Source organism: Streptomyces sp. NPDC005402, assembly GCF_040606575.1.
Classification (GTDB): Bacteria; Actinomycetota; Actinomycetes; order Streptomycetales; family Streptomycetaceae; genus Streptomyces.
Window position 1 is genome coordinate 227,312 of sequence record NZ_JBEXFB010000010.1, and the last position, 55,845, is coordinate 283,156.

The window sequence follows — 55,845 nt, forward strand, 5'->3', positions numbered from 1 at the left end:
GCCAGGGTGACCGGCTCCAGCCCCAGCGCGAGGCCGCCGCGGGAGCCGTTCACCGCCATCCAGTCGGCGAGCGAGGCGCCGAGGGGGCGGGTGATGACGTAGGCGGCCCAGAAGGCGGTCACCGCGCTGAGGCCGCTGAAACGGTGAGCCAGTGCGGGCACGCAGATCGCGGCCGCGAAGAGCAGGACCGAACCCAGGTAGCCGAGGCCGGCGGTGGCGGTGAGGTCGCCTGCCGCGGTGCCGAGGGCGAACGTGGCGAGGACGGCCGCCCAGTAGAACGTCTCGCGTCGGCGGGTCCGGATGCTGTGGATGGACAGCGTGCGCTCGCTCGCGTACCAGAGGACGAAGACGGCGGCCAGGACGGCGAAGAACGCGGGCGTCGAGACCGCGTAGGGGACGCCGAGACCGACGTGGAGGACGTCGGCCGCCATCGTGCCGAAGACGCTGACCATGACGACGGCGGTCCAGTAGACCCAGGCGATGTGGCGACGGACGGTCAACTGGACGGCCAGGGAAGCCACCAGGGCGACACCGCCGACGGCGACCGCCGGTATGGGGCCGAGCACCCGGGCCAGGAGGTCGGACGCCGTCTCTCCCATGCCGGTGGTCAGCACCTTGATGATCCAGAAGAGGACCGTCACTTCGGGCACCTTGTTCGCCATCGGGCGCAGAGGATGGCGGGGCGGGCCGTCGAGGAGGTGCTGTGTCGTCATGGCCCGCACGATGACACGGTCGACGGCCCCTGTCCCAGACCGCTTTGCCATAGTTTTTGGGCTTCTGGTGGGTAAGTTTCCTTTTGGGGGCCAGTGTTGGGAAAGATGCGGGCCGGGGTCAGCGTGACGCCTCGCCCTGCGCCACCTCCACCTCGTGGTGGAAGGTGACCACGCCGACCGCGGCCGCACAGGCCGAGAACGCCGTGCAGACGGCGAGGAGCAGGGCGATCCAGGAGGTCGTACGGGGGCGCCGCGCGGGAGGTGCGAGGAGGGCCGCGACGCGTTGCGGCACGGGTCCGGTGGTCGCGGCGGCGGCGAAGTCCGGGCGGGTGGAGCGCGAGGCATGGGTGGCGAGGGCGGCGCGGGCGATCGCCCGCGCGGTCAGGCGGCGGTCACCGACGGCGGCCGCGGCGGCCTCGTCGGCGGCGCGTTCCGCGGCGAGTCGGACGGTGTCTCGCAGGCCGCGCAGTCCGGGATGGCAGTGGGCCGCGAGTTCAGCGGCGAGCAGAAAGCGGTGGTGGCCGCCCGCGTTGTGGGCGCGCTCGTGGGCGAAGAGGGCCTCGCGCTCGGCGGCGCCGAGGCTGCGCAGCATGGCGGTGGTGACGACGATGCGGTGCGGCCGGCCGGGCAGGGCATACGCGTCCGGGTGGGGCGAGTCGACGACGCACAAGTCACCCGCGGTGGGACTGCGATCCGCCTGTCTGCGCGCGGACCGGAAGGCCTGGAACTGGCGCACGGCCGAGCGCAGCACGGTCCACGCGCTCACGGTGAGCACTCCCGTGGCCACCGCGGCCACAGGCAGGACGAGAGTGTCCGGCGGTGTGGGCAGGGGGCGGACGAGTGCACCGAGCGCGGCGAAGAGGGGCAGTTTGAGCAGGCCCGTCATAACCAGCGCCCCGAGCGCCGACATGGAGGCACCGGCCAGTACGAGCGCGCTGAGGGTCAGCGTCCACAGCGCGGTGACCGGGTGGAGGCGGTCGAGTGCCCGCCCGGCCGGCGTCCGTACGGCGAAGGGCAGCGACAGCGGGACGAGCAGCAGGGCCAGTTGCGCAACGGTCACTGCTCACCCGATTCCAGGAGTTCGCGCAGTATCCGCTCGTCGTCGGTGCTGAGCCGGGCGACGAAGCGGGCCAGGACCGTCTCACGGTCGGTGTCCCGGTCGAGTTCGCTGTGCATGCGGCGGGCGGTGAGGCCGGGGGCGTCCTCAACGGGGAAGTACGCATAGCCGCGTCCCTGCCGCTCGCGGCCGACGACCCCCTTGTCGTGCAGGCGGGTCAGGATCGTCGTCACGGTGGTGCGGGCCAGGTCGACGGCGAGGTCGGTCTGCACCTGCACCGGTGTGCGGGGCACGCCCGCGGCCCACAGGGCGGCCAGGACACCGGCTTCGAGCTCACCGGCCGGCCGTCGTTCGTCCTTCGCGTCGGTCATGGGAACGATCCTCACCCCGCCATCGTCTACAGTGCAGTAGACCGTCTACAGGATTGTAGTCGTCGGGTGCCGTGCCCACGTGCTCCCGTCCGTCCAGTGAAACAGAAGGGGATCGAGGGATGCTGCTCGCCTTCGACGGAGCCCCGGTCGACGGTTCCGCCTACACCGACGTGGTGGACCTCGCCCACCGCTCCCCCGCCTGGCTGGACGGCCTCGTGTCCGCCTGGTCGACGTACGGGCTCGCGCTGTTCGCCGTCCTCATGGTCGTGGGCTGGTGGCGGGCGCGGCACGTCGGCTCCCGTGAAGCGGTGCTCGCGCTGACCGCACCGGTGACGGTCGTCGTGGCGTACGCGGTCAACGACGCGCTGAAGCTGGTGGTGCGGGAGGACCGCCCCTGCCAGAGTCTGCGGGTGGCGACGCTGGAGGCGTGTCCGGCGCCGGGCGACTGGTCCTTCCCGAGCAACCACGCGGCGGCGGCCGCCGCGGCCGCCGTCGCGCTGCTCTTCGTCTCCCGCCGGCTCGGCGCGCCGGCGGCGGTGGCCGCGGTCGCGATGGCCGCCTCCCGGGTCTGGGTCGGCGCCCACTACCCCCACGACGTGGTGGCCGGTCTCGCGGTCGGGGCGCTCGTCGCGCTGCTGCTCACCGCGGCCGTACGCGGCCGGACCGACGCGCTGGTACGACGGCTGAGCGCTTCGCGGCTAAGGCCGTTGCTGGTGGATCCGTGATCCGCGGGGCTGCCGTCGACCCGGCCGGGGCCGCTGGCCGCGGGTGCGGGGGCCGGCGTACGGCCGGCGACAGGTCAGGCGCGGGGCCTGCGCGGGGGCGTTCTCCCCGTGTCGTTCACGCACCGTCGTTCCCCCACCCGTGTCGTTCCCCGCAGGGGACCTTCACCGGCGTGTCCTGGCGGCGGGCGTGGGCTCGGGGCCGTCGGCGCGCAGGGGGTCGGGGGCGGGCTTCGGGTCGGCGACCACGGCACCCTTCCTGTGGTGGCGGGGCACCACGTCCTGGGGGAACGTCAGCTGCTGGTTCATCCACTTCAGGGCGGGTGGCATCTCCTGCACCCAGGTCGGGAAGTTGTGGCTGCCGTGCTCGGGCTCGATCGACACGACCCGCATGGGTGCCTTGACGGCCTTGATGAACGCCTGCGTCTGCGGATAGCCGCGCTCACCGTGTTTGCTCTCGGCCACCAGGACCGAGACCTCGGGGGCCGGCAGGTGCTTGAGCCGCCACATCAGGTCGTGGCCGTTGATCCGCTCGGTGCGGTCCGGGCCGTTGCCGAAGAGGTTGCCGGTCGTCGGGTCGTCCTTGACCTTGTAGTCGGGCGACAGGGCGGCGGCCGTCGTATACACGTGCGGATCGCGCATCGTCAGCTGCAGGGCGCAGCTACCCCCGGAGGAGTAGCCCAGGACCCCCCAGGCACTGGCGTCGTGGCCGACCCGGTAGGCGGACTTCAGGGCGTCGGGGAGGTCCTTGGCCAGGAAGGTCTCGGTCTGCGGACCGCCCGGTACGTCCACGCACTCGGTGTCGCGCGGCGGGGCGATCGTCGGCCGGATCATCACCATGACGGTCGGCTGCATCTGACCGTTCTTCTGCAGCGCTCCGGCCGTCTGCGACACCCGCAGATACTGCGCGAGGTTGAAGATGCTGCCCGGGTAACCGCTGAGCGCGACGATCACCGGGAAGCGCTGCCGCTGGTACGCCTTCTGGAAGTACTGCGGCGGCAGGTAGACGAAGGCCGGGTCGACCACACCCGTGCGGCGGCCGACGACCTTCACGGACTCCACTCGCCCGTTCACCGCGGCGGGGCCGGTGGGCAGTCCGCTGACCCGGCTGAGCTGTTCGTCACCGGCGGGCTGTACCAGCGCGCCCTTCACGGCGACGCCGTTCACGGTGCCGGTGCCGCCCTGGTCCCCCGCCTGTGTCACCCCGACGGGGGCCGTCTCCACATGGCCGAAGAGTTCGCCCCACGAGCCGAAGAACTGGTACGACGAGTTCAGCCAGCACGCGAACGCCGCGATGATCACCACCTGGGTCGTCCCGAGGGCCACCAGGCGCCCGAGCACCTGCAGCAGCCCCTGCCGGGCGAACCGTGGCCACCACCAGACCAGCAGTGCCACACACACGGCGGCGAGGGCCGCCATCACATACACGGTCGTCTCGCTGGTCAGACCCATACCGGTTGATCCCCGATTTCCCTACCTGTGCGGTTTCCTTCATGCAGAAGGAGGGCTGCGGGATCCTCGGCGTTCCCCAATTAGTGCAAAAGGGGGACGTGTCGTCGGGCACGGCACCACGGGCAGCGGCCCGAAGTTCATCCTCCGTCGGCCGCGTCCATCGCCTGCCGCCCCATGGTGCTCGCCCGCTTGAGGAGCCGGTGCGGGGCCCGGATCTCCATGCCGGGGACCGGCGTCGAGCTGCCGATCCGCTTGAGCAGTCGCGTCACCGCCGTCTCGGCGATCATCTTCTTGTCCGGCGATATGGTCGTGACCGGCGGGTTCGAGTAACGGGCGTCCTCGATGTCGTCGTAGCCGACGACGGCGACGTCCTCGGGGACGCGCAGCCCGCGGGCGGCCAGCGTGTGCAGGGCACCCAGGGCCACCAGGTCGCTGTAGCAGAAGACCGCGTCGGGCGGCTCCTCCAGGTCGAGCAGGTGGGCCATGGCGCTGGCGCCGTCGGAGCGGTTGAAGCGCGGGGTGGAGATGACGAGTTCCTCGTGCACCGGCACGCCGGCCCGCTCGTGGGCCAAGCGGTAGCCCTGGGTGCGCAGTTGGGCCGCCTCGCCGGTGCGGTAGGGCTGGTCGCCGATCGCGGCGACGCGGCGCCGGCCGAGGCCGAGCAGATGCTCCGTGGCCTCCCGGGAGGCGGTGACGTCGTCGATGCCGATGTGGTCGAAGCCGCCGTCGCTCACCCGCTCCCCGAGCACGACCAGCGGGAGGTTCGCGTCGCGCTCGCCCAGGTCGGACTGGGCCAGCCCCAGGGGGCTGAAGATGACGCCGTCGAAGAGCAGTTGCTGGGAGCCGCGGCTGAGGAACGTCTTCTCGTGCTCCGCGTCGCCGTCGGTCTGGTCGATCAGGACGTTGTAGCCCTGGACCCGGGCCGCCCGGATGATGCCCTGGGACAGCTCGGCGAAGTAGGGCGTGTCCAGGTAGGGCACCACCACCGCGATCTGGCCCGACCGGCCGGAGGCGAGGTTGCGGGCCAGGACGTTCGGCTGGTAGCCGAGCTCGTCGACCGCCTTCTGCACCCGGGCCCGCATGGCTTCGGAGACCGGCACATAGCCGTTGACCACGTTCGACACGGTCCGGCTGGAGACGCCGGCGAGCGCCGCGACGTCGCGGAGTGTGACACCTCTTGCCATGTGACACCTTCGTCCCGGTTGCCCGTTTCAGCGCTGAAAGTTTCTTCCCGGTTACCCCTTGCAGCGCGGCAAGTTCTCGGTTAACACTTTTGCAGCGCTGCAAAGCGTAGCAGAAGGGGGCCTGATCCAGCCGGGTCGGGAACCCAGGGACCGTGACGTCACCGCGTCGCGGACCGGATCGTAGGAGCCGCAGTGGGAAGAGCCACCACGCAGGGGCCGGGAGCCGCACCGGCCCTGACAGGGCTTCACTCTTTACTCAAGGTGGTCTGACAGCGCTCCCGCGCTGATCACCGAGCTGTCGCTCACTTCACCGACGTCACCCGCGCCCACCCTCCCGCGCTGGTCGACGTCCGCCCTCGTCAAGCCGCGGTGTCGCACACCCCGGCCCGTATACGACGGACCCGTGTGTGTCCGGCGTGCCTCCGCCTTGCCTTCCCCAGCCCTGCCCTCGGGCACCACACCCAGGAGATCGCTCATGTCCTCCATCAGCAAGCCCACCTCCCGATCGCTGCGTCGGACCGCGGTCGCGGCGACCTCGGCCGCCCTGGCCGGTGTGCTCCTCGCGGCCTGCGGGTCGGGCGGCGGCAGCGGCAGCGGCGCCACGGGCGGCGGCCCGGTGCACATCAAGGTGTGGGCCTGGTACCCCGAGTTCAAGCAGGTCGTGGCCGAGTTCAACAAGACCCACAAGGACGTCCAGGTCGACTGGGTGCAGGCGGGCGTCGGCCAGGACGAGTACACCAAGCTGAAGACCGCGCTCAAGGCGGGCCAGGGCGCCCCCGACGTCGTCATGCTGGAGTTCCAGGAGCTGCCCACCATCCAGCTCACCAAGGGCCTGCTCGACATGGGCAAGTACGGCGCCAACGACGACAAGGGCAACTACGTCGACTGGGCCTGGAAGCAGGCCTCCGACGGCGAGCACGTCTACGCGATCCCGGTCGACGGCGGCCCGATGGCGATGATGTACCGCGCCGACCTCTTCAAGAAGTACCACCTGAAGGTCCCGACGACCTGGGCGGAGTACAAGGAGGAGGCCGCCAAGCTGCACAAGGCCGACCCGAGCGCCTACATGACCGACTTCGGCAGCGACGAGACGGCCGCGGGCTGGCGCCAGGGTCTGACCTGGCAGGCCGGCTCCCGCCCCTACACCTACTCGGCGAGCAAGCTCCCGGACATCGGGGTCAAGCTCAACGACGACAACGCCAAGAAGGTGTACGAGTACTGGGGCGACCTGGTCAAGAACAAGCTGGTCGACACCCAGTCGTACGCCACCACGGACTTCTACAACGGCCTCAGCACCGGCAAGTACGCCACGTACATCGCGGCCGGCTGGGGTCCGGGCTACCTCTCCAGCGTGGCCAAGAAGACCGCGGGCAAGTGGCGGGTCGCCCCGCTCCCGCAGTGGACGGCCGGTGGCAACGCCCAGGGCGACTGGGGCGGTTCGAGCTTCTCGGTGACCTCGCAGACCCAGCACCCGAAGGAGGCCACCGAGGTCGCCCGGGAGTTGTTCGGCACCTCCCAGGCCGCCTGGAAGATCGGCATCGACCAGGCCTACCTCTTCCCGCTGGCCACCCCGACCCTCAACAGCGAGTACTTCAAGGACAAGAAGTACGACTTCTTCGGCGGCCAGCAGATCAACAAGGTCTTCGTGCCCGCCGCGAACGGCATCGGGGCCTTCGACTGGAGCCCGTTCCAGGACTTCGCCTACAACACCGACACCGGTGAGGTGGGCAAGGCCCTCCAGGGTCAGACCGACTGGTCCGCCGTGAACGACAACGTCCAGGACCAGGTGAGCTCCTACGCGGCCAAGCAGGGATTCAAGGTCAGCAAGTAACCGGCCCGAGTCCCCGCCCCCCACTGCCCCCGCCGGCGTCCGCGCGTCGCACCGCACGCCGGCGGGGGCTCCGTAAGACCCGCAAGGAGATGTGATGAGCCTGCTCCGACAGCAGGGACCCGCGACGGCCGCGCCCCCGAGTACCGTCCGCAGCAAGGGACTTCGCGCCCCCGGGACCGGCGCGGGCGCGGGCCGCAACGGCCGGCGGTCCGCCCACACCCGCCACCAGGCCATGGGCCTGCTGCTGATCACCCCGTTCGGGCTGCTCTTCGCGGCCTTCCTGGTGGCCCCGCTGGCGTACGCCTTCTGGCTGAGCCTGCGGACCTCCACCCTGGTCGGCGGTGACCACTTCAGCTGGTTCGCCAACTACAAGCAGACCTTCACCGACCCGCACTTCACGTCCGGTGTACGCCGCGTGGTGGTCTTCGGCCTGGTGCAGATCCCGGTCATGCTGGGGCTCGCGCTGCTCGGCGCCCTCATCATCGACGAGGTCTCCAGCAAGCTCGCCAAGGTCTTCCGGATGACGCTGTTCATGCCGTACGCCGTCCCCGCGGTGATCGGCGCCCTGATGTGGGGCTTCCTGTACAGCCCCACCTTCGGCCCGGTGAACTCCCTCAGCCACGCCCTGGGCACGGGGAAGGTCGACCTGCTCGGCCACAGCCTGATGCTGACCTCACTCGGCAACATCGTGACCTGGCAGTGGACCGGCTACAACATGATCGTCCTGTACGCGGCGTTGCAGGGCCTGCCCCGCGAGGTCTATGAGGCGGCGAAGCTCGACGGCGCGGGCCAGATCCAGACGGCCCTGCGCATCAAGATCCCGATGATCTCCTCGGCCATGGTGCTCACGCTGATGTTCACCATCATCGGCACCCTGCAGTTCTTCACCGAACCGCGGGTGCTGGAGCCCACGGCGTCCTCCGTGATCACCCCGGACTACACGCCGAACCTCTACGCCTACAACCTGGCCTTCCAGTACTCGGAGTTCAACTACTCCGCCGCCATCTCCTTCTCACTGGGAGCGGTGGTCTTCATCGGCTCCTACCTCTTCCTGTTCGCCGCACGCAAAAGGAGCGGACTGAAGTGACCACCGCCGCAGCCCCCGCCCCCGCCCCCGCCGTCGCCGTCCCGGCGCCCCGCCGTACGTCCTCCGCCAAAGGCCGCGTCACCGTCAACGCGGTGATGGTGGCGATGATCCTGTACTTTCTGATGCCGTTCTGGTGGCTGGTCGTCGCCGCGAGCAAGGACAACGACGCCCTGTTCTCCACGGCGGCCCTGTGGTTCCACTCGCCGGGCGCCTTCTTCACCAACATCCAGCAGCTGTTCACCTACAACGACGGCGAATACCTGCGCTGGATGGGCAACACCGCGATCTACGCGGGCGTCAGCGGCGTCGGCGCCACCGCCGTGGCCACCTTCGCCGGGTACGCCTTCGCCAAGTACCGCTTCCCCGGCCGCAACCTGCTCTTCTCCAGCCTGCTCGGCGCCATCATGGTCCCGGCGACCGCGCTGGCCATCCCCACCTACCTGCTGCTGAGCAAGGTGGCGCTGACCAACACCATGTGGGCGGTCATCCTGCCCTCCCTGCTCAACCCGTTCGGTGTGTACCTGGTCCGGGTGTACGTGCAGGAGTCCCTGCCCGACGAGCTGCTCGAGGCGGCCCGGGTGGACGGGGCGGGTGAGCTGCGGGTGCTGTTCAACGTGGCGCTGCCGACGCTGAAGCCCGCGCTGGTGACCGTGCTGCTGTTCTCCATGGTCGGCACCTGGAACAACTTCTTCCTGCCGCTGGTCATGCTCAACAACGACAAGCTGTTCCCGCTGACCGTGGGCCTGCAGTCCTGGTACCAGGGAGCGCTGGTCCAGTCCGGCGCCAACACGCTGTTCACGCTCGTCATCGCGGGCTCTCTCGTGGCGATCATCCCGCTGATCGTCGCCTTCCTCCTCCTCCAGCGGTACTGGCGCGGCGGGTTGACCGTCGGAAGCCTCAAGTAAGCCCCGCCCCTCGCCCCAGCCCCTCGCCACCGCCCCTCCCCCCTCGCCCTTCGCGCACCTCCCGGAGCCACCTCCATGCTGCACGCCTCCCTGACCGTCGACCCGGCCTTCCGCGTCGCCGACGTCAACCCCCGTACCTTCGGCTCGTTCGTCGAGCACATGGGCCGCTGCGTCTACACCGGCATCTACGAGCCCGGCCACGCGTTCGCCGACGAGGACGGCCTGCGCCGTGACGTCCTGGACCTGGTACGCGAGCTGGGGGTGACCGCCGTTCGCTATCCCGGCGGCAACTTCGTCTCCGGCTTCCGCTGGGAGGACAGCGTCGGCCCGGTCGCCGACCGCCCCACCCGCCTGGACCTCGCCTGGCACAGCACCGAGACCAACGCGTTTGGCCTGCACGAGTTCCAGCGCTGGGCCGAGAAGGCCGGCGTCGAGTCGATGATGGCCGTCAACCTCGGCACCCGGGGCGTGGCGGAGGCCCTCGACCTGCTGGAGTACTGCAACCACCCGGGCGGGACCGCTTGGTCCGACCAGCGCATCAAGAACGGCGCCCAGGACCCCTTCGGCATCCGCATGTGGTGTCTGGGCAACGAGATGGACGGCCCCTGGCAGACCGGCCACAAGACCGCCCAGGAGTACGGCCGTATCGCCGCCGAGACCGCCCGGGCCATGCGGATGATCGACCCCAAGCTGGAACTGGTGGCCTGCGGCAGCTCCAGCTCCTCGATGCCGACCTTCGGCGCCTGGGAGGCCACCGTCCTGGAGGAGGCGTACGACCAGGTCGACTACATCTCCTGCCACGCCTACTACGAGGAGCTCGACGGCGACCTCGGCAGCTTCCTGGCCTCCGGGGTCGACATGGACCACTTCGTCGAGTCGGTGGTCGCCACCGCCGACCACATCCGGGCCAAGCAGCGCAAGAAGAAGCGGATCAACCTCTCCTTCGACGAGTGGAACGTCTGGTACAACACCCGTTTCGAGGCGCAGGAGAAGCCCACCGACTGGGCCGTGGCGCCCCGGGTGATCGAGGACGAGTACAACGTCGCCGACGCCGTGGTGGTCGGCGGGCTGCTGATCAGCCTGCTGCGCAACAGCGACCGGGTCACCGCCGCCTGTCTCGCCCAGCTCGTCAACGTCATCGCCCCCATCCGCAGCGAGCCCGGCGGCCCGAGCTGGCGCCAGACCACCTTCCACCCCTTCGCCCAGGCCGCCCGGCACGCCCGCGGCACGGTCCTGCGGGTGGAGCCGGTCGCGCCGACGTATGAGACGAATCGTTTCGGCGAGGTCTCCGTCGTGGACGCCGTGGCCACCACCGACGGCGACGAGCTCACCGTCTTCGCGATCAACAGGCACCAGGGCGACAACGTCGAACTCGCCCTGGACCTGCGGGCGTTCCCCGGTTTCGTCCCGGTGGAGCACGCGGTGCTGAGCGACCCCGACGTCCGCGCCGTCAACACCCAGGACGACCCCGACCGGGTCCGCCCGTACGCCGCCGACACCGGTTCGGTCACCGACGGCCGCCTCACCGTGAGCCTGCCGCCCGTCTCCTGGAACGTCGTCCGGCTGCGCCGCGCCGGCTGACCACTCCCCCTCCGACACCCGCCGCTCCCGTCTCCCCCCGATTTCCCCGGGAGCGGCGGGCCCCGCACCATCCCCTCTTCCCGGACATCCCTTGGGAGCCGCCCATGTCCACCACCAGGGAAGGCGCCGGACACCGCGCCCTGCCCCGCACCCAGGCGATCACGCTGCTGCTGGCCCTGCTCGCAGCCGCCGTCGCCCTCGTCCTGCCCTCCTCAGGCCAGGCGCACGCCGTCTCCCGCGCCTCGCAGACGATGTACACCCCGCCGTCGAACGCCCCGTCGCCCGGCTCGCTCTACCCGCGCGCCATCCGTCTGCAGAACAGCGGATCGTCCAACGGCACCCTGCTCGCCACGTTCGAGCAGTACAGCTCGGGCACCCCCGTCTTCCCGATCTACCGCAGCACGGACAACGGCAACAGCTGGAGCCAGATCTCCAGCATCAGCGACACCCACAACGGCTTCGGCAACCGCTACCAGCCGTTCCTGTACGAACTGCCCACGCAGATCGGCAACTTCCCGGCCGGCACGATCCTCGCCGCCGGCAACTCCATCCCCAACGACCTCTCCTCGACCGAGCTGGACCTGTACGCGAGCACCGACCACGGTGCCAGCTGGTCGTACGTCAGCTCCATCGCCACCGGCGGCGAGGCCGACCCCACCAACGGCAAGACCCCGGTGTGGGAGCCGTTCCTGATGGTGTCGGGCTCGAAGCTGATCGTGTACTACTCCGACCAGCGTGACCCGAGCTACGGCCAGAAGATCGTCCACCAGACCTCCACGGACGGCGTGACCTGGGGTTCCGTGGTGAACGACGTCGCCACCTCGACCTACGGCGACCGCCCGGGCATGCCGGTGATCGCCAAGCTGCCCAACGGCAACTACGTGATGACGTACGAGTTCTGGGGCGCTCCCGAGGGCGGCTTCGCCGTCTACTACAAGATCTCCTCCAACCCGGAGGCGTTCGGCTCGGCGACCGGCATCGCCCTCAAGGCGACCGACGGCACCCAGCCCAAGAGCTCCCCGTACATCACCTGGCTGCCGACCGGCGGCGCCAACGGCACCCTGGTGGTCAGCGCCAACAGCAGCGACGACCTGTTCCTGAACACGCAGAACGGCGCGGCGAACACCTGGACGCGGATCGCCTCCACCGTCCCCGGCGGTTACAGCCGCGGCCTGCTCCCGCTGGCCGACGGTCACAGCCTGCTGGTCCTCAGTGGCGGTCACCTCACCAGCACCGGCCTGAACCCGATCACGTACGGCACGATCGACCTGGGCGGCGGCATCTCGGACGGCGCCACCTACACCATGTCCAACGCCAACAGCCACCTGATGCTGACCATCGCCGGCGGCTCCACCACCAGCGGTGTGGGCGCCACCCAGCAGAACGCCGACAACGCCACCGACCAGAAGTGGAAGTTCGTCCAGCAGACCTCCGGCTACTTCAAGATCTTCAACGTGGCCAGCGGCAAGGTCCTCGGCGTGACGAACCAGTCCACCGCCAACGGCGCCAAGGTCGTCCAGTGGGACGACAACGGCACCCTCGACCACGAGTGGGCGATCGCCCCGAACCCGGCGGGCGGCTTCACCGCCACCAACCGGATCAGCGGCAAGTACCTGGAGATCCCCAGCGCCTCCACCACCGTCGGCACCGCCGCCGGGCAGTGGTCCGACACCGGCTGCGCCTGCCAGCGCTGGAACCTCACCCAGACCGCACTGCCCACCCTGTCCACCGGCCAGTACCGGCTGGTCAACAAGAACAGCGGCAAGTTCCTGGAGATACCCGGCGCCTCCACCGCGACGGGCAAGCAGGCGGGCCAGTGGGTGAACACCGCCAACAACTGCCAGCTGTGGACCTTCCAGTCACAGAGCGGCGGGGCGTGGACCGTGAAGAACGTCAACAGCGGTCTGTTCCTCGACAGCAACGGCTCGACCTCGGCCGGCGCGGCCGTCGTCCAGAACGCCTCCTCCACCGCGAGCTCCCAGAAGTGGACGCTCACGGACGCGGGCGGCGGCTACTACAAGCTCGTCAACTCCGGCAGCGGCCTGGTGGCGGACGTCGCCTCGGCCTCCACCGCCAACGGCGCGCTGATCGTGCAGTCGGCGGACAACGGCGCCGATGACGAACTGTGGCAGGTCGTCCGGGTCAACTGACCTACCAGGGGGCCCGGTTCAGGCCGGGCCCCCGCTCTTCTGCCCAAGATCTCGAACAGTGATCGTGATACCGAACAAGAGAGGTGGGGCGCCATGCCCGAGGAACCCTGCGTCATAGGCGTCGACTACGGAACGCTCTCCGGCCGTGCCGTCGTCGTCCGCGTCCGCGACGGCGCGGAGCTCGCGTCGGCGGAGCACGTCTACCCGCACGCGGTCCTGGACCGCGAGCTGCCGGACGGCACCCGGCTGCCGCCGGACTGGGCCCTGCAGGTGCCGTCCGACTACATCGACGTCCTGCGCACCGCCGTACCCGAGGCCCTGGCGCGTTCCGGCGTGCGACCGGAGCAAGTGATCGGTATCGGCACGGACTTCACCGCCTGCACGATGGTGCCGACGCTGGCCGACGGCACGCCCCTGTGCGAGCTGCCCGAGTACACCGCCCGCCCGCACGCCTACGTCAAGCTGTGGCGCCACCACGCGGCGCAGGGCCAGGCCGACCGGATCAACGCGTCGGCGGAGGAGCGCAAGGAGCCGTGGCTGCCGCGCTACGGCGGGAAGATCTCCTCCGAGTGGGAGTTCGCCAAGGCGCTCCAACTGCTGGAGGAGGACCCCGAGATCTACGGCCGCATGGAGCGGTGGGTGGAGGCGGCGGACTGGATCGTCTGGCGGCTGAGCGGGACGTACGTCCGCAACGCCTGCACCGCCGGTTACAAGGGCCAGTACCAGGACGGCGTCTACCCGTCGCCCGCCTATCTGGGCGCTCTGCACCCGGACTTCGCCGGTTTCGTCACCGACAAGCTGGACCAGCCCATCGGCCAACTCGGCGCCCCGGCAGGGACGTTGACCGCCGAGGCCGCCGCCTGGACGGGACTGCCCGAGGGCATCACGGTCTGCGTCGGCAACGTCGACGCACATGTCACCGCCCCGGCTGCAGCCGCCGTGGAGCCCGGCCAGATGGTGGCCATCATGGGCACCTCCACCTGTCATGTGATGAGCTCCGACCAGCTCGGCACCGTGCCCGGCATGTGCGGTGTCGTCGACGGCGGCATCCTGCCGGGTCTGTGGGGCTACGAGGCCGGACAGAGCGGCGTCGGCGACATCTTCGCCTGGTTCGTCCGCACCGGCTTTCCCGCGTCGTACGCCGAGAAGGCCGCGGCGGCAGGGCAGACCGCGCACGAGTACCTGACGGAGCTGGCCGCCCGGCAGCAGGTCGGCGAGCACGGACTCGTGGCCCTGGACTGGCACAGCGGCAACCGCTCGGTGCTGGTCGACCACGACCTCAGCGGCCTGCTGATCGGCCAGACGCTGTCCACCCGCCCCGAGGACATCTACCGGGCCCTGCTGGAGGCCACCGCCTTCGGCACCCGCACCATCATCGACGCCTTCGAGTCCGCCGCCGTACCGGTGCGGGAACTGATCGTCGCGGGCGGGCTGACCAAGAACGCCCTGCTCATGCAGATCTACGCCGATGTCACCGGCCGCCCGCTGGGCGTCATCGGCTCCACCCAGGGCCCGGCGCTCGGCGCGGCGATGCACGCCGCGGTCGCCGCCGGGGCGTACCCCGACATCCGCGCCGCCGCCCACGCCATGGGCAAGGTCCACCGCGGCCTCTACCTGCCGGACCCGCAGCGGGCGGCGGCCTACGGGCGCCTGTACGCGGAGTACCGGGTGCTGCACGACTACTTCGGCCGCGGCACCAACGACGTCATGCGCCGCCTGCGCCGCCTGCGCACTGAAGCATCCGCCTGACCCTCTTGATCGAAAGGACCCTCATGGAGAACAGCGCCCGCCACCCCCACCCCGACCAGGAGATCTGGTTTCTCACCGGAAGCCAGGGCCTGTACGGGGACGACGTCCTGCGTCAGGTCGCCAAGCAGTCCCAGAACATCGCCGAGATCCTCGGCGGCCCCGGGAAGATCCCGGTCAGGATCGTGTGGAAGCCGGTCCTGACCGACGCCGAGTCGATCCGCCGGATGTGCCTGGAGGCGTCCGCCTCCGACACCTGTGTGGGGGTGATCGCATGGATGCACACCTTCTCCCCGGCGAAGATGTGGATCGCCGGGCTCAGCGCCCTCGATGTGCCCCTGCTGCACCTGCACACCCAGTACAACCTGTCGCTGCCCTGGCCGAGCATCGACATGGACTTCATGAACCTCAACCAGGCCGCCCACGGCGACCGCGAGTTCGGGCACATCGAGTCCCGGGTCGGCGTCGACCGCAAGATCGTCGCCGGTCATGCCACCGACCCGAGAGTGATCCGGCGCGTCGCCGCCTGGGCCCGCGCCGCCCTCGGCCGGCACGCCTCCCGCAGCCTGCGCCTGGCCCGCTTCGGCGACAACATGCGCGACGTCGCCGTCACCGAGGGCGACAAGGTCGAAGCCCAACTCCGATTCGGCTACTCCGTCAACACCTACGGGGTCAACGACCTGGTCGCCGTGGTCGACGCGGTCGAGGACAAGGCGGCCGCCGAACTCGCCGAGCAGTACGTCGAGTCGTACGACGTCGTACCCGCCCTGCGCCCCGGCGGCATCCGCCACGACTCCCTGCTCTACGCCGCCCGCCAGGAACTCGGCCTGCGCACCTTCCTCACAGAGGGCGGCTTCACCGCCTTCACCACCAACTTCGAGGACCTCGGCGGCCTGCGCCAGCTGCCCGGCCTCGCCGTCCAGCGCCTGATGGCCGACGGCTACGGCTTCGGCGGCGAGGGCGACTGGAAGACCTCCGCCCTGCTGCGCACGATGAAGGTCATGGGCACCGGACAACCCGGTGGCACCAGTTTCATGGAGGACTACACCTACCACCTCGGCCCGGGGACTCCGCGTGTGCTGGGCGCCCACATGCTGGAGGTCTGCCCGTCGATCGCCGCCGACCGCCCCAGCTGCGAGATCCACCCGCTGTCCATCGGCGGCCGCGAGGACCCCGTCCGTCTGGTCTTCAACGCGGCCGAGGGCCCGGCCGTCGTCGTCGGCCTCTCCGACCTCGGCGACCGCTTCCGGCTCACCGCCAACGCCGTCGACGTCGTCTCCCCCAGCGAACCGCTGCGCCGCCTGCCGGTGGCCCGGGCGGTGTGGAAGCCGCAGCCCTCACTGGCCGAGTCCGCCGAGAGCTGGCTGCTGGCCGGCGCCCCGCACCACACCGTGCTCAGCTCCGCCGTCGACCTGGAGACCCTGACCGACTACGCGGCCATGACCGGCGTCGAACTGCTCACCATCGACGAGAACACCACCACCGAGCAGTTCGCCAAGGAAATCCGCTGGAACGCCGCCTACCACCGACTGGCCCAGGCCCTGTGACCGCCGCCCCGAACAGCACCGAAGGAGACGACCGATGAGCGTGCGCGTCCGCGACGGTCTGCGCCGCGAGGTCCTGGAGGCCAACCTCGCCATCCCCCAGGTCGGACTCGCGACCCTGACCTGGGGAAACGTCAGCGGAGTCGACCGTGAGGCCGGCGTGTTCGTCATCAAGCCCTCCGGGGTGCCCTACGAGGCCCTGACGATCGACGACCTGGTGACGGTCCGCCTGTCCGACGGCGCCGTGGTGGAGGGCGAACTGCGCCCCTCCACCGACACCGAGACCCACCGCTGCCTCTACCTGGCGTTCCCCTCCGTCGGCGGGGTCACCCACACCCACTCCACCCACGCCGTCGCCTTCGCCCAGGCCCACCGGGACATCCCGGTCCTGGGCACCACCCACGCCGACACCTTCAACGGGCCCATACCGGTCACCCGCGACCTCACCGCCCAGGAGTGCGCGAAGGACTACGAGTACAACACTGGCGTCGTCATCGTCGACCTGCTGGAGGCCCAGGACCAGCGGGCCGTCGAGGTCCCCGCCGCCCTCGTCGCCGGCCACGGCCCCTTCACCTGGGGCAGCACCGCCCGCAAGTCCCTGGAACACGCGATCATCTGCGAAGCCGTCGCCGACATCGCCCTCCACACCCTGTCCCTCAACCCGACCGCACCCCCACCCGCCCACCTCCTGCAACGCCACTACACCCGCAAACACGGCCCCGACGCCTACTACGGCAACCCGGAGGTGACGCTCCCACAACAGTGACCAGGAGCCTGTGGCCACGCCCCGGCGGCGGTCTGTCCGTTCCCGCCGGAGCGTGGTCTGCTGTACGCGGTGCCCGGCGCTGCCCGGCGCCCGGTGCCCGGCAACGGAAGGCAGAGACATGGACGCGCCACTGCACGGACGCACCGCCGTCGTCACCGGTGCCAGCAAGGGCATCGGGCTGGCCGTCGTCACGGCCCTCGCACAGGCGGGCGCGACGGTGATCGCCGGTTCCCGCAGTTCCACGCCCGAGCTGGACGCGCTGGTGAAGGAAGGCCAGGTCACCTGGGTGCCCGTCGACCTCGCCGAGCCCGCCGCCGCCGGGCGCCTCGTCGAAGCGGCCCGGGGACGCATCGACGTACTGGTCAACAACGTGGGCACCGCACCGGCCCGGACCGGAGGGTTCCTGTCGGTGACGGACACCGACTGGCAACGCGTCCTCGATCTGAACCTGCTCACCGCGGTACGGGTCACCCGCGCGGCCCTGCCCGTCATGCTGGCGGCCGGTCAGGGGTCGATCGTCACGGTCGCCTCGGTCAACGCCACGCTTCCCGACCCCCTGGTCATCGACTACAGCGCGGGCAAGGCCGCCCTCGTCGCCTTCTCCAAGGCCCTGTCGAAGGAGGTCGGCCCGAAAGGCATCCGCGTCAACACCGTCAGTCCCGGCCCGGTGCAGACCGACCTCTGGCTGGCCCAGGACGGGGTCGCGGCCACCGTCTCCGCCGCCGCCGGCATGACACCCGACGACGTCGTGGCGCAGGCCGCCGGTTCCACCGCCACCGGCCGCTTCTCCCGGCCCGGGGAAGTCGCCGAACTGGTCCTGTTCCTGGCCGGCGACGGCGCGCGGAACATCACCGGCAGCGACATGACCATCGACGGCGGCCTCATCCCCACCTGGTGACAGGAGACGAGGTGTACGGGCTCGTCCCGTTCACCCGTGACCCTCGCCCCCGAGCCGGCCTTCCTGACCCACGACCAGCCCGCGGCGGCCCCTGGCCGCGTTCACGTCCCCGTGCAGGGCGACGCCGGGGACATGAGCTCCTTCAGCGTGCTGATCACCACGGCTGTCGGTGGCCCCGAGCGCGGCCACTGCGGGCGCCGTGGGTCCGCGGTCCGTACGGTCGCCGGGCGCCGACACGGTCGTAGACCGCGCCGGTGTGGGCGGGCAACCGACGGTGACCGGGGCACCCGGAGCCGGGTCCGCGCCGGCTCCGGGTGAGCGCCCGGTTCAGCGAGCCACGCTCAGGACACCGGCGGGACCGGGCCCCGGTCAGGACCCTGCCCGACCACCTCGAGGGCCAGGCGTCTCACCGGTCGAAGTAGCTGAGGTCACCCACGGTCCACGCGCTGACGTCCTTGATCGCGACTCGGTACATGCCCCCCGTCTCCGGGATACCGAGGCTCCCCTGAAGGATCCGGGCGAGATGGAAGTGCAGATGTGTGGGCGCCTCGTCGCGGCCGGGCCGGTCCCCTCGCGGGTCGCGGGCGAAGACGTCGGAGAACGGGCCCAGGCGGTCCGAGTCCTTCAGGACCTCCGCCACACGCTCCCTCCACACGGCCTCAGGAGCCAGCCGGCCGGTGATGACGGCACCGCCGACGACCACGGTCAACGACATCTGATTGCTTCGCTCGGACTCCACCGCGGCGGAGAGGGCGACGAGCAGCTCGTCAGGGTTCGACATGAGAGCAGATCCTATTTCAGTCCTGGAACCGCCCCGCGGTCCGGGCAGAAGTTTCCCGCGAGGGGGGCGGCTCCCGGCCAATCGAGTGGGCCGCAGGGTTTCTCCTCCGCCGCAGGAGTGAAATCTACTCTTGCCAGAGTAGACATCCTCTCCCGACATGGTTACGCTTCATATCGTAGACACGGTCGAACGAGACCCGACAGACACGAACTGGCGGGTGTTGTACACGAAGTTCGCAGGTCAGTGCGGCTCTCGAGCCTCGAAGCCAAAGCGTTCCCAGAATGGCGACGGGACTGAGAGCCGCACTGGGCGGCTCGCACGCCAAGGAGCCGCCACCGCAGTACCGCAGTACCGATTCACCCAGTGGTTGGTTCAGAGAGAAGAGAGAAACGGAGGAGACGCCATCAGGATCGCCCGGCCCGACGTGTTCGGCCCGGGTACCGCAAGACCCCGGAATGGATGGTGGTCCCCGGTCAAGCAGTTGCGATCCCCCCGTACCCCGCTCTGCCGGGCCGGGTAGCGGAAACAGAAGGTCGGCACAGCAGTAGGGCCGACAGATGGTGTTCGATTTCCTTCGGGGCCCTGGTGCGTACGGCACCAGGGCCCCTCGACGCGTTGGACGACGAGGTGACATGACACCGGACAAGCCTCTGAGCGATCGCCTGGAGGACGACGACTACCCGGCATACACCATGGGCCGGGCAGCGGAGATGCTCGGCACCACCCCCGGCTTCCTGCGAGCCATCGGCGAAGCCCGACTGATCACACCCCTGCGCTCGGAAGGCGGACACCGCCGCTACTCCCGCTACCAACTGCGCATCGCCGCCCGCGCCCGCGAACTCGTCGACCGGGGAACCCCCATCGACGCCGCCTGCCGCATCGTCATCCTCGAAGACCAACTCGAGGAAGCACAACGCATCAACGCCGAATACCGCCACGCCGCGAACACAGCAACCGGCACCACCGGCACCACCTGACCACACCGCCGCAGACCGCGGACACATGGGCGGATCCGACCTGCCCCGCCGTGCCCACCGACGTCGGCGCCGGGCGCCTCGGCCGTCCCCGCCCGCACCCACCGACCAGCACGCGTGACGCCCTCCGCCACCCTGCGGCGCCACCACCTGTACCCGCTCACCGCCAACCGCCACGCTGCTCGCGGTCGACGCGGTGGTGCGCGTCGTACCGGCGGCAAGGCACACACCCGCCCCGCGGGCCGACCGCCTCCCGGCGCTCAGGGGGCCGGCGTCGGACCCGGCCGTCCCGCGCGGTGCCCGCCGACTCGGGGAACCGGGCGTGTTGAGCGGGTGAAGCTTGGGCCCGCGTTCGTGTCCCGGGGCATGCATGAAGCTCCCCGCCGTATCCGGACGAGTCGGCGGACACGACACGCTGGAGGCGAGTGATGAACCAGAGAGCGCCCCAAACCGACCCCATGCCCCACCGGGTTCCGGTCCTCATCGTCGGCGGTTCCCTCGTCGGCCTGTCGACCTCGGTGTTCCTAGGCCGATTGGGCGTACGGCACACCCTGGTGGAGCGGCACGCCGGCACCTCCATCCACCCCCGCGGGCGCGGCAACAACGTCCGCACGATGGAACTGTTCCGCACGGCCGGCGTCGAGCCGATGATCCGTCAGGCCGCCGCCACACTGGCCGGCAACCACGGCATCCTGCAGACGCCCACCCTGGTCGGCGACGCCGGCGAGTGGCTGTTCAAGGAGATCGACGCGGGCGGCGGGCTGGCCCGCTTCAGCCCCAGCTCATGGTGCCTGTGCAGCCAGAACGACCTGGAGCCGGTGCTGCTCGACCACGCCACCCGGCTCGGCGGCGATCTGCGGTACGCCACCGAACTGCTGTCGTTCGACAGCGGGCCCTCCGGTGTCACCGCGATCCTCAAGAGCCGGGAGACCGGCGAGCACACCACCGTCCTCGCCGACTACCTCGTCGCCGCCGACGGCCCCCGCAGCCCCGTCCGCGAGCAGCTCGGCATCGGCCAGAGCGGTCCCGGCGACCTGTTCAGCAACGTCAGCGTCACCTTCCGCTCCCGCCGCCTCGCCGACGTCGTGGGCGAGCGCCGTTTCATCGTCTGCTACCTGACCGACCCGGCGGCCGACGGTGCCCTGCTGCCCGTGGACAACCGGGAGAACTGGGTCTTCCACGCGCCCTGGCACCCGGAACGCGGCGAAACGCTGGAGGAGTTCACCGACGAGCGGTGTGTCGAGCACATCCGCCGCGCGGTCGGCGTCGCCGATCTCGACGTGGAGATCACCGGCCGGGCCCCGTGGCACGCCGCCCAGCGGGTCGCCCGCAGCTACCGGTCGGGACGCGTCTTCCTGGCCGGCGACTCGGCCCACGAGATGTCCCCCACCGGGGCGTTCGGCTCCAACACCGGCATCCAGGACGCGCACAACCTCGCCTGGAAGCTCGCCGCGGTCCTCGGCGGCTGGGCCGGGGACGGGCTGCTGGACTCGTACGACGCCGAGCGCCGCCCGGTGGCGGAGGCGACCAGCGCCCGCGCCGCAGCCCGCTCGGCCGAGCACAGCCACCCCGGCTACGCCCCGCCCCCCGGCACCGGCGGCGGCCCGCAGCGCGGCATCCTCAACGTGGCCCTCGGCTACCGCTATCCGCAGGGCGCCGTCGTGGGCGCCGACCCCGCGACCCCGGTCGTCCCGGACCGCCTCGACCTGTCCGGTGAACCCGGCAGCAGGGCGCCGCACATGGCGGTACGGCACCGGGGCGAACGGATCTCCACCCTGGACCTCTACGAACGCTCCCTCGTCCTGCTCAGCGGCGCCGGGGCGCCGAGCGGCTGGCACGAGGCCGCCGTCCGCCTCGCCGAGGAGACGTCCGTCCCGCTGACCTCCTACCGGCTGGGCGAGGGACCGGACGCCGAACTGACGCCGGAGGGCGACGCGGACTGGGCGGCCGTACACGGAACGACGCCCGAAGGCGCCGTACTCGTACGGCCCGACGGGTTCGTGGCCTGGCGGTCGGAGGGCCCGGTCCCGGATGCCGGGTCGGCGCTGCGTCAGGTCCTGAGCACCCTGCTGGGCACCGCCTGACGGCCGTTCGGTGCGGGCGTGTTCACCCGGGTGACCGTCTTGAGTGGTGGCGGAGGCCGGGGTGATTGACGGTGGATCACGTCGGGGGTGGGCCACCCAAGCTGACGAAGCACCAGCTGCCCGGCCGCCGACGGAAGGAATGTCACATGCGTTCTGCTCGCATCATCCTGACCACGGCGGCGGCCTCGGCCGTCCTCGTTCTCGGCGCTTCCGGCGCGTACGCGGCCGGGGACGACTGGGATTCGTCGGACTCCTCCTACAGCAAGGAGCACACCAACCCCAAGTACGACCCGGAGACCTACAAGGACAAGGACAGCGAGCACGGCCGGGAGTCCGGCGGCAAGCACGACGGCGGCTGGAGCGGCAGCCACGAGAAGCCCAGCGGCGGCATGCACACCGGCGGCGGCGGCCTGGCCTCCTCCCCGGCGGTGACCACGGGCGGGCTCGCCATGCTGGTGGTCGCCGGAACCGGCCTGTACGCGGCACGCCGTAAGAAGATCGCCGGAAGCCTGGCCTGACCCGTGCCGGACGCGATAGCCGCCGTGGCCGCCGCGCGCGTGGCGCGTGGCGGCCCGGCCGGCCCTCCCCGTGCCCCGTCCGCCCGATGTGCTGCCGTGCCCTGGTGAGGTGGTCCCCGATGGCAGTCAGTCCTTCTCCTCCCACAGAAAGTCCCGGCCCCGACGAACCCGCCCCGGCCGGGGAGGGATCCCACGGCAAGCTGATGCTGGGCGCCGCGGCGATCCTGGTGCTGGCCGTGAGCCTGTTCGGCGGGAACGACAAGTCGTCGCCCGAGGTCCCCCGGGCGCCCCTCGCCGTTCCCGCCTCCGTGCCGGCTCCCCCACGCGGGCAGGCGGCCGGGCAGCCGGCGGGCAGGCAACTCCCGCGATCGAGACCGGTACGTCTGCTCATTCCGAAGATCTCGGTCGACGCCCCGTTCACGGACCTCGCCATCGGTCCCACGGGCCGTCTCGAACCTCCTCCCGCCTACAACACCAACCTCGTCGGCTGGCATGCCAAGGGCGTGTCCCCCGGGGAAGCGGGCACCGCGATCATCGCCGGCCATGTCGACACCGTGACGTCGGCGGCCGTGTTCGTGGACCTCGGCGCCCTGGAGAAAGGGGACGTCTTCCACGTCGACCGGGCCGACGGGCGCAGGGCGTCCTTCGTGGTCGACAGCGTGGAGACGTTCGAGAAGGACAACTTTCCCAGTCGGCGGGTGTACGCCGACACGGCCAGGGCCGAGGTCCGGCTCATCACCTGTGCGGGTGACTACGACCGTACGGCCAGGGACTACGAGGACAACCTCGTGGTCTTCGCCCACCTGCTGTGAGCCCGCCCCGCCCGGCCGCCGGGACGGCCGGTCACCCCCACGGTGCATACGAGTCGCGCGCTTCCCGGGGCGGGCTGACGATCGAGGAACGCCGACGTCACGCCCCACGGCCGACGTTCGCCCGCCTCTGACCCCGAAGGAGATGTGCGCAGGATGACCACCACGTCCGACCGTGTTTCGAAAGCGCCTGAGCAACAGGCGTCGCAGCGAGTCTCCCAGTCCGTGTTCGACGGCTCCAGGCTCCGTGTCGTCCTGCTGGTGGACGTCTACGACGGGGCCCAACAGCAGTTCCTGGAGGCCTACGAGAGCCTGTGCAGCCAGGTCGCCTCCGTCCCCGGACACGTCAGCGACCAGCTGTGCCAGTCCATCGAGAACCCCTCGCAGTGGCTCATCACCAGCGAGTGGGAGAGCGCCCCGCCCTTCCTCACCTGGGTGAACAGCGAGGAACACGTGCGGATGGTGCAGCCGCTGCACAGCTGCGTCCGGGACACCCGGTCGCTGCGCTTCCACATCGTCCGCGAGACCGGCGGCCCGGCGGTGCCGACCGGACCCGGGAAGCGCCGGCTCCAGGCAGCGCCCAGGATCGGCGACGGGCTGATCCGCCACGCGCTCACCTTCACGGTCAAGCCGGGCAGCGAGGCCACCGTCGCCAAGATCCTCTCCGGCTACACCTCACCGGAGCCGAGGGTCGACGACGCCACCCGGCTGTGCCGCACCTCGCTCTTCATGCACGGCAACCGGGTGGTCCGCGCCATCGAGGTGCGGGGCGACCTGCTCGCCGCGCTGCGTCACGTCGCCCGGCAGCCCGAGGTGCGGGCCGTCGAGGAAGCCATCAACCCCTATCTGGAGCAGGACCGGGACCTGGACGACCCCGAGTCCGCCCGGGTCTTCTTCACCCGCGCGGCGCTGCCCGCCGTCCACCATGTGACGGCGGGCCAGGAGAGCCCGGAGGCGGAGCGGCACGCGCTGTACTACCCGGCCCGCGAGGGGTGCGGTATGCGGCTGGCCGAGCTGCTCGCCCGGCAGGACGAGGCGGCGGCGGACGATCCGCGCGGACCGGTGCTGCGCAGCACGATCTTCCAGCGCGACGACGTCGTGATGCGGCTGGTCGACGTGCGCGGCCCCCTCGACAGCGACCCCGGCCCCGTGCTCGGTCTCACGGATCACGAGCGGGCGGCCGAACTGACGGCGCTCCTCGACGGCGCGGCCCTCGGGGTGGACGGCCCGGCGCTGAAGGACAGCACCCCCGCCCGCCTCCTCGCGGTCTCCCGCATGGACCTCGTCACCGACCGCCGCGCGCCCGACGCCTGATCCACCGGCCCGGGCCGTGACCGGCCACGCCCTCATGTCGAAGCAGCACATGTTCGGAGGAACGTCGTGATCAAACGTCATCCCGGAGTAGTGGATCTCAGCGAGGTCGAGCCCAACACCCGGCGCGGAGGCGATCTGCGCGCCATGCTCACCCCCGCCACGGTCGGCTCCACCAGCGGTTTCATGGGCGTGGCCATCGTGCAGCCCGGCGACCGCATCGCCGAGCACTACCACCCGTACTCCGAGGAGTTCATCTACGTGGTGTGCGGGCAGCTCGAGGTGGACCTGGACGGCGAGCCCCATGAACTGCGGCCCGAGCAGGGGCTTTTGATCCCCTCCCACATGCGCCACCGCTTCCGCAACGTGGGCAACGTGGAGGCCCGGATGGTCTTCCACCTCGGCCCGCTGGCCCCGAGCCCGCCGCTCGGGCACGTCGACACCGAGGACGCCGACGGCGTGCCGATCCCGGTGGAGACGGTCCACGCCGGCGGGGCGGCCGAGCCGAGCCGGTTGCGCTCATGAGAAGGCGCGTGGCGGTCACCGGCATAGGAATCGTCGCCCCGGGCGGCATCGGTGTCCCGGCGTTCTGGGATCTGCTGACCAGCGGTCGCACGGCGACCCGCGGCATCACGTTCTTCGACCCGTCCGGGCTGCGTTCCCAGATCGCCGCCGAGTGCGACTTCGACCCGGCGGCCCACGGCCTGGACGCGGAACAGATCGCCCGGAGCGACCGCTACCTCCAGTTCGCCCTGGTCGCCGGCGAGGAGGCGGTACGGGACTCCGGCCTCGACCTCGCCGCGGAGAACCCGTGGCGGGTCGGGGTCTCCCTGGGCACCGCGGTCGGCGGGACCACCCGCCTGGAGCACGACTACGTCCTGGTCAGCCATGGCGGGCAGCGCTGGGACGTGGATCCCCGGGAGGCGGGGCCGCATCTGCACCGGGCGTTCTCGCCCAGCACCCTCGCCTCGGCGGTGGCGGAGCGGTTCGAGGCCCGCGGGCCTGTGCAGACCGTCTCCACGGGCTGCACCTCGGGGCTCGACGCCGTCGGGTACGCCTTCCACACGATCGAGGAGGGCAGGGCCGACGTGTGCATCGCCGGCGCCTCGGACTCGCCGATCTCCCCGATCACCATGGCCTGCTTCGACGCGATCAAGGCCACTTCCCCGAGCAACGACGATCCCGCCCACGCGTCCCGCCCCTTCGACGCCCGGCGCAACGGGTTCGTCATGGGCGAGGGCGGCGCGGTGCTCATCCTGGAGGAGCTGGAGCACGCCCGGGCCAGGGGCGCGCACGTGTACTGCGAGATAGGCGGCTACGCCACGTTCGGCAACGCCTACCACATGACCGGTCTGACCGGTGAGGGCCTGGAGATGGCCCGGGCCATCGAGGACGCCCTCGGCCAGGCCCGGCTCGACGCCACGGCGATCGACTACGTCAACGCGCACGGGTCGGGCACCCTGCAGAACGACCGGCACGAGACGGCCGCGGTCAAGCGGGCGCTGGGCGCGCACGCCTACGACACGCCCATGAGCTCCATCAAGTCCATGGTGGGCCACTCCCTCGGTGCGATCGGGGCCATCGAGGTCGTCGCCTGCACGCTGGCCCTGGCCCACCAGGTGGTCCCGCCCACCGCGAACTACGAGACCCCGGACCCCGAGTGCGACCTGGACTACGTGCCGCGCGTCGCCCGCGAGCGCAGGCTGCGCAGCGTGCTCTCGGTGGGCAGCGGGTTCGGCGGCTTCCAGTCCGCGGTGATCATGACCCTGCCGAGGGAGAAGACCGAATGAGCGCACCGTATCCCCGGCGCGCGGCCGTCACCGGAATCGGCGTGGTCGCGCCCAACGGAATCAACACCGAGGCCTTCTGGAAGGCCACCATGGAGGGTGTCGCCGTCCTGGACCGGATCACCCGTGACGGCTGTGAGCACCTGCCGCTGCGGGTGGCCGGCCAGATCCGGGACTTCGATCCGCCGTCGGCGGTCGAGGAGCGCTACCTCGTCCAGACCGACCGGTTCACGCACTTCGCGATGGCCGCGGCCGACCTGGCACTGGACGACGCCGGGCTCGGCCGGTCCGACACCGACGCCGCGCCGTTCTCCGTGGGCGTGGTCACCGCCGCAGGTTCCGGCGGCGGCGAGTTCGGGCAGCGCGAGCTGCAGCAACTGTGGGGCAAGGGAAGCCGGTTCGTCGGGCCGTACCAGTCCATCGCCTGGTTCTACGCCGCGAGCACCGGCCAGATCTCCATCCGGCGCGGCCTCAAGGGCCCCTGCGGGGTGGTCGCCTCCGACGAGGCCGGCGGTCTGGACGCGCTGGCGCACGCGGCGCGGGCCGTGCGGCGCGGCACCGACGTGATGGTGGCCGGCGCGACCGAGGCGCCGCTGGCCCCCTACTCGATGGTCTGCCAGCTCGGTTACGAGGAGCTGAGCACAGTCGACGAACCGGACCGCGCCTACCGCCCCTTCACCACCGCGGCCTGCGGATTCGTGCCGGCCGAGGGCGGTGCCATGCTCGTCGTGGAGGCCGAGGGCTCGGCCCGGGACCGGGGCGTGCCGGTGCGGGCCACGCTGGCGGGACACGCGGCGACGTTCACCGGCGCCTCCCGCTGGAAGGAGTCCCGCCAGGGGCTGGCCCAGGCGATCCGGGGCGCCCTGGACGAGGCCGGGTGCGCACCGGAGGAGATCGACGTGGTCTTCGCGGACGCCCTCGGGGTTTCGGAGGCCGACCGCGCCGAAGCGCTGGCGATCGCGGACGCCCTCGGCCCGCACGGCACCAAGGTGCCCGTCACGGCGCCGAAGACCGCCGTCGGCCGGGCCTACGGCGCGGCGCCCGTGCTGGACGTGGCCGCCGCGGTGCTCGCGATGGAGCACGGCCTGATCCCGCCCACCCCCAATGTCTTCGACATCTGCCACGACCTCGACCTCGTCACCGTCCGCGCGCGAGCCGCCGAGGTGCGCACGGCGCTGGTCCTCAGCCGAGGACTCATGGGGTCGAACGCGGCGCTGGTGCTCCGGCGCGGTGCCGCCGACGCCTCGTAGGGAGGCTTCGTGACCACCCATCACGACACACGTTCACGACACAAGGAGAGGAACCCCATGAGTGACCGCATCACCGTGGAAGAGCTGGCCGAGCTCATGAAGAAGGCCGCCGGCATCACCGTCGCCCCCGACGAGCTCCGGCAGCGCAGCGACTCCGGCTTCGACACCTTCGGCCTCGACTCGCTCGGGCTGCTCGGCATCGTGGGCGAGCTGGAGAACCGGTACGGCACCCCGATGCCTCCCGACGCGGAGAAGAGCAAGAGCCCCCGGCAGTTCCTCGAACTCGTCAACAGTGCGCTTCTGGCAGGTGCCTGACATGACCGGACACACGCAGAACGAGATCACCATCGCGGCCCCGCTGGACCTGGTCTGGGACATGACCAACGACGTCGAGAGCTGGCCGGAGCTGTTCAGCGAGTACGCCTCCGCCGAGATCATGTCCCGGGAGGGGAACCGGACCACGTTCCGGCTGACCATGCACCCCGACGCGGACGGCAAGGTGTGGAGCTGGGTCTCGGAGCGGGAGCCGGACCGCGACACGCTCACCGTGCGGGCCCGCCGGGTCGAGACCGGGCCCTTCGCCTACATGAACATCGTGTGGCAGTACGAGAAGGTCCCCGAGGGCACCCGGATGGTGTGGACGCAGGACTTCGCGATGCGGCCGGACGCACCCGTCGACGACGCCTGGATGACGGACAACATCAACCGGAACTCCAAGGTCCAGATGGCGCTGATCCGGGACCGCATCGAGAAGGCCGCCGAAGAGCGCCGGCCCGTGCAGATGCTGTCCGACTGAGCGGGACGGAGGACATGACGATGCATCAGTCCCTGATCGTCGCCCGTATGGCCCCGGAGTCGGCCCTGGACATCGCCAAGGTGTTCGAGGAGTCGGACCGGGGAGAACTGCCGCACCTCGTGGGCGTCGCCCGGCGCAGCCTCTTCCAGTTCGACGACGTGTACCTGCACCTCATCGAGGCCGAGCGGGACCCCGGGCCCGCCATCGCGAAGGTGGCCGGACACCCCGAGTTCCGGGACATCAGCGAACGGCTGTCGGCGTACGTCAGCGCGTACGACCCGGCGACCTGGCGCTCACCGAAGGACGCGATGGCGCGGTGTTTCTACCGCTGGGAGCGGGACTCCGCCTCCTGAACCGCCGCGGACCTCCGCTCGCCGGGCACGCGCTGCTTCGCGTGCCCGGCGAGCGTCGGTCAGGCGGGGATCGTGCAGTCGAACGCGTGCAGGTAGGGGTTGACCGGCCGGACGTCGTCGATGACCAGGCCCGCCTCCGTCAGCCTGCGGGTCAGGCTCTCGGTGGTGTGCTTGGCCCCTCCGACGTTGAGGAGCAGCAGCAGGTCCATGGCGGTGCTGAACCGCATCGAGGGCGAGTCGTCGACGAGGTTCTCGATGGCCACGACCCGCGCTCCCGGCCCGCCCGCCGCGATGACGTTGCGCAGGGTGCGGGTCGTGCTGTCGTCGTCCCACTCCAGGATGTTCTTGATGATGTACACGTCCGCCTGGACTGGGACGGCCGTACGGCAGTCACCGGGCACCAGGCTCACCCGGCCCGCGAGCGCGCCGCCCGGACGCAGCCGGGGATCGGCGTTCTCCACCACGCGCGGCAGGTCGAGCAGGGTCCCGTGGAGCGAGGGGTACTTCTCCAGCAGGCTCGCCACCACATGCCCCTGACCGCCTCCGATGTCGGCGACGGACTTGCTCCCCGACAGATCGAGGAACTCCGCCACGTCCCGCGCGGACTGCACGCTGGAGGTCGTCATGGCGCGGTTGAAGACATCGGCCGATTCCGGGGCGTCCTCGTTGAGGTACTGGAAGAACTCCTTGCCGTAGAGGTCCTCCACGACGTTGCGCCCGGAGCGCACCGCCTCGTCCAGCATCGGCCACGCGGCCCAGGTCCACGGCTCGGTGCACCACAGTGCGATGGCGCGCAGGCTGTTCGGATCGTCCTCGCGCAGCAGCCGGGACATGTCGGTGTGCGCGAACGTCCCGTCCCGCTGTTCGGCGAAGATGCCGTAGCAGGACAGGGCGCGCAACAGCCGTCGCAGTGTCCTGGGTTCGGTCTTCACCGCGGCCGCGAGGTCCTCCACAGCCTGTGGACTGTCGTCGAGGGCGTCGGCGACGCCCAGCCGGGCGGCCGCGCGGAGGGCGGCCGCACAGGCCGCGCCGAACACGAGCTCTCTGAGCCGCATGGAGGGCGGCGGGGCGGGCTGAGCGGGCTGAGCGCTCCGCGCGGTCTGAGCGGTCGTCATGAGCCGCCTCTCTTCTTCGAGTTCGGGGGTGGCCACGGGCCGGTCAGCACAGTCCGGCGGGCTTGGAGGCCCGGCAGGAGTTGTGTTCGAAGGTGTTGTTCTTGCCGGTGTCCGTGTTGACGAGGTCCGCCGGGGCGTTGCCCTCCAGCGTGTTGTCGGTGATCCGGTTCCGTTCGCTGGTGGTGCCCACGAAGCTCTTGAACAGGACGATGCCGCCCGACAGCGGGGAGGTGCCGGTGTTGCCGATGACCCGGTTGTGCGTCACCAGGGTGTCCTCGGCGCCGGTCAGCACGATGCCGGAGCCCTGCAACGCGTCCAGCCGCGCGGTCTTCGGGCAGGACTTGTTGTTCTTCACGAGGGTGTTGTCGCGCACGGTCAGCGCGCCCGCCTTCGGCTTGTTCTCGTCGCCCACGACGAAGACGCCCGCGCAGTTGCCGGTGAGGTGGTTGTCCGCGACGGTGAGGTTCCGCAGGCGCCGGACGGTGATGCCGATCCGGTTGCCCTCCAGGCGGTTGCGCTCGACGACGGTTCCCCGGGTGTCCGTGGCCCCCGCCTCTTCCTTGATCGTGTTCGCGAGGAACAGGCCGGCGTCGCCGTTGTCCCGGGCGGTGTTCTTCCGGAACACCCCGTGCACCGAGCGCTCCTGGGCGATCCCCCACACGCCGTTCTTCACCGCGGTCACGTTCCGCACGGTCAGCCCGTCGGTCGCCATGGCGAACACCCCGGTACCGGTGAAGCCGGTCACGGTGAGGGAGGCGACGGTGACGCCCTCGACGTCGTGGTCCTTCGTCCCGATCACACAGATGCCGTTGCCGGCCTCGGCACACTTGCCGGCCTGCTTCGTGTCCGGCTCGATGACGGTGCTGCGGCCCATGCCGCTCAGGGTGATCCCGGGCGTGCTCACCATGACGCTCTCGCGATAGGTGCCGGGGGCCAGCAGGACGGTGTCACCCGGCTCGGCGGCGTCCACCGCCTGCTGGATCGACTGTCCGGGAAAGACCACGTGGGTCATCTGGTCGGCGGCGGCGACGGGCGGGGCGGCCCCGAACACCGCCCCGATGATCGCCGCGGTGCATGCCAGGCGGGAGATATGAAATCTCATCATATTCGGTACGGTATGGCCTGGAAGGTCCAAAATAGGCGGGATAGACCGTCCGGGGGCGTGTCACGGACGCGACCCGCCGGGTGCTACGGCCGCGTTGTGAGCCGGCCTTCGGCGGCGGCCTTCAGGTCGCGCAGCCACGCTTCCAGGCCCCCGCCCAGGGCCGCCGTCGCGGTGGGGACGTCCGCTTCGACCTGGGCGCCGGTCCAGGTCTCCTCGGTGTGGACACGCACGCCGCCCTCGACCTTTTTGAAGGTCCACAGGTGCACGCCCTCGTCGATCCGCAGCCCCTCCCCGACCGCGGGTCCGCTCCACAGGACGCAGTCGTGGCGCCGCAGTTCCCGGACCGTGGAGGTGATGCCGAGGGTGGTGGCGGGCGCGGGGGTCGTCCACCGGAACCGCGACCCCTTTCTCAGCCGGCCGGGGTCGAGACGCTCGGCCGTGAGAACCGGCGGCTGCCAGGACGGCCAGCGCTCGACGTCGGTCTGGAGTTTCCACACGGTGCTCAACGGCGCCTTGATCACGACGTCGGACGCGTAGCGGATGCGGGCGTCGGCGTCGACGCCGTGTCCGCCGCACCGGGACGGCTCCGCGTGGTGGGCCGCCTGCGCGACCGGGACGGTGCCGGCCAGGACGCCGGCGACGGCGAGCGAGACCGCGAGCACGCGGGGCCTCAGGATGGTGGACATGGTGTTCCTCTCGGTTGTCGAGGGTCGGTTCGGGCCTGCGCCTGCTCGCTAGGGGTTCAGGACGACCTTTCCGGCGACGGTGCCGGACTCGGCCAGCCGCAGGGCGTCGGCGACGCGGGCGAGCGGCAGTTGGGCGGCGATCTGGGCGGTGACCTCGCCGCGCTGGAGGGCGGCGAAGACCTGGGTGAGGTCGGTGCGCAGGCGGGCCCGGAAGCGGTTCTTCGCCAGGGCGCGCCCGGCCCACACGTTGAAGAAGTAGGCGCGGCGGCGGTTGGGCAGCGCGTTCCACAGCCACACCCGGCCCAGGAGCTTCAGCACGGGCCACTGCTTGGAGCCCTCGGCGTCACGGGTGGCGGCGCTGCCGTACGAGACGAGCGTGCCGCCGGGGGCGAGGAGCCGCCAGGAGTCGACGACACCCTGGCCGCCGACGTGGTCGAAGACGGCGTGGACGCCCTCGCTCGGGGCGAGTTCGCGGATCCGTGCGGCCAGGTCGTCGGCGCGGTAGTCGACGGGGACGACTCCCCTCTCGCGCAGGGCGTCGTGGTGGCGCGGGGACGCCGTACCGATCACATGGGCGCCCGCGGCCCGGGCGAGCTGGACCAGGACCGAGCCGACGCCGCCGTTGGCGCCGTACACGACGACGGTCTGCCCGGCGCGCACGCGGGCCTTGCGGTGCAGCATCTGCCAGGCGGTGATGCCGTTGACGACGAGGGTCTCGGCCTCCGCCGCGCCGATCCCGTCGGGCACCGGCACCACGTCCGCGGCGTCGACGAGCACGTGGCTGGCCCAGCCGCCGGTCTTGACCAGGGCGGCGACGCGGGTGCCGGCCAGGTGCGGATCGACGCCCTCGCCGGTCGCCAGCACCGTGCCGACGAGGTCGTAACCGGGGACGAAGGGGAACGGCGGCTGGTCGTAGTAGCGGCCGCGCCGCATCTGCTGCTCGGCGAAGGAGACGCCGGTCGCCTCCATCCGGATCACGACCTGGCCCGGGCCCGCGGTGGGAACGGCTCCGTGCCGGAGCTGCAGCCCTTCGGGCTCGACCTTGCCCGGCAGGACGACCTCGACGAGTCCTTCGGTGTTCATGACGACCTCCACAGACGCTTTGGTTACTCGGCTTCGTGTTCGTTAGAAGTTATAACCGCACCGAAGCGGAAGTGTCAATAACTACAGTGATAGCCTCTAACCATGGTGAACCCGGAAGCCAAGACCCCCCGCGAGCGCTACCGCGCCCAGGTGCGTACGGAGATCAAGGACCGCGCGTGGGAGCAGATCGCCACCGCGGGCGCGTCCGCGCTCTCCCTCAACGCCATCGCCAAGCAACTGGGCATGAGCGGACCCGCGCTGTACCGGTACTACGCCGGCCGCGACGAGCTGATCACCGAACTCGTCAGGGACGCGTACCTGAGCCTCGCCGGCACCTTCCGCGCGGCCTCTTCCCGGCCCGGCGCCGACGTGACCACGCTGGCGGACGCGCTGCGGACCTGGGCCCTGGAGGACCCGCAGCGCTACTTCCTCATCTACGGCACGCCCGTCCCCGGCTATCACGCGCCCGACGACATCACCGCGATCGCGTCCGAGATCATGGCGACGCTCCTGGACGCCTTCGCCGAGCTGTCGCCGAGCGGCCCGGCGACACCGTTCGACGCCCACCTCGAAGAACACCGGGACTGGGCGGGCGGCCACTCCGCCCCGGCCGCGACCCTGCGCCGGGCACTGACTTTCTGGACCCGGCTGCACGGCGCCCTGTCCCTGGAACTCGCCGGCCACTTCACCGGAATGGGATTCGACCCCGCGCGGTTCTACGCCGCCGAACTGGACGAGCTGACCGGCCTCGGCCAGATGTGACCTTCGTCGTGTCGGGCGTACCGGCCACGCTCGCCGGTGACGGCGGTACACCTCACATAGTCGGAGGTCACAGGGTCGCGGACGAAGTACACAGGCGGAAGACTGCGTGCACGCCGAGCAATATCTGTGCCCGCGACGGGAGAAATAAGTCCGGTGCCTGGTGAGTATTCCCCGAACGCCGACCAAGGTCAGGATTATCCGCCGCACAGGCCTGATCGCACCGTGCTACTGTCGATCTCAGTTGCAGGTGTGGTTGCCAGAAGGTTATTTCCGACGGGCGAATCAGCACGGCGACACGGAATTCACACACGGTGAATTCTGAAACCGCCTCCGAAGGAGATATGACATGGCTACTGGCACCGTGAAGTGGTTCAACGCGGAAAAGGGCTTCGGCTTCATCGAGCAGGACGGCGGCGGCGCCGACGTCTTCGCCCACTACTCCAACATCGCCGCCCAGGGCTTCCGTGAGCTGCTGGAAGGCCAGAAGGTGTCGTTCGACATCGCGCAGGGCCAGAAGGGCCCGACGGCCGAGAACATCGTTCCCGCCTGACACCCGCTCTGCCGCGCATATTTCGCAGCTGGGGCCCGCACCTTGCGGTGCGGGCCCCAGCTCGCGTCTTTTCAGGGCGCATCACACATCGCCTTCGGCTCGTTCTCGCGATTCTCTGCGCCGCTCATCGGCTGCGGGACTTCCTTGATACGTGCCGCATCAAGGAAGGTTTCGCATGAATCGCACACGCTCAAATCCCCCCCGTGGCCGCTCCGGCGGTCCGCACCGTGGTTCCAGGACCTACGGAAACCGGCAGACCGTACAGGGTGAGTTCGCACCGCCCAGGACGCTCACGCCCGCGCTGCCCGCGGTCGAGGCATTCGCCGATCTCGCCATGCCCGGACAGCTGTTGGCCACGCTGGGCCATGAAGGCGTGACCGCGCCGTTCCCGATCCAGGCGGCGACCCTGCCGAACTCCCTGGCCGGCCGTGACGTACTCGGCCGTGGCCGCACCGGCTCGGGCAAGACACTCGCCTTCGGCCTCGCCGCACTGGCCCGTACGGCCGGACGCCGTGCCGAGCCGCGGCAGCCGCTCGCCCTCGTCCTCGTCCCCACCCGTGAGCTCGCCCAGCAGGTCACCGACGCGCTCACGCCCTACGCCCGCTCCGTGAACCTGCGCATGGCCACCGTCGTCGGCGGTATGTCCATCGGCAGGCAGGCCGGTGCGCTGCGCGCCGGGGCCGAGGTGGTCGTCGCGACGCCCGGGCGGCTCAAGGACCTCATCGACCGGGGCGACTGCCGGCTGAGCGAGGTGGCCATCACGGTCCTCGACGAGGCCGACCAGATGGCCGACATGGGCTTCATGCCGCAGGTCACCGCCCTGCTCGACCAGGTGCGTCCGGGCGGGCAGCGGATGCTCTTCTCCGCCACCCTGGACCGCAACGTCGACCGGCTGGTGCGCACTTACCTGCACGACCCCGTCGTCCACTCGGTCGATCCGTCCGCCGGCGCGGTCACCACGATGGAGCACCACGTCCTCCATGTGCACGACGCGGACAAGCACCGGACGACCACCGAGATCGCGGCGCGCGACGGCCGCGTGATCATGTTCCTCGACACCAAGCACGCGGTGGACCGGCTGACGAAGCACCTGCTGAGCAGCGGTGTCCGCGCCGCGGCCCTGCACGGCGGCAAGTCCCAGCCGCAGCGCACGCGGACCCTGGCCCAGTTCAAGAGCGGGCATGTGACGGTGCTGGTGGCGACCAACGTGGCGGCCCGCGGGATCCACGTCGACAACCTCGACCTGGTCGTCAACGTCGATCCGCCCACCGACCACAAGGACTACCTGCACCGCGGCGGCCGTACGGCCCGCGCCGGCGAGTCCGGCAGCGTCGTCACCCTGGTGACCCCGAACCAGCGTCGCGACATGAGCCGGCTGATGGCCTCGGCGGGCATCACCCCCCGGATCGCCCAGGTGCGTTCGGGCGAGGCGGAGCTGAGCCGCATCACCGGGGCCCAGGCCCCTTCCGGTGTCCCGGTCGTCATCACCGCGCCGCAGGCGGAACGCCCCCGCGGCACGTCCTCCTCGTCCCCGTCCCGGGGCCGCCGGGGACGCCGGGGCCAGTCGGGCCAGGGCCGCCCCGCGGGCGAGGCGGCACGCCGCAGCGCGCCGCGGCGGACCGGCTTCGGCTCCGCCGCCTAGGGCGGCTGTGCCGGGCGGCTCCACGAAACCCATCCCCTTCCAGCAGGAGGCACCCATGACGCCGATCCAGACGCAGCACGTGGTCCTCGACCGGGAGGGGTCCGGACCCCGGGTCTGTGACGACATGACGGTCGAGGTGGCCCTGTCCCTCATGGCCGGCGCCCGTGTCGACCACCTCGTCCTCTGCGACGGGGACGAGCAGCGCACGGGCCTGGTCACCCGGGCCGGGCTCGCCGTCCTGCGGGACAGCGCCGCCTACACGGACCGGCTCCGGCTGCGGGACGTCCTCCGGCTCGCCGGCTGACCGGTCTCACCCGGATCCACCACCACAAGCCCGATGGGGCCCTGCCGACGCGCGTCGGCAGGGCCCCATCGTCGTACGCACCCGTCGAAACATGTCTGCTTCGCGCGAGCGCCAAAATCTCCTCTTGCCAGAGTAGACATTGGCTTCTGACACGGTTACTGTTTTTCCCGTAGACATGGTCAAGCGAGACCCGGCAGAGACGAACTGGCGGGTGGCAGTACCGCAGTACCCGTTCACACAAGTAGCTGGTTCAGAGCAAGGACGGAGGAGCAGACGCCATCAGGATCGCCCGGCCCGACGTGTTCGGCCCGGGTACCGCAAGACCCCGGATTGGATGGTGGTCCCCGGTCACGCAGCCGCGATCCCCGCACCCCTCCCGTCACCGGGCCGGGTAGCGGAAACAGAAGGTCGGCAGAGCACGAGAGCCGACAGATGGTGTTGAATTCCCTTCGGGGCCCTGGTGCCGTACGGCATCGGGGCCCCTCGACGCGTTGCACAACGAGGTGACATGGCAGCAGATATTCCACTCGGCGATCGCTTGGACGACGACGACTACCCCGCGTACACCATGGGCCGGGCAGCAGAGATGCTCGGCACCACCCCCGGCTTCCTGCGAGCCATCGGCGAAGCCCGACTGATCACACCCCTGCGCTCGGAAGGCGGACACCGCCGCTACTCCCGCTACCAACTGCGCATCGCCGCCCGCGCCCGCGAACTCGTCGACCGGGGAACCCCCATCGAAGCCGCCTGCCGCATCGTCATCCTCGAAGACCAACTCGAGGAAGCACAACGCATCAACGCCGAATACCGCCACGCCGCGAACACAGCAACCGGCACCACCGGCACCACCTGACCATCCGACCCAGACCGCGGGGCTGGACAACCGGGGGCTCAAGGATGCGCTCGCCGGGGTGCCCGGGGCGTCACCAGCTGACGGCGTCGTCCATCGACTGCTGCCAGTACGTGACCTTGAGCGAGTCGTCGACGTAGAGGCCCTTCGCCGGCAGCGACGGGTGGGCGGCCGTGCCGACGCTCCCGTTGCCGGAACGGCCCTGGAAGTAGACGGTCAGGGACTTCGCGGTGTAGCCGTTCGCGCCGCTGCCGTCGGCGGCGGCCAGGTTCACGGAGGCGTAGCCGGACTCGCCCGGCGCGAGCGTGACGACCGCCTGGGGCTGCGAGGCCTCGATGACCGGGGGCACGGACTGGGCCTCGCCGAAGCGGACGGCCGGGTAGCCGTACAGGTTGCAGCTCTTGCTGCCGGTGTTGGTCACCGTGAGCAGCATGTGGTTCACCGGACGGGTCAGCGGGGCCGCGACCGTCCTGGTGGTGGAGCCCTCGCAGGTGACCGGCTTGGCGGAGGAGGCCGGCGCCTTGGAGGCGGGGGTGCGCGTGGCGGCCGTCGCAGCGCCGCCCGCTGATCCGGTACCGGAGGAGCCCGCGGCGGCCGAGGCGCCGGTGGTGGCCGACGAGTCCGTGGTGGCCGAGGGTGCCGGGGTGGCCGTGGCCGGGGAAGAGGCCGCGGAGGGGCTCGTGCCGGCCGCGCGGCCCTCGTCCTCGGTGCCTGCCCCGTCGTTGCACGCGGTCAGCGAGAGCGCGGCGAGAACGGTGGCCGTGGCGGCCACGACGAGGCGGGTGCGGGAGGTGCTGGACATGTCGATGTGCCCCTTCGGAGTTCGGGTGGCGGTGGTGATTGGATGACCGAAGCTTGTGAGGTGATCCGTCCCGATCGCCACGTTCAGCGGGCAGTTGGGGACACTGGAACGCCGAAACGGGCTCTGACCAGGGAGAACGAAGTGACCCTGGAATGCGCCAACGGGACGCGGGGGGTTGAGGGGAACGGGTGTCGGAGACAACGGGGACCGAGCGGAACGAGGCGTTCGCGCAGCTGCTGCGGGAACTCAAGGACCGGTCGGGGCTGAGTTACGGGACGCTGGCCAAGCGTCTGCACATGAGTACGTCGACCCTTCACCGCTACTGCAACGGCACCGCTGTGCCGGTCGAGTACGCCCCGGTGGAGCGCCTCGCACGGGTCTGCCGGGCCACACCGAAGGAGCTGGTGGAGCTGCACCGGCGCTGGATCCTGGCGGACGCGGAACGGGGGCGCAGGCCCGACCAGGCCGCGGCGAAGGGTCCGTCTCAGCAGGCCGCTCCGGACGAGGACGGCGCCGAGACCGAGACCGAGAGGGGAACCGAGACCGAGACCGGTGACGGTGAGCCCGTCGTCATCGACACCGCCGCCGAGGCCGCGCCGCCCCGGCGTCCGTCCCGGTTCCGTCGTCGCAGTACCGCGTTGATCGCCTCCGTCGCGGTGGTCGCGGCCCTGGGTGCCGCGTACGCCCTGCGCCCGACGGCCGTCCGGGCGGGGGACTCCACGGTGCCGACGTCCACCGGCACCCTGGACGTCGGCACCGCCACGCGGCCGTCCGCCACCCCGTCCACGAGCAGAAGCGGACACGAGCCGTCCGCCTCGGCCACCGCCTCTCCGTCCAGAACAGCCGGTGCCGAGGGCCTCGGGTCGGGTACCTCGAAGGGCGGGGGCGCCCAGAGCGCGGGCAGCAGCAGCGCCACCGACGCCGTCCCGCTCACCGTCGGCGTCCGCCCCTATGTCTACGACGACCCGTGCAGCCAGCACTTCCTCGTCGACAGCGATCCCGAGCAGGTCGGCCCGCCGGCGTCCGAGCAGGACGCGCCGCGCTGGGCCGCCGCGTACGGGGCGGTCTCCTCGGGCGAGCAGCGGGTCGCGCTCACCGTCCAGGGCACCGGTGAGGAGACCGTCGTCCTGAACGCCCTGCACGTCCGCTTCCTCACCAAGGACGCGCCGCCGGCCTGGAACGACTACTCGATGGGCGTCGGCTGCGGAGGTGGTGTCGGCTCCAAGTCGTTCGACATCGACCTGGACAACGGCAGCCCCACGGTCACCGTGAAGAACGGCCAGCGCGACTTCCCGTACAAGGTGAGCGAGTCCGACCCGGAGGTCTTCTACATCAGCGCCCACACCACGGCGCACGACGTCCGCTGGGACCTCAGCCTCGACTGGTCCAGCGGCGACCGCAGCGGCACCGTCCGCATCGACAACGACGGCAGCCCGTTCCGCACCAGCGCCGACGTGGGCCGCCCCGGCTACGACTACCCGCTGGGCGGCGGCGAGTGGATCGAGCGGACGGGCGGCTGATCCGGGCGCCCGCCGCGGTTCACAGCAGTTCGGGTTGCGGTCGCGGCGCTCGCACCGGCGCGGGCGCCGGTTCCCACCGGGCGACGGTCCGCGTGTAGCCGTAGATCACCGAGACCATCGCCAGCAGCAGAAGGGGCCCGGCCAGCCAGGGGTACTCGGCCATCGGCACCGGCAGAAAGCGGTACGACAGCAGGAGCGCGACGAAGACTGTCGCGCCGTACGCGGTCAGCCGGAGCCCGGACCGGTCCCAGCCGCGGTCGAACGAGCGCAGCCCCGCCTCGATGGTGAGGGTGAACACCACACCGGCGACGAGGTCCACGCCGTAGTGGTAGCCGAAGCCCAGCGTGGCGCAGAGGGTGGCGATCAGCCAGAAGGTGCCCGCGTACCGCAGGAGTCTGGGGCCCTTGCGGGAGTGGATGAAGATCGCGGTGGCCCACGCCGTGTGCAGGCTGGGCATGCAGTTGCGGGGGGTGACCTCGTCGAACGGTATGGAGTGGGGGGCGGATATCGGCGGCGGGGTCTGCGGCCACAGGTTCGCCACCGCCCAGTGCCCGTCGCTGGGTATCTGCGGCGACCACAGGGCGATCGATGCCCAGTGGTCGGTCCCGGTGCCGTAGGCGAAGACCGGTCCGACCACCGGGAAGATCATGTAGATGGCCGGTCCGAGGAGGCCGATCATCAGGAAGGTGCGCACCAGGTGGTGGCGCGGGAAGCGGCGATCGGCCGCCACGTTCCGCAACTGGTACAGCGCGACGACCACCGCGGCCACCGCCAGCTGGCCGTAGATGGTGTCGAGGAAGTTGAAGCCGATCGCTCCGGTGGCCGTGACGATCCGGCCCATGATCCACGAGGGGTTGCCCAGGGCGTGGTCGGCGTTCGCCAGGTAGGGGTCGAGGACCAGGTGCCGGCTCTTCGCGGTGATCAGGAGCCAGGTGTCACCGGTCTTGCGGCCGGCCACGAGCAGCAGACCCAGCCCGACGCCCTTCAGCAGCAGGACCCGTTCCGGGCCGGTGCGGCGGGTGAGGGCGATGACCGCGCACCCCAGGATCACCCACAGCGCGCCGTTGCCGAAGGGGTGGCCGTGGGTCACCTTGATGTCGCACACCCAGCGGGCCACCGCGATGGCTACGTCGATCCCGACCGCGGCACCGAGCGAGAGGAACCGCTGCCGCCAGGTGAGCACCACCATCATCAGTGCCAGGCCGGCGTAGAGCAGGGGGCCCGACTTGGGCGGGAACACGAACTCTCGCACCTGGGTGGTCAGCGGTCCCGGCAGGCCGTAGTGGTGCGCGGTGAGCTCGAGCGCGACGAAGAAGCCGAGGGCCACGACGGCCGCCACGGCCGCCACGGCCCAGAGTCTCGCCCGCGGATGAGTCTGCGGTGGCATGTGTATCAATTTCAGCCGATTTCACTAGATGCTCGTCAGAGAACCGCCCGCCCGACTGAGGAAGAGGGAAGGATCGCGGTCCGGGTTCCTGTGTCCCCCTGAGAAGCCCGGCTCACCGAAGATGCAGGGTATGACATGGCGGTGGTATTCGAACACCGCGCGGCGGCGGTCCGATCGGATCAGGTCCCGGTGCGATCGCCGGGCGGGGTGCGCGTCAGGAGATGGCGCGCAGCCCGCCGTGGGCCGGGCGGCGGAGTTCCTCGACGGCCTGGTCCGTCGCCTCGTCGGCGGGGAGGAGGACGACCAGCTGCTGTGCGTCCGCGGAGAGTTCGAGGGTCTCGCGGACCAGCCGGAGTTCGCGTCCGGAGGGGTGCCGGAGCCGGAGGTCCCCGCGCTGCGGAACGACGTGCCGGTGCAGGCGGCGGGTGAGCTCGGGGCCGGCGACGGGTGCGAGTTCCGCGGTGAACCACTCGTGGGAGTCGAGGGACGGGCCCAGCCACAGGTCGAAGGCCCGCTCGTCCGCGATGTCGTCCCAGTCGGCGAAGAACGACCGGGCGCGGGGGTCGGTGAACACGTACCGGGTGAGGTTCGGGGTGTCGGAGTCGAGCAGTCCGGTCCCGCTCGTCACCGCCTCGAACGCACTGGTGTGGGCCAGGACGTCGCCCGTCCGGTTGGTCACCAGGGCGATGCCCGGCTCCAGCAGGCGCAGCGTGCGCAGGACGGACGGCCGTACGTGGCGCGACGGCGGCGCGGGCCGGGTGTGGCCGACGCACTCACCGCCGCTGATCTTCGCCAGGTAGCGCAGGTGGTCGCGCTCTGCGGCGTCGAGGCTGAGGCCGTCGGCCAGGGCGTTGACCACCGCGATCGAGGGGTTGCGGTCGCGGCCCTGCTCGATGCGGGTCAGGTATTCGACGCTGATGCCCGCCCGAGTGGCGAGATCCGATCGCCGTAGCCCCGGTGACCTGCGGCGGCCGTGGTCCGGCAGGCCCAGCGACTCCGGCTGGATGCTGTCCCGCTTGGCCCGGACGAAATCCCCCAGTGGTGTCCCCATGGCCCGAGCATAGGGTTCCGCCCCGGCGTCCGCGGAGAGCTCAGGGTGGCCCTGTGGGGGCCAGCCTCAGCCCGGTCTGGTTGCGGCCGCGGCGGGGTTCGATCGTGAGGGGCATGGAAAACGACAAGCACAAGCTGGTGGTCATCGTCGGAAGCGTCCGGGAAGGGCGGTTCGGGCCGGTCGTGGCCTCGTGGGTCGCCGAACAGGCCGCGGCGCACGGGGGTTTCGAGGTGGAGGTCGTCGATCTGGCCGGGATCGACGTCCCGTTGTCGCTGCCGGCGGTGTCGCCGAAGTACGCCGGGGACGACTACCCGCGGCCGGCCGGGATGGCGTCGCTGACGTCGGCGCTGGAGAACGCCGACGCTTTCATCGTGGTCACGCCGGAGTACAACCACAGCTACCCGGCGTCCCTGAAGGCCGCCATCGACTGGCACTTCACCCAGTGGACGGCCAAGCCGGTCGCCTTCGTCAGCTACGGCGGTGCGGCGGGCGGGCGGCACGCGGTGCTGCACCTGGAGAACGTGCTGACCGAACTGCACGCGGTCACCGTCCGCGACGGTCTCGCCTTCCCCAACTACTTCACGGCGTGGCAGGACGGCCGCCCCCTGGACCCCGAGGCCGCCGGATACGCCAAGACCCTCCTGGAACAGCTGTCCTGGTGGGCGGGCGCCCTGCGCTCGGCACGCGAGACCACGCCCTACCCGGTGTGAGCGGTACGACGGGGGCGTACGCCCCGCTCGGCGGCGGCGCGAGTCCGCGGAACGGCTGGATGCCGGGGTCGGTGGCGGGGGCGGTGGACGGTGGGCGGTGGGTGCCCGGGGTCAGTGCGGCACTGAGGGGGGCGGTGCACCGAGAGCATGGGGTGCGCCCGGCGGGCCGCGGGATCCGCCGGGACCCGGAGCAACTCAAACGGCCCGGGCTCCAGTGGCGAGCGGCCCCCGGGTCCTGCGGACAGCGGGGGCGTGCGCGGCAGGACACGTGCGCGGCCGCTTTGACGCTCCTACAGCGGGCGACATTTTCACGGCCGCCGGCCGTGGTGCCCGTCGCTCGAGAGGGGCATCTTCGTCACGGCACCGACCGGACCCGTCGCCACCGGAATGGAGGATGCGTGTGATGGATCACTCTGGGCGCCCGGGGTGGGTTCTCGGGCGCCTGGGCCGGGTGCGAAAGTCTGATGTGGTGACACCACATATATGGGTGCGTCGACTTAAGAGTCGGCAGCGCCTCGGCGTCGTGACCCCGCGGGACGGTCACCGTCGGCACCCCCGCGAACTCGTCGACCGCTCGCCGAGGCCCACGGCCGGTCGAGGCGACGCGTCGACGGCCGGACGAATAACTGTCGCCGCCACAACAGAATCACGTGCGGGGCGCGGCGAAGTTTTCGGTCCGACCGCCACGAGAATGCAGGGCGGCGTAGATCCGTCCACCTACCGTGTGTTACCGTGATAAAAGTTGCAGTTTTGGTTTCCGGAGAATTTCCTTTGATTCACCGGCGTCTTTCCGGGTCTTCCGGAGGGGAGTCCATCGCGGCGACTCGGGGTCCGTACAGTGCGGGTCCCGGCACTGCCCCCTAGGGAGATTCAATATGGCATCTGGCACCGTGAAGTGGTTCAACGCGGAAAAGGGCTTCGGCTTCATCGAGCAGGACGGCGGCGGCGCCGACGTGTTCGCGCACTACTCGAACATCGCCACCTCCGGCTTCCGCGAGCTTCAGGAAGGCCAGAAGGTTACCTTCGACGTCACGCAGGGCCAGAAGGGCCCGCAGGCCGAGAACATCGTTCCCGCCTGACGCTGACGCGTATCTTCACGGCTGGGGCCCGCACTCTTCGGGTGCGGGCCCTGTCCCATTGCCGCGAAGAATCTGATTGTCCCGAATAATCTGATTTTCTTCGTTTCTCCCCGGCTCTTTCTTGCGAATTCTCGTGCGGTTTCGCCGCGCCTCGGAGGAATTCCTCGACACGTGCCGCACGCATCGAGGAAGGGTTCCCCTCCCATGAACCGCACCCGCCGAACAGGGAACAACGGGAACAACACGTCCCACCTACGCTCCCGGGGCGCGAGCCACCAGCGCTCCCGCCCGGCCGCCGCACCCCGCGGCGAGTTCACCCTCCCCACCACCGTCACCGAGGCACTGCCCGCGGTGGAGGCGTTCGCCGACCTCGACCTGCCCGAGCGACTGCAGGCCGCGCTGCTCGCCGAGGGCGTGACCACGCCCTTCCCCATCCAGGCGGCGACCCTGCCGAACTCCCTGGCCGGCCGTGACGTCCTCGGCCGTGGCCGCACCGGCTCGGGCAAGACGCTCGCCTTCGGTCTGCCGCTGCTGGCCCGTCTGGACGGACAGCGCGCCGAGCCCCGGCACCCGCTCGCCCTGGTCCTCGTACCGACCCGCGAACTGGCCCAGCAGGTCACCGACGCGCTCACCCCCTACGCGCGGGCGCTGCGCCTGCGCGCGGCCACCGTCGTCGGCGGCATGTCGATCGGCCGGCAGGCGTCCGCGCTGCGGGCCGGCGCCGAGGTCCTGGTGGCGACGCCCGGCCGGCTCAAGGACCTCATCGAGCGCGGCGACTGCAGCCTGAGCCAGGTCACCATGACCGTCCTGGACGAGGCCGACCAGATGACCGACATGGGCTTCATGCCCCAGGTCACCGCCCTGCTCGACCAGGTACGCCCCGACGGCCAGCGGATGCTGTTCTCGGCCACGCTCGACCGCAACATCGACCGGCTGGTGCGGAACTACCTGCACGACCCGGTGGTGCACTCGGTCGACCCGTCCGCGGGCACCGTCACCACCATGGACCACCACCTCCTGCACGTCAGGGACGACGACAAGCACGCCACCGCCACCGAGATCGCCGCCCGCGACGGCCGCGTGATCATGTTCCTGGACACCAAGCACGCGGCGGAGCGCCTGGCCAAGCACCTGCTGTCGGTGGGCGTGCGGGCCTCGGCGCTGCACGGCGGCAAGTCCCAGCCGCAGCGCACCCGGACCCTCGGCCAGTTCAAGGACGGCCAGGTGACCGTCCTGGTGGCCACCAACGTCGCGGCCCGCGGGATCCACGTCGACGACGTCGACCTCGTCGTCAACTTCGACCCGCCCGCCGACCACAAGGACTACCTGCACCGCGGCGGCCGTACCGCGCGCGCCGGCGAGTCCGGCACCGTCGTCACGCTGGTCCTGCCGCACCAGCGGCGCTCGGTCGACCGTCTGATGTCCGACGCCGGCGTCACCGCGCGGACCACCCGGGTCCGCCCGGGCGAGGCCGAGCTGAACCGCATCACCGGCGCCCGCACCCCCTCCGGCGTGCCCGTCACCCTCCCGGCCCCCGCGCCCGCCGAGGCCCCGAAGCGCTCCGGGTCCGCGGGACGCAACCGCAGCAGCCGCTCCGCGCGGGGCCGCCGCCGCTCCACGCCCACCAGCCGATAGCCGTACGACCGACTGACGGGGCCGGTGGCCGCGCCGCCGGCGTACCCGTCGAGGAGGAGACGAACAGGGCCGCACCCTGGCCGTTCTCACCGTCACGTCCCGACCGCTCCCCGTGGAGGCACCATGCGCATCGTCATCGCACGTTTTCCCTTCGACCTGACCATGAGCGAGGTCGAGAGGTCCATGGACGGCGTCCAGCCCGAACCCGCCACCGGCCTGTGTGTGACCGTCGGCCCCCACGTCTACCCGGTCAAGCAGGTCGGTCAGGTCATCACCCGGCAGGACCGCCGCGACTTCACCGCCAACGAGGTGGCCCGGGGCCTGACCCGGCTCGGCTTCACCTGCCACGAGGTCCAGCCGCCCCGCCAGGAAGCCTTCAACGACCCGGCGGCGTCCCTGCCCTGGGCCGACACCCCGCTGGGCTGACGTCACCCGGGTACCGGGCACCCGTCACGTTCCGTTCCCACCCGCGCCGCCCCGTGCAAGACTGCGGCTCCGCACGGCAGTGCCGCCGTGTTCCTCCTGTCCTCACGTGATGTCACTCGTCATCGCTTGAGCGGGGAGCTGCGCGGCGGGACGCTGGGAGGATGGACAGCAGGGGCGGCACACCCGGAGGCACCGTGGAGGGACGCGTACCCGAGGACCTGGCGGTCGTCATCGACGCCGGCGGGACCATCACGGTGTGGAGCGCCGGGGCGCGTCAGCTGCTCGGATACGAAGCCGAAGAGGTCGTGGGCCGGCCGGCCGCCGGACTGCTCGCCGCCGACCTGCCCGAGTCCGCGCGCCGCCATGTGGCCGTGGGCCGGAGCTGGGCCACCGAGGTCGCGCTGCGGCACCGGGGCGGCGGCCGGACCGTCGTACGGCTGAAGGCCACCCCGCTCACGGACGGCGACGGCGCGCGGCCGTGGCTGGTGACGGCCGCCGTCCCGGAGCACCTGGCCGGGCCCGTCGGACCGGCCGCGGAGGCCCTGTGGGACCTCACCCTCGCGCAGCTGCCCGTGCCGGTGGCGGTCTACGACACCGAGGCCCGGCTGGTGTCGGCCAACGAGGTCATGACCCGGGTGATGGGCCGCAGCGTGGCCGAGATGCGCGGCCTGACCCTGTGGGAGATCGAGCCGACCCCGCCCTTCGACGAGTACGACCGCCTCCAGCGGCAGGTGCTGCGCACGGGTGAGCCGCTCTTCCACGAGAACTACGGGCAGGCCCCCGGCGAGGTCCGGGGCCATGCCTGGTCGATGTTCCTCTCCCCGCTGAAGGACGAGAGCGGGGCGGTGCGGGGCATGTCCGCGGCCGTCTTCGACACCACCGAGCAGTACTGGGCCCGCCGCCGCCTCGCCGTCCTCAACGACGCCAGTCTGCGCATCGGCAGCACCCTGGACGTGGCCCGGACCGCGGACGAGCTGGCCGAGGTGGCTGTGACGGGCTTCGCGGACTTCGTCACCGTGGACCTGCTGGAGTCGGTGGCGCTCGGCGAGGAGCCGGCACCGGTGCCGCCGGACCGGCCGGTCACGGTACGCCGTACGGCACAACGGTCGGTCCTCGACGGCTGCCCGGAGTCGGTGGTCCCCACCGGCGGGAGGACGTTCTACCCGGTGGGCACGCCCCCGATGCGGGCCCTGATCGCCGGCCGCGGCACCCGCCCGGAGTCCTGGGCCCCCGGGATGCGGGAGTGGGTCGACTCCTCCCGGGCCCGCGCCGAGACCGTGGCCAAGTACATGATCCACTCGGTGATGATGGTGCCGCTGCGCGCCCGGGGGGTCACCCTGGGCCTGGTGCACTTCCTGCGGCACCGGACGACCGAGCCGTTCAGCGAGGACGACCTGCTGCTCGCGGAGGAGATCGTCGCGAGGGCCGCGGTGAGCGTGGACAACGCCCGCCGCTACACCCACGAACGCCGTACCGCGCTCACCCTCCAGCGCAGCCTCCTGCCCGAGCGCCCGCCGGACCTCGCGGCCATGGAGGTGGCGTACCGCTATCTCCCGGCGGGCTCCGGCGCGGACGTGGGCGGGGACTGGTTCGACGTCATCCCGCTGTCCGGCGCCCGGGTCGCCCTGGTCGTGGGCGACGTGGTGGGCCACGGCATCCACGCCTCGGCGACGATGGGCCGCCTGCGCACGGCCGTACGGACCCTCGCGGACGTGGACCTCGCCCCCGACGAACTCCTCACCCAGCTCGACGATCTGGTCGTCAGGCTCGACCGGGAGGAGGGGCCGGACACCCGCGACGGGGGTGCGGAGGCCGCGACACCCGGCGAGGTGGGGGCGACCTGCCTCTACGCCGTCTACGACCCGGTCTCCCGCCGCTGCACGATGGCCCGCGCCGGCCACCCGCCGCCGGCCGTGGTCACCCCGGACGGGGAGGTCCGCTTCCTGAACCTGCCGACCGGCCCGCCCCTCGGCCTCGGCGGTCTGCCGTTCGAGTCCGTCGAGGTGGAACTGGAGGAGGGCAGCCTGCTCGCCCTCTACACCGACGGCCTGGTCGAGGCGGCCGACCGCGACATCGAGGTCGGCCTGAGCCTGCTGCGCGGGGCCCTCGCCGACAAGGCGGGCCCGCTGGAGGAGACCTGCGACGAGGTCCTGCGGACGGTCCTGCCGGCCCGCCCGGCCGACGACATCGTCCTGATGCTGGCCCGCACCTCGGCCCTGGATGCCGCGCGGGTCCGCACCTGGCACCTCGAGCGCGACCCGGCGGCGGTGGCACGGGCCCGGAAGGCGGCGAGCGAACAGGTCACGGCGTGGGGCCTGGACGACGCGTCCTTCGCGACGGAACTGATCGTCAGCGAGCTCGTCACGAACGCCGTCCGCTACGGCGACGATCCCGTCGTGCTACGACTGATCCGTGACTCGGCGCTGATCTGCGAGGTCTCCGACGGCAGCAGTACGGCTCCGCACCTGCGGCGGGCGAGGGTGTTCGACGAGGGCGGGCGGGGGCTGCTGCTGGTCGCGCAGATGGCGGAGCGGTGGGGGAGCCGGCAGACGGCTACAGGGAAGACGATCTGGGCGGAGCTGGGGTTACCGGACGAGCAGGTCTCCGAGCGGTGAGGTTTCCCGGGTTGCGCGGTTGCGCGGTTGCGCGGTCTGTGGGTTGGTCGGGTTGCCGGTTACCAAGGGACGGCAAACGGAACGGTGAATTCACCCGCCTGTGCGACGATGCGGCCGTGAACGCACCCTCCAGCCCTTCCGCCGGCACGCCCCCCACGGAGCCGGCCCCCAAGTCCCCTGGTTTCGCGGCGGAGTTCAAGGACGCCGTCACGCTCCGGGCCTTCGGCCTGGTCCTCGGCGGCCTCCTGGTCCAACTGGCTTTCGTCGTCTCGTACGTAGGCGCCTTCCACTCCCCCACCCCCCACCGGATCCCCGTGGCGGTGGTGGCTCCCCAGCAGGCGGCGGCGAAGATCGTCGCTCAGCTGAACGCCCTGGACGGCGAGCCGGTGAAGGCAACAACGGCTTCCAGTACGGCTGTTGCCCGCGACTGGGTCCTGACGCGCCGCACGGACGCGGCCTTCCTCTTCAACCCGAAGGGCACCGAGGACACCCTGCTCGTCGCCTCGGCGGGCGGCCCGTCGGTCTCCCAGACGGCCACCCAGATCGCGCAGAAGATCGAGGCCTCGGAGAAGCGCCGGATCACGGTGACGGACATCCGCTCCCCCAACTCCGGTGACGGCCGCGGCATGACGTCCTTCTACCTGGTCCTGGGCTGGGTGATCGGCGGCTACCTGACCGCGACGATCATGGGCATGGCGTCCGGCTCCCGCCCGGCGAACCGCCCCCGCACCCTGATCCGCCTGGCAGCCCTCATCCCGTACGCGGTGGTGTCGGGCGTGGCCGGAGCGGTGATCGTGGGCCCGGTGTTCGGCGCCCTGGGCGGCCACTTCTGGGCCCTGAGCGCGATCGGAACGCTCACCGTCCTGGCCTCGGCGACCACGGCACTGGCCCTGCAGACCCTGCTGGGCCTGCTCGGCACGGGCCTGGTCATCCTGTTGTTCGTGGTCCTCGGCAACCCGAGCTCGGGCGGCGTCTACCCGGCCCCCCTGCTCCCCGCCTTCTGGAGCGCGATCGGCCAGGCCCTGCCACCGGGGGCGGGGACGACGCTGGTCCGCAACACGGTGTACTTCTCGGGGCATGCGACGGGATCGGCGCTGTGGGTGCTGGTGGCGTACGCCGTGGGCGGGGCCGTGTTGGCGTGGGGGGCGTCCTGGTGGCGGGAGGGGCGGAGTGCGGCCGCGCCGGCGGTCTCTGTCCGATGAGCGGTACGGCCGAGCCGTAGCCCACGCGTCGCCTTACGGTCGGCGTCCGCCACGGCCCCCCGTGCCGGGCGCCGCCCTTCCGGGCCGCCCGCTCGCTTCTCCCCCGAGGAGACCAGGCCGTTGTCGATCCTGCCATCCCCAGCCGACAACCGGCACCGCTTCATTGAAGCGGCGTGGAGCCGAGACCGACGCCGTACGCGATGTCGAGGTCGCGTGGGATGCCTTCGGGGAGTTTCTCCAGATCGAGATCGAAGGGATCGAGGGGCTTGAGAAGGACGGTGACGGGTTCGTCGTCCAGTGGGGCAGATGGGACTGGAACGACGGCCGGACCGCGCTGTCCTTCTGCCGGCAGCTTGCTGTCGAAGTGGCCGACGACCGGGGCGATCCCGGTGGGCAGCCGGAGTACCGGCAGGTGGATCTGCAGCTCGTCTTCGGAGAAGACCCCGCCTGGGCAGACCTCGACAGCCTCGGCCGACTCGGAAGGGTCCGTCGTTTCATCGAGACCTGCCCCCAACTGGCGGCCGTATGGCGGGCCGAGCCCCTCCGCAGTGATCTGACACTCGAACGAGCGGGGTAGTCGATGGGCAAGCACCGGCACCGGCATCACAGGCGCTGTAGCCGCTACGATCCCGCCATGACGTCACCCCAGGCGGATGCCGCGTAGATCCCCGCGCGAGCTGAGGGCTGCCGTGCCCGACAGACAGAGGGCGAGTCGGGTCAGCACGCTGCTCGTCAGCGCATGTGCCGCGTCCGTGTGTACTGCCGTGCACACGTACCTCTTCGTCGACGGCCTCGACGTGGTGGCACGCAGCGACAGCAGGATGGCCGGGCTCGGACCGGAGCGGCTCCTCCGCCCCGGTGGACCGCTCTGGCCGACGGACATGCCGCGCACGGTGGAAGTGGCGGCCGAGGAGCAACCGGGGCCGGACAGGCTGACTCTCCGGGTACGCCTCCGCGGCGAGACGGTCATCTGGTCCGACCTGTTGTACCCGGGCGCGGACGGCAGGCCGGTCGAGTACGTTCGCTTCCGCCTGGAGCAGTACCTGGGTGAGATCGAGCGGGCGTACAAGGCGTTGGGGCACCATCTCTGACCCTCCCTGATCACCGCCACGTCCGCCCCGACGTCCCTACGTCGCCGCCGCCAGCACCGGCCCCCGCGCCCTCCTCACGTGCGCCCTCCGCAAGAACGGCCTCTCGATGGCGTAGTAGGAGAGCAGTGCCATCAGCAGCGTCAGTGTCACCGTCGCCGCCAGTCGTCCCTCGTTCACCCCGAGGGAGGCGAGGAGGCGTGCGACCGGGTAGTGCCAGAGATAGATGCCGTAGCTCAGGTTGCGGCCGACCCAGGCCAGGGGGGTCAGGGCCAGCAGCCGGGACAGGCGGTCGTCGGGGCGTAGTTCCAGGGCCGTGACCAGGGTGGCGGAGAGGACCGCCACGGCGAGGAAGCCGATCGTGTACCAGGCGGCCGTCCAGACGCCGAGGTCTTCGGTGACCGGGACCTGCCAGGCGACCAGGCCCAGCAGGGCGAGGGCCGGCCAGGCGAGGCGGGCGGACCAGGTGCGCAGGCGGGCGAGGCGGGGGTCGTCGGACCGCAGGCGTGCCAGGGCTACGGCCACCAGGGCGCCGGCGAGCAGTTGGTCGGCGCGGGTGTCGGTGCCGTTGTAGATGCGGTGGGCCGCATCCGGGTTCCACAGGACGCAGCGCCAGAGAAGGGGCAGCACGCACAGGGCCGCCGTGCACAGCAGAACCGTGCGGGCCCGCAGGCGTCGCAGGAGAAGGAGCAGGACCAGCGGCCACACCAGGTAGAACTGCTCCTCGACGCCCAGGGACCAGGTGTGCGCGAGCGGGCCGGTGAGGTCGGAGTAGGGGCCGGTGTCCATGGCCCGAACGACGTTGGTGAGGAAGGCGGCCGTGAAGCCCGCGGCCTGGAGGGAATCCCGGAAGTCCCACAGGGAGGTGGTCGACGCGATCAGTACGCAGAACGCGCACACGGCCAGCATCGCGGGGACCAGGCGCAGCCAGCGGCGACGGTAGAAGGCCATGAGGGAGATACCCCCGCGGCGGACGTACTCGGCGATCAGCAGGCGGGTGATGACGAAGCCGCTGATGGTGAAGAAGACGTCCACGGCGACCGCGCCGCCCGGCAGCGCGTCGCGATCCACGTGGTAGACGATGACCAGCGCGACCGCGAGGGTACGCAGTCCGTCCAGGCCGCTCACCCGGCCGGTGCGGGACACCGCGGACGGAAAGCCCCGGCTCGCACGGGGGGCGACCGGGGCGGGGGGTCTGGGGACGCCGACCGCCGTGTCCGCTCCCCCCTGCCCTTCCTGTTCCGTTTCCGCCGCGGCCGTCGAGTCCGGTGCCTTCGCCATGAAAGAGATCTCTGCTCACCTGCCCGCTGAATCGAGTAATCCCGGTGCGCCTAACCGGAATCCACGCTCGCATGCCTAACTGGGCGCGGGCTGTGCCGAATCACCGCATCCCCACAGCACGCGCACAGGGTGTGCTCGGGCACGCGCGAGGCCGTACGGGACAGCGCTCCGCACAGGGGGCGGGTCGAGGGGGCGGGGCGCAGAAGAGGACGCCGCCGACGATCGTCGAGGCGTCCTGGGCAGGGCGAAGGCAGACGCGGTGAAGGTACGGCCGGCGGACGACTCCGCGTCCCCGTGCGGGTCAACAGCACGGGGTGTGGACCGAGGTCGACTGCCAGGGTCCGGGCCCCTGGCCGGCGCGTACGGCGCGAGCCAGGGGGACGACCCGACCGGGAAGCACGTCCACGCGGTGGTCCGCGCTCCGAACGGCAACGACTACGGAGAGGAGCTCATCGGGCAGCACTGTCCGACCTCACCGCGCGGCGAGGCAGGCTAGGCCGCTTCCGGCCGCGGGAAGGTCTCGTCCTCGTCGTCCCCGAAGTCCGGGGCCTGGAAGGGGTTCGTGGTGGGGGGCGGCAGGGCCGCGGGGGTGCGCTGGGGCCGCCCTTCGGGGGCGGAGAACAGCGAGGTCAGATCGATGAGAGAGGGTCCTTTCTCCTACAGCTTGGTCATCTTCGAGTACGGACTCAGGATCCGCATCTGCGACGAGCCGAAATCGACGAGCACCGCGATTCCGTCCTCGACGCCGATCACCCGGCCGAGACCGTACATGTCGTGTGTGACCTGGTCGCCCACGGCGAAGTGCTTGGGAGCGGGTGCGACCGGTGCCTTGAAGGGGCTGGTGGGCAAGTGACGCTTCTGTGCAGCAGGCTTTGTCATCTTCCTCAGTATGCGCCTATGGCCGCCCCGTCCGCGCCGTCTGTCCCGGACCGATACGAACACGCAACGGGCCGCGGGCCGCGAAGGGCGTCGCGATGGACGTCGGGAAGATCGCTCCGGGCGGGCCGGCCGAGGGTGCTGCCGCCGTCGTCGAGATCCGCCGCGGCCCGCTCCTGAAGGGCGGCCCCCGCACATCCTGCGCACGAGAGGTCCTCGGGTCCGGCCGGCCGCGCAGCACCGCTCCGCTCGGCGCCCGAGCTGCCCGTCGATCAAGAAGTAGGTAAGAACCCCCTGGCCAGGTGCAACTTTCGCGCCGGGCATGTGGTCCAGTTCGTGCCCGGTCCTGATCAGGTGCTGGGGCCCTTCTGTCCCATGTGGGGGATGTCATGAGTTCTGTCTCCGTCGGACGTGTGGTCGCGGGGGCGTTCGTCCTCGCCGGGCTCGGGAGCGGGGTCGCGTTCGCCGACGACTCGGCGCCGAGCGACGGGCTGGAGATCCAGGCGCCGTACGAGCAGGCGGTCGTCGCCGCGCCCGGTGACGGCGGTGCGGCGCAGTACCGGTCGATGGCGCTGGGGCTGCAGCACTACAACAGCGACTTCACCGTGACCGGCGGGCGGCTGACCGTCGACGCCTCCGGGCTCGCCGGGGTCGCCGAGATCGCCTGGCCCGACACCTGCGTGCCCGATGCCGCCGGCACCGTCGCCGTCTGCGACACCGGTGACGTGCCGGTCCGCTACAGCCCGCAGGTGCAGCTGAGGCTGCGGGCCGTCGCCGGTGCCGCCGTGGGCGCGCAGGGCGCGATCGAGTACTCCGCCACGGCCACCGGCGGCCCGGACGGCACGCTCACCGCCCCCGAGTACTCCGCGGAAACCTTCGTCACCGTCGGCTCCGGCCCCGACCTCGGCGTCACCGCCCCGCAGGACGTGACCGGTGTCACGCCCGGCACCGGCCTCACCGTGCCGTTCTCCGTCACCAACACCGGCAACGAGACCGCCCACGGCTTCACCGTGCAGATGTGGGCGACGTACGGTCTCGGCGTCACCACCCGCTACCCGCAGTGCACGTACACCGGCCCGGACGACGCCGACACCCAGTACCCGGCCATGACGCATGTGACCTGTTCCTTCGACACCGACGTCGCGCCCGGTGCCTCCGTGGAGCTGCCCCAGCCGCTGCGGCTCGCGGTCACCGACCACGCGCTGTACGAGCGGTTCGACTACGAGGTCGAGCCCGCGGGCGGTGTCAGCGACCTCGACAGCTCGGACAACGGCCGCGCCCTGCACATCGACGCCGACAACACCGCCGACTTCGCGGTGCACGGCAGCGAGGTGAGCGGCGCGCAGGGTGACACCGTCACCGCCGGTTTCCGCTTCGTCAACCGCGGCCCGGCCTGGGTCGCCGACGTCGCCTCGGGTGACCCGGTCCCCGCGATCGACTACTACCTCCCGCCGGGCACCACCGCCACCTCGGTGCCCAGCACCTGCCACACCGCCTCGCCGTCCGCCGGCGACCCGGCGGTCCCGCACTACGTGTGCACCCTGCCGACCTGGACCAGGCCCGACCTGAAGGTCGACTTCCCGTTCCGGCTGCGCGTCGACCAGGTCGTCCCGGACGCCACGGGTCACGTCACCGTCCGTCCCTACGACGGCACTCCGTCCTTCGCCTTCGACCCGAGGACCAGGAACAACTCGGCGAAGGTGGTCGTCAACCCGTCCGCGTGACGACGGTGACCGCGGTGAGGGGGCGCGGGCCCGCGCCTCCTCACCCCCGGACGTTGCCCATCTCCGCCATGAAGTCCGTGGGGTTGCTGTCGAAGCCCCGGATCAGCTCCGTGAGGTGCCACGCCCCGGACGCGTCCCGGGTGAACTCCGCGATCGTCGCGGCCGTGGCGTCCGCGACGCCCGTGAAGTCGTCGGCCAGCAGCCGGCGGTAGCCCTCGACGACGAGCACCCCGGCCTGGGTGAGGTCGCCGAAGGTGCGGGGGCCGCCGTTCTGGTGGATGGCGACGCCGACCACCACCCGCCCGTAGGCGGACGACAGGCGCTCGAACTCCAGCTCCATCACCTCGACGAACCCGAGACCGAGGCCGGTCTCGCTGTGCCGGGTCATGTTGATGGTGCCGTCCGGCGAGCGGCTCTCGGTGTGCACGACGTACTCCGGCCGCCCGTACGGATCTCCCGCCGCGTAGGTCGCGGCGACGATGTCGAGGTGCCGGGCCGGTTCCCCGTAGGGGCTCGGGTCCCACTTGAGCCGCACCTGGACCTTGCCAAGACCCGCACCATCGGCATGCATCAAGCCGCTCCCCGTCGGAGTTCCCCCGGGACTCTCCCGCTTGCTGAAGTATGTGCTCCGATCAGCGTCCTGATACCTCACCGGCGGTTATCTCCCGGTCATCTCCTGGTCAGATCCCGCCCAGGAGGCGTCAGCCGGCCCCCGCCCCCGACCTGCGCCAGATGTCCGCCGTCTCCTCGGCGGCGCCGGGCGCCACGAGCAGCAACGGCTGGTTGGGGGAGGGAAGTTCGGGCAGTGCCACCGCTCCCGCCTCCCGCGCGATCAGCAGCGCGGGGAGTCCGTCGACGGCGTGGAAGGAGCCGATCGCCGCCGCCGTCGCCCGGCCCGCCGCCACCTGCGCGAGGGAGAGCGCCGTCGAACCCATCACGCGCACCGTGCAGTGCCGGTCGGCGAGTTCGGCCAGGAGGGCGTCCATGCCGGGCCAATGCGCGTGCGCGGCCCACTCGGTGAGGAAGACATGGCCGGTGAGGGTGGTGTGGGCGGCCGCGTGCACCCGGGTGCCGTTCAGATACGCCCCGCGGCCCCGGACCGCGGTGAACGTCTCGCCGCGCCACGGGTCCGCCACCACGCCGAGCAACGGGGTGCCGTCGGGGGCGGCCAGGCCCAGGGAGTAGGAGCACCAGCCCAGTGAGTGGGCGTAGTTGGTGGTGCCGTCGACCGGGTCGACCACCCAGTGCGGGGCGCCGGCGGAGCCCTGGGTCGTGCCGTACTCCTCGCCGACGATCCCGTGGTCGGGGAAGGCCCGCCCGAGCACCTCGCGGGTGTGCGTCTCCACCGCCTCGTCGGTGGCGGTCACGATGTCCGCGGGCCCGTCCTTCTCCCGCACCTCGGCACCCGGGTCGCGCGGGCGCCGGATCGCCTCCGACGCCCAGGCCGCGAGTTCCGTCGCGACCTCCAGTGCCCGGTCGAGATCCACGTCAGCCATGCCGGCCACCCTACGGGCCCGGGGCCCGGCGGCAGGCAACCTCCCGGTGAACCCCGGACGGACCCTGTCCCACGGCCGGAACCGAGCCGCTCACGCCGTCCCCTCGCCGCTCACCGACGGCTGCAACGGCAGTGCCGTGCTCACCTCGAAGCCGCCCTCCGGACGCGGTCCCGCGCTCAGTTCGCC

The 55,845-nt window shown here is 71.1% G+C and carries 54 protein-coding genes (2 of these 54 only partly in view); 35 read left to right on the plus strand and 19 right to left on the minus strand.

Features of this window, described 5'->3' with window-relative positions; genetic code table 11:
• From ABZT02_RS21375 to ABZT02_RS21385, 3 genes are all read right to left on the minus strand, one after another.
• Positions 1–713: the 5' portion of a hypothetical protein gene (locus ABZT02_RS21375; protein ID WP_356019540.1), read on the minus strand. The gene continues 79 nt to the left of window position 1, outside the view; only the first 713 of its 792 coding nucleotides appear in the window; its start codon is at positions 711–713; its stop codon lies beyond the left edge, outside the window.
• Positions 714–831: 118 nt separating this feature from the next.
• A complete protein-coding gene (locus tag ABZT02_RS21380; RefSeq protein WP_356019541.1) occupies positions 832–1,773 on the minus strand; it encodes a M48 family metalloprotease in 942 nt (313 codons plus the stop codon).
• Positions 1,770–2,141, minus strand: a complete 372-nt coding sequence (locus ABZT02_RS21385) for a BlaI/MecI/CopY family transcriptional regulator (RefSeq protein ID WP_356019542.1) — start codon at positions 2,139–2,141, stop codon at positions 1,770–1,772. The genes ABZT02_RS21380 and ABZT02_RS21385 overlap by 4 nt, the downstream gene beginning before the upstream one ends.
• A gap of 119 nt (positions 2,142–2,260) precedes the next feature.
• On the opposite strand from ABZT02_RS21385, the gene ABZT02_RS21390 reads away from it, so the two are divergent.
• A complete protein-coding gene (locus ABZT02_RS21390) occupies positions 2,261–2,866 on the plus strand; it encodes a phosphatase PAP2 family protein (protein WP_356019543.1) in 606 nt (201 codons plus the stop codon).
• A 162-nt stretch (positions 2,867–3,028) separates the two neighbouring features.
• On the opposite strand, the gene ABZT02_RS21395 is transcribed toward ABZT02_RS21390, so the two are convergent.
• Positions 3,029–4,315, minus strand: coding sequence for an alpha/beta hydrolase-fold protein (locus ABZT02_RS21395; RefSeq protein ID WP_356019544.1), 1,287 nt, complete (start codon positions 4,313–4,315; stop codon positions 3,029–3,031).
• A 137-nt stretch (positions 4,316–4,452) separates the two neighbouring features.
• Positions 4,453–5,499 carry a LacI family DNA-binding transcriptional regulator gene (locus tag ABZT02_RS21400; protein ID WP_356019545.1) on the minus strand — a complete coding sequence of 349 codons (1,047 nt, stop codon included), beginning with the start codon at positions 5,497–5,499 and terminating at the stop codon, positions 4,453–4,455.
• A gap of 475 nt (positions 5,500–5,974) precedes the next feature.
• On the opposite strand from ABZT02_RS21400, the gene ABZT02_RS21405 reads away from it, so the two are divergent.
• The 9 genes from ABZT02_RS21405 (at position 5,975) to ABZT02_RS21445 (ending at position 18,007) form a co-directional block, all read left to right on the plus strand.
• On the plus strand, positions 5,975–7,330 hold the full coding sequence (locus ABZT02_RS21405; protein WP_356019546.1) for an extracellular solute-binding protein: 1,356 nt from the start codon (positions 5,975–5,977) through the stop codon (positions 7,328–7,330).
• Between the two features lie 94 nt (positions 7,331–7,424).
• The gene (locus tag ABZT02_RS21410) at positions 7,425–8,417 is read left to right on the plus strand and encodes a sugar ABC transporter permease (RefSeq protein WP_356019547.1); all 993 of its coding nucleotides are present in this window, start codon (positions 7,425–7,427) and stop codon (positions 8,415–8,417) included.
• Entirely contained in the window at positions 8,414–9,322 is a 909-nt protein-coding gene (locus ABZT02_RS21415; RefSeq protein WP_356019548.1) for a carbohydrate ABC transporter permease, read from the plus strand. Before ABZT02_RS21410 ends, ABZT02_RS21415 begins: the two co-directional genes overlap by 4 nt.
• A 75-nt stretch (positions 9,323–9,397) precedes the next feature.
• Positions 9,398–10,903, plus strand: a complete 1,506-nt coding sequence (locus ABZT02_RS21420) for an alpha-N-arabinofuranosidase (RefSeq protein WP_356019549.1) — start codon at positions 9,398–9,400, stop codon at positions 10,901–10,903.
• A 104-nt stretch (positions 10,904–11,007) separates the two neighbouring features.
• Positions 11,008–13,053 (plus strand): RICIN domain-containing protein, encoded by a 2,046-nt coding sequence (locus tag ABZT02_RS21425; RefSeq protein ID WP_356019550.1) that lies wholly within the window; start codon positions 11,008–11,010, stop codon positions 13,051–13,053.
• 93 nt (positions 13,054–13,146) lie between these two features.
• The gene (gene araB / locus ABZT02_RS21430; RefSeq protein WP_356019551.1) at positions 13,147–14,802 is read left to right on the plus strand and encodes a ribulokinase; all 1,656 of its coding nucleotides are present in this window, start codon (positions 13,147–13,149) and stop codon (positions 14,800–14,802) included.
• A gap of 23 nt (positions 14,803–14,825) precedes the next feature.
• A complete protein-coding gene (gene araA / locus ABZT02_RS21435; protein ID WP_356019552.1) occupies positions 14,826–16,346 on the plus strand; it encodes an L-arabinose isomerase in 1,521 nt (506 codons plus the stop codon).
• Positions 16,347–16,380: 34 nt separating this feature from the next.
• Positions 16,381–17,109, plus strand: coding sequence for an L-ribulose-5-phosphate 4-epimerase AraD (gene araD, locus ABZT02_RS21440; protein ID WP_356019553.1), 729 nt, complete (start codon positions 16,381–16,383; stop codon positions 17,107–17,109).
• A gap of 118 nt (positions 17,110–17,227) precedes the next feature.
• Complete coding sequence (locus tag ABZT02_RS21445) at positions 17,228–18,007, plus strand: oxidoreductase (RefSeq protein WP_356019554.1); 780 nt, start codon at positions 17,228–17,230, stop codon at positions 18,005–18,007.
• Positions 18,008–18,413: 406 nt separating this feature from the next.
• Here the strand turns inward: ABZT02_RS21445 and ABZT02_RS21450 are convergent, their stop codons facing one another.
• On the minus strand, positions 18,414–18,788 hold the full coding sequence (locus ABZT02_RS21450; RefSeq protein ID WP_355756660.1) for a hypothetical protein: 375 nt from the start codon (positions 18,786–18,788) through the stop codon (positions 18,414–18,416).
• Between the two features lie 632 nt (positions 18,789–19,420).
• On the opposite strand from ABZT02_RS21450, the gene ABZT02_RS21455 reads away from it, so the two are divergent.
• From ABZT02_RS21455 to ABZT02_RS21505, 11 genes are all read left to right on the plus strand, one after another.
• Entirely contained in the window at positions 19,421–19,765 is a 345-nt protein-coding gene (locus ABZT02_RS21455; protein ID WP_356019555.1) for a MerR family transcriptional regulator, read from the plus strand.
• A 425-nt stretch (positions 19,766–20,190) separates the two neighbouring features.
• Positions 20,191–21,846: an FAD-dependent monooxygenase gene (locus tag ABZT02_RS21460; RefSeq protein WP_356019556.1), complete on the plus strand. Its 1,656-nt coding sequence runs from the start codon at positions 20,191–20,193 to the stop codon at positions 21,844–21,846.
• Positions 21,847–21,992: 146 nt separating this feature from the next.
• Positions 21,993–22,364 carry a hypothetical protein gene (locus tag ABZT02_RS21465; protein ID WP_356019557.1) on the plus strand — a complete coding sequence of 124 codons (372 nt, stop codon included), beginning with the start codon at positions 21,993–21,995 and terminating at the stop codon, positions 22,362–22,364.
• A gap of 119 nt (positions 22,365–22,483) precedes the next feature.
• On the plus strand, positions 22,484–23,176 hold the full coding sequence (locus ABZT02_RS21470; RefSeq protein ID WP_356019558.1) for a class F sortase: 693 nt from the start codon (positions 22,484–22,486) through the stop codon (positions 23,174–23,176).
• A 153-nt stretch (positions 23,177–23,329) separates the two neighbouring features.
• On the plus strand, positions 23,330–24,487 hold the full coding sequence (locus ABZT02_RS21475) for a SchA/CurD-like domain-containing protein (protein ID WP_356019559.1): 1,158 nt from the start codon (positions 23,330–23,332) through the stop codon (positions 24,485–24,487).
• A 66-nt stretch (positions 24,488–24,553) separates the two neighbouring features.
• A complete protein-coding gene (locus ABZT02_RS21480) occupies positions 24,554–25,009 on the plus strand; it encodes a cupin domain-containing protein (protein WP_356019560.1) in 456 nt (151 codons plus the stop codon).
• Positions 25,006–26,274: a beta-ketoacyl-[acyl-carrier-protein] synthase family protein gene (locus ABZT02_RS21485; RefSeq protein WP_356019561.1), complete on the plus strand. Its 1,269-nt coding sequence runs from the start codon at positions 25,006–25,008 to the stop codon at positions 26,272–26,274. The genes ABZT02_RS21480 and ABZT02_RS21485 overlap by 4 nt, the downstream gene beginning before the upstream one ends.
• Positions 26,271–27,521, plus strand: a complete 1,251-nt coding sequence (locus tag ABZT02_RS21490) for a ketosynthase chain-length factor (RefSeq protein ID WP_356019562.1) — start codon at positions 26,271–26,273, stop codon at positions 27,519–27,521. Before ABZT02_RS21485 ends, ABZT02_RS21490 begins: the two co-directional genes overlap by 4 nt.
• Positions 27,522–27,578: 57 nt before the next feature.
• A complete protein-coding gene (locus ABZT02_RS21495; RefSeq protein WP_356019563.1) occupies positions 27,579–27,836 on the plus strand; it encodes an acyl carrier protein in 258 nt (85 codons plus the stop codon).
• A 1-nt stretch (position 27,837) separates the two neighbouring features.
• A complete protein-coding gene (locus ABZT02_RS21500) occupies positions 27,838–28,317 on the plus strand; it encodes an SRPBCC family protein (RefSeq protein WP_356019564.1) in 480 nt (159 codons plus the stop codon).
• Between the two features lie 20 nt (positions 28,318–28,337).
• On the plus strand, positions 28,338–28,670 hold the full coding sequence (locus ABZT02_RS21505) for a TcmI family type II polyketide cyclase (protein ID WP_356019658.1): 333 nt from the start codon (positions 28,338–28,340) through the stop codon (positions 28,668–28,670).
• 59 nt (positions 28,671–28,729) lie between these two features.
• Here ABZT02_RS21505 and ABZT02_RS21510 read toward each other — a convergent pair whose 3' ends face one another.
• The 4 genes from ABZT02_RS21510 to ABZT02_RS21525 form a co-directional block, all read right to left on the minus strand.
• Entirely contained in the window at positions 28,730–29,785 is a 1,056-nt protein-coding gene (locus ABZT02_RS21510) for a methyltransferase (RefSeq protein WP_356019565.1), read from the minus strand.
• A 43-nt stretch (positions 29,786–29,828) separates the two neighbouring features.
• Complete coding sequence (locus tag ABZT02_RS21515; RefSeq protein ID WP_356019566.1) at positions 29,829–30,890, minus strand: right-handed parallel beta-helix repeat-containing protein; 1,062 nt, start codon at positions 30,888–30,890, stop codon at positions 29,829–29,831.
• Between the two features lie 83 nt (positions 30,891–30,973).
• Positions 30,974–31,576 carry an SRPBCC family protein gene (locus ABZT02_RS21520; protein WP_356019567.1) on the minus strand — a complete coding sequence of 201 codons (603 nt, stop codon included), beginning with the start codon at positions 31,574–31,576 and terminating at the stop codon, positions 30,974–30,976.
• A gap of 48 nt (positions 31,577–31,624) precedes the next feature.
• Positions 31,625–32,659, minus strand: a complete 1,035-nt coding sequence (locus ABZT02_RS21525; protein WP_356019568.1) for a medium chain dehydrogenase/reductase family protein — start codon at positions 32,657–32,659, stop codon at positions 31,625–31,627.
• Positions 32,660–32,761: 102 nt separating this feature from the next.
• On the opposite strand from ABZT02_RS21525, the gene ABZT02_RS21530 reads away from it, so the two are divergent.
• The 5 genes from ABZT02_RS21530 (at position 32,762) to ABZT02_RS21550 (ending at position 36,770) form a co-directional block, all read left to right on the plus strand.
• Positions 32,762–33,421, plus strand: a complete 660-nt coding sequence (locus ABZT02_RS21530) for a TetR/AcrR family transcriptional regulator (RefSeq protein WP_356019569.1) — start codon at positions 32,762–32,764, stop codon at positions 33,419–33,421.
• A gap of 346 nt (positions 33,422–33,767) precedes the next feature.
• Entirely contained in the window at positions 33,768–33,971 is a 204-nt protein-coding gene (locus tag ABZT02_RS21535; protein ID WP_004986771.1) for a cold-shock protein, read from the plus strand.
• A 175-nt stretch (positions 33,972–34,146) separates the two neighbouring features.
• Positions 34,147–35,613 carry a DEAD/DEAH box helicase gene (locus tag ABZT02_RS21540; protein ID WP_356019570.1) on the plus strand — a complete coding sequence of 489 codons (1,467 nt, stop codon included), beginning with the start codon at positions 34,147–34,149 and terminating at the stop codon, positions 35,611–35,613.
• 55 nt (positions 35,614–35,668) lie between these two features.
• Entirely contained in the window at positions 35,669–35,917 is a 249-nt protein-coding gene (locus tag ABZT02_RS21545) for a CBS domain-containing protein (RefSeq protein ID WP_356019571.1), read from the plus strand.
• 508 nt (positions 35,918–36,425) lie between these two features.
• The gene (locus tag ABZT02_RS21550; protein ID WP_356019572.1) at positions 36,426–36,770 is read left to right on the plus strand and encodes a MerR family transcriptional regulator; all 345 of its coding nucleotides are present in this window, start codon (positions 36,426–36,428) and stop codon (positions 36,768–36,770) included.
• Between the two features lie 70 nt (positions 36,771–36,840).
• Here the strand turns inward: ABZT02_RS21550 and ABZT02_RS21555 are convergent, their stop codons facing one another.
• Positions 36,841–37,569, minus strand: coding sequence for a DUF4232 domain-containing protein (locus tag ABZT02_RS21555; RefSeq protein ID WP_356019573.1), 729 nt, complete (start codon positions 37,567–37,569; stop codon positions 36,841–36,843).
• 188 nt (positions 37,570–37,757) lie between these two features.
• Here ABZT02_RS21555 and ABZT02_RS21560 point away from each other — a divergent pair, with 188 nt between their 5' ends.
• A complete protein-coding gene (locus tag ABZT02_RS21560; protein ID WP_356019574.1) occupies positions 37,758–39,089 on the plus strand; it encodes a helix-turn-helix transcriptional regulator in 1,332 nt (443 codons plus the stop codon).
• A 19-nt stretch (positions 39,090–39,108) separates the two neighbouring features.
• On the opposite strand, the gene ABZT02_RS21565 is transcribed toward ABZT02_RS21560, so the two are convergent.
• Both ABZT02_RS21565 and ABZT02_RS21570 read right to left on the minus strand, forming a co-directional pair.
• Complete coding sequence (locus ABZT02_RS21565) at positions 39,109–40,476, minus strand: phosphatase PAP2 family protein (protein ID WP_356019575.1); 1,368 nt, start codon at positions 40,474–40,476, stop codon at positions 39,109–39,111.
• A gap of 214 nt (positions 40,477–40,690) precedes the next feature.
• On the minus strand, positions 40,691–41,527 hold the full coding sequence (locus tag ABZT02_RS21570) for a helix-turn-helix transcriptional regulator (RefSeq protein ID WP_356019576.1): 837 nt from the start codon (positions 41,525–41,527) through the stop codon (positions 40,691–40,693).
• A 113-nt stretch (positions 41,528–41,640) separates the two neighbouring features.
• Between ABZT02_RS21570 and ABZT02_RS21575 the strand changes: the two genes are divergently transcribed.
• The 6 genes from ABZT02_RS21575 to ABZT02_RS21600 all read left to right on the plus strand — a co-directional run bounded on the left by ABZT02_RS21575 (position 41,641) and on the right by ABZT02_RS21600 (position 49,194).
• Positions 41,641–42,237 (plus strand): NAD(P)H-dependent oxidoreductase, encoded by a 597-nt coding sequence (locus ABZT02_RS21575; protein WP_356019577.1) that lies wholly within the window; start codon positions 41,641–41,643, stop codon positions 42,235–42,237.
• 875 nt (positions 42,238–43,112) lie between these two features.
• On the plus strand, positions 43,113–43,316 hold the full coding sequence (locus ABZT02_RS21580) for a cold-shock protein (RefSeq protein WP_007383480.1): 204 nt from the start codon (positions 43,113–43,115) through the stop codon (positions 43,314–43,316).
• Positions 43,317–43,520: 204 nt separating this feature from the next.
• Positions 43,521–44,951: a DEAD/DEAH box helicase gene (locus ABZT02_RS21585; RefSeq protein WP_356019578.1), complete on the plus strand. Its 1,431-nt coding sequence runs from the start codon at positions 43,521–43,523 to the stop codon at positions 44,949–44,951.
• A 123-nt stretch (positions 44,952–45,074) separates the two neighbouring features.
• Positions 45,075–45,377, plus strand: a complete 303-nt coding sequence (locus ABZT02_RS21590) for an SCO5918 family protein (protein ID WP_356019579.1) — start codon at positions 45,075–45,077, stop codon at positions 45,375–45,377.
• A gap of 161 nt (positions 45,378–45,538) precedes the next feature.
• Positions 45,539–47,992: a SpoIIE family protein phosphatase gene (locus ABZT02_RS21595; RefSeq protein ID WP_356019580.1), complete on the plus strand. Its 2,454-nt coding sequence runs from the start codon at positions 45,539–45,541 to the stop codon at positions 47,990–47,992.
• 116 nt (positions 47,993–48,108) lie between these two features.
• Positions 48,109–49,194 (plus strand): DUF3533 domain-containing protein, encoded by a 1,086-nt coding sequence (locus tag ABZT02_RS21600; protein ID WP_356019581.1) that lies wholly within the window; start codon positions 48,109–48,111, stop codon positions 49,192–49,194.
• 160 nt (positions 49,195–49,354) lie between these two features.
• On the opposite strand, the gene ABZT02_RS21605 is transcribed toward ABZT02_RS21600, so the two are convergent.
• The gene (locus tag ABZT02_RS21605; RefSeq protein ID WP_356019582.1) at positions 49,355–49,798 is read right to left on the minus strand and encodes a hypothetical protein; all 444 of its coding nucleotides are present in this window, start codon (positions 49,796–49,798) and stop codon (positions 49,355–49,357) included.
• Between the two features lie 160 nt (positions 49,799–49,958).
• Between ABZT02_RS21605 and ABZT02_RS21610 the strand changes: the two genes are divergently transcribed.
• The gene (locus ABZT02_RS21610) at positions 49,959–50,285 is read left to right on the plus strand and encodes a hypothetical protein (RefSeq protein WP_356019583.1); all 327 of its coding nucleotides are present in this window, start codon (positions 49,959–49,961) and stop codon (positions 50,283–50,285) included.
• Between the two features lie 36 nt (positions 50,286–50,321).
• Here ABZT02_RS21610 and ABZT02_RS21615 read toward each other — a convergent pair whose 3' ends face one another.
• On the minus strand, positions 50,322–51,563 hold the full coding sequence (locus ABZT02_RS21615) for an acyltransferase (protein ID WP_356019584.1): 1,242 nt from the start codon (positions 51,561–51,563) through the stop codon (positions 50,322–50,324).
• A 657-nt stretch (positions 51,564–52,220) separates the two neighbouring features.
• Positions 52,221–52,442 carry a hypothetical protein gene (locus ABZT02_RS21620; protein WP_007383474.1) on the minus strand — a complete coding sequence of 74 codons (222 nt, stop codon included), beginning with the start codon at positions 52,440–52,442 and terminating at the stop codon, positions 52,221–52,223.
• Positions 52,443–52,828: 386 nt separating this feature from the next.
• Between ABZT02_RS21620 and ABZT02_RS21625 the strand changes: the two genes are divergently transcribed.
• A complete protein-coding gene (locus ABZT02_RS21625) occupies positions 52,829–54,163 on the plus strand; it encodes a hypothetical protein (RefSeq protein ID WP_356019585.1) in 1,335 nt (444 codons plus the stop codon).
• Between the two features lie 40 nt (positions 54,164–54,203).
• On the opposite strand, the gene ABZT02_RS21630 is transcribed toward ABZT02_RS21625, so the two are convergent.
• From ABZT02_RS21630 to ABZT02_RS21640, 3 genes are all read right to left on the minus strand, one after another.
• Positions 54,204–54,734 carry a TerD family protein gene (locus ABZT02_RS21630; protein ID WP_356019586.1) on the minus strand — a complete coding sequence of 177 codons (531 nt, stop codon included), beginning with the start codon at positions 54,732–54,734 and terminating at the stop codon, positions 54,204–54,206.
• Positions 54,735–54,864: 130 nt separating this feature from the next.
• The gene (locus tag ABZT02_RS21635; protein WP_356019587.1) at positions 54,865–55,659 is read right to left on the minus strand and encodes an inositol monophosphatase family protein; all 795 of its coding nucleotides are present in this window, start codon (positions 55,657–55,659) and stop codon (positions 54,865–54,867) included.
• Positions 55,660–55,749: 90 nt separating this feature from the next.
• Positions 55,750–55,845, minus strand: the final stretch of a protein-coding gene (locus ABZT02_RS21640) for a sensor histidine kinase (RefSeq protein ID WP_356019588.1). It continues 1,131 nt past the right edge of the window; only the last 96 of its 1,227 coding nucleotides appear in the window; its start codon lies off the right edge, out of view; its stop codon occupies positions 55,750–55,752.

Excerpts from the sequence above, each read along its gene's own strand:
- ABZT02_RS21385 (WP_356019542.1), bottom strand. The coding sequence starts at position 2,141 with ATGACCGACGCGAAGGACGAACGACGGCCGGCCGGTGAGCTCGAAGCC.
- ABZT02_RS21390 (WP_356019543.1), top strand. The coding sequence starts at position 2,261 with ATGCTGCTCGCCTTCGACGGAGCCCCGGTCGACGGTTCCGCCTACACC.
- ABZT02_RS21395 (WP_356019544.1), bottom strand. The coding sequence starts at position 4,315 with ATGGGTCTGACCAGCGAGACGACCGTGTATGTGATGGCGGCCCTCGCC.
- ABZT02_RS21400 (WP_356019545.1), bottom strand. The coding sequence starts at position 5,499 with ATGGCAAGAGGTGTCACACTCCGCGACGTCGCGGCGCTCGCCGGCGTC.
- ABZT02_RS21405 (WP_356019546.1), top strand. The coding sequence starts at position 5,975 with ATGTCCTCCATCAGCAAGCCCACCTCCCGATCGCTGCGTCGGACCGCG.
- ABZT02_RS21410 (WP_356019547.1), top strand. The coding sequence starts at position 7,425 with ATGAGCCTGCTCCGACAGCAGGGACCCGCGACGGCCGCGCCCCCGAGT.
- ABZT02_RS21420 (WP_356019549.1), top strand. The coding sequence starts at position 9,398 with ATGCTGCACGCCTCCCTGACCGTCGACCCGGCCTTCCGCGTCGCCGAC.
- ABZT02_RS21425 (WP_356019550.1), top strand. The coding sequence starts at position 11,008 with ATGTCCACCACCAGGGAAGGCGCCGGACACCGCGCCCTGCCCCGCACC.
- araB (WP_356019551.1), top strand. The coding sequence starts at position 13,147 with ATGCCCGAGGAACCCTGCGTCATAGGCGTCGACTACGGAACGCTCTCC.
- araA (WP_356019552.1), top strand. The coding sequence starts at position 14,826 with ATGGAGAACAGCGCCCGCCACCCCCACCCCGACCAGGAGATCTGGTTT.
- araD (WP_356019553.1), top strand. The coding sequence starts at position 16,381 with ATGAGCGTGCGCGTCCGCGACGGTCTGCGCCGCGAGGTCCTGGAGGCC.
- ABZT02_RS21445 (WP_356019554.1), top strand. The coding sequence starts at position 17,228 with ATGGACGCGCCACTGCACGGACGCACCGCCGTCGTCACCGGTGCCAGC.
- ABZT02_RS21450 (WP_355756660.1), bottom strand. The coding sequence starts at position 18,788 with ATGTCGAACCCTGACGAGCTGCTCGTCGCCCTCTCCGCCGCGGTGGAG.
- ABZT02_RS21455 (WP_356019555.1), top strand. The coding sequence starts at position 19,421 with ATGACACCGGACAAGCCTCTGAGCGATCGCCTGGAGGACGACGACTAC.
- ABZT02_RS21460 (WP_356019556.1), top strand. The coding sequence starts at position 20,191 with ATGAACCAGAGAGCGCCCCAAACCGACCCCATGCCCCACCGGGTTCCG.
- ABZT02_RS21465 (WP_356019557.1), top strand. The coding sequence starts at position 21,993 with ATGCGTTCTGCTCGCATCATCCTGACCACGGCGGCGGCCTCGGCCGTC.
- ABZT02_RS21470 (WP_356019558.1), top strand. The coding sequence starts at position 22,484 with ATGGCAGTCAGTCCTTCTCCTCCCACAGAAAGTCCCGGCCCCGACGAA.
- ABZT02_RS21475 (WP_356019559.1), top strand. The coding sequence starts at position 23,330 with ATGACCACCACGTCCGACCGTGTTTCGAAAGCGCCTGAGCAACAGGCG.
- ABZT02_RS21485 (WP_356019561.1), top strand. The coding sequence starts at position 25,006 with ATGAGAAGGCGCGTGGCGGTCACCGGCATAGGAATCGTCGCCCCGGGC.
- ABZT02_RS21490 (WP_356019562.1), top strand. The coding sequence starts at position 26,271 with ATGAGCGCACCGTATCCCCGGCGCGCGGCCGTCACCGGAATCGGCGTG.
- ABZT02_RS21495 (WP_356019563.1), top strand. The coding sequence starts at position 27,579 with ATGAGTGACCGCATCACCGTGGAAGAGCTGGCCGAGCTCATGAAGAAG.
- ABZT02_RS21500 (WP_356019564.1), top strand. The coding sequence starts at position 27,838 with ATGACCGGACACACGCAGAACGAGATCACCATCGCGGCCCCGCTGGAC.
- ABZT02_RS21505 (WP_356019658.1), top strand. The coding sequence starts at position 28,338 with ATGCATCAGTCCCTGATCGTCGCCCGTATGGCCCCGGAGTCGGCCCTG.
- ABZT02_RS21510 (WP_356019565.1), bottom strand. The coding sequence starts at position 29,785 with ATGACGACCGCTCAGACCGCGCGGAGCGCTCAGCCCGCTCAGCCCGCC.
- ABZT02_RS21515 (WP_356019566.1), bottom strand. The coding sequence starts at position 30,890 with ATGATGAGATTTCATATCTCCCGCCTGGCATGCACCGCGGCGATCATC.
- ABZT02_RS21520 (WP_356019567.1), bottom strand. The coding sequence starts at position 31,576 with ATGTCCACCATCCTGAGGCCCCGCGTGCTCGCGGTCTCGCTCGCCGTC.
- ABZT02_RS21525 (WP_356019568.1), bottom strand. The coding sequence starts at position 32,659 with ATGAACACCGAAGGACTCGTCGAGGTCGTCCTGCCGGGCAAGGTCGAG.
- ABZT02_RS21530 (WP_356019569.1), top strand. The coding sequence starts at position 32,762 with ATGGTGAACCCGGAAGCCAAGACCCCCCGCGAGCGCTACCGCGCCCAG.
- ABZT02_RS21535 (WP_004986771.1), top strand. The coding sequence starts at position 33,768 with ATGGCTACTGGCACCGTGAAGTGGTTCAACGCGGAAAAGGGCTTCGGC.
- ABZT02_RS21540 (WP_356019570.1), top strand. The coding sequence starts at position 34,147 with ATGAATCGCACACGCTCAAATCCCCCCCGTGGCCGCTCCGGCGGTCCG.
- ABZT02_RS21545 (WP_356019571.1), top strand. The coding sequence starts at position 35,669 with ATGACGCCGATCCAGACGCAGCACGTGGTCCTCGACCGGGAGGGGTCC.
- ABZT02_RS21550 (WP_356019572.1), top strand. The coding sequence starts at position 36,426 with ATGGCAGCAGATATTCCACTCGGCGATCGCTTGGACGACGACGACTAC.
- ABZT02_RS21555 (WP_356019573.1), bottom strand. The coding sequence starts at position 37,569 with ATGTCCAGCACCTCCCGCACCCGCCTCGTCGTGGCCGCCACGGCCACC.
- ABZT02_RS21565 (WP_356019575.1), bottom strand. The coding sequence starts at position 40,476 with ATGCCACCGCAGACTCATCCGCGGGCGAGACTCTGGGCCGTGGCGGCC.
- ABZT02_RS21570 (WP_356019576.1), bottom strand. The coding sequence starts at position 41,527 with ATGGGGACACCACTGGGGGATTTCGTCCGGGCCAAGCGGGACAGCATC.
- ABZT02_RS21575 (WP_356019577.1), top strand. The coding sequence starts at position 41,641 with ATGGAAAACGACAAGCACAAGCTGGTGGTCATCGTCGGAAGCGTCCGG.
- ABZT02_RS21580 (WP_007383480.1), top strand. The coding sequence starts at position 43,113 with ATGGCATCTGGCACCGTGAAGTGGTTCAACGCGGAAAAGGGCTTCGGC.
- ABZT02_RS21585 (WP_356019578.1), top strand. The coding sequence starts at position 43,521 with ATGAACCGCACCCGCCGAACAGGGAACAACGGGAACAACACGTCCCAC.
- ABZT02_RS21590 (WP_356019579.1), top strand. The coding sequence starts at position 45,075 with ATGCGCATCGTCATCGCACGTTTTCCCTTCGACCTGACCATGAGCGAG.
- ABZT02_RS21595 (WP_356019580.1), top strand. The coding sequence starts at position 45,539 with ATGGACAGCAGGGGCGGCACACCCGGAGGCACCGTGGAGGGACGCGTA.
- ABZT02_RS21605 (WP_356019582.1), bottom strand. The coding sequence starts at position 49,798 with ATGCCGGTGCCGGTGCTTGCCCATCGACTACCCCGCTCGTTCGAGTGT.
- ABZT02_RS21615 (WP_356019584.1), bottom strand. The coding sequence starts at position 51,563 with ATGGCGAAGGCACCGGACTCGACGGCCGCGGCGGAAACGGAACAGGAA.
- ABZT02_RS21620 (WP_007383474.1), bottom strand. The coding sequence starts at position 52,442 with ATGACAAAGCCTGCTGCACAGAAGCGTCACTTGCCCACCAGCCCCTTC.
- ABZT02_RS21625 (WP_356019585.1), top strand. The coding sequence starts at position 52,829 with ATGAGTTCTGTCTCCGTCGGACGTGTGGTCGCGGGGGCGTTCGTCCTC.
- ABZT02_RS21630 (WP_356019586.1), bottom strand. The coding sequence starts at position 54,734 with ATGCATGCCGATGGTGCGGGTCTTGGCAAGGTCCAGGTGCGGCTCAAG.
- ABZT02_RS21635 (WP_356019587.1), bottom strand. The coding sequence starts at position 55,659 with ATGGCTGACGTGGATCTCGACCGGGCACTGGAGGTCGCGACGGAACTC.